Origin of the sequence: Nocardia arseniciresistens (genome assembly GCF_046764875.1) — a bacterium.
In the GTDB taxonomy this organism is placed as follows: domain Bacteria; phylum Actinomycetota; class Actinomycetes; order Mycobacteriales; family Mycobacteriaceae; genus Nocardia; species Nocardia arseniciresistens.
This window is the reverse complement of sequence record NZ_JBKORD010000025.1, coordinates 1-57,671: the sequence shown is the minus strand read 5'-3', so window position 1 is coordinate 57,671 and position 57,671 is coordinate 1. Positions and strand designations below refer to the sequence as shown.

Sequence of the window (57,671 nt, the reverse complement as noted above, 5' to 3'; positions counted from 1 at the left end):
TTGTCGGCATCACGGGGCACCCCGAGGATTTCGTAGAAGTCGCGTGCCATCGGCGCTCACCCCTCCCCCCTGCTCACGACCACTGCTGCGGGCCGCAGCTGCCCGCCGTTCTCGCCGTATCCGGGGCGCACGACCTCGAGCACGGTGCCAGGCGGGATATCCGGCGCCTCGACCACTCCCACCACCTCGTGCACAGTGGGCGAGAACGGAACTCCGGTCTCGGCATATCGTGCGTAGCCGAGTTGCTCGAGCAGTTGCACCGCTTGGTCTCGGATCGATTGCACGCCTTGCACTATCGCGTCCGGTTCGCTGCCCGCGTGGGCCAGCGCCAGTTCCAGATTGTCCAGCACGGGCAGCCAGGCGGCGGCCACCTTGGACCTTTCGGCGGCACGTTCGCGGTCCAGGTCACGTGCATACCGCTTGCGTAGGTTGTCCAAGTCGGCGGCGGCACGGCGCCAGCGGTCCTCTAGCTGCGCGACAGCCGAGTCGGGCTGGCCTGGGGGCGACTGATCCTGGCCTGTGACATCGGTCTTCGCGTCGTCGGTCGACTGGTCGGCGGAACTGTCCATCAGCGTGCCTCAACTCCGGTCGAAGTCGGCGTCGATCACGTCGTCGTCGCCCGGCGATGGCGCGGCGCCGCTCGGTTGTCCGCCATCGGCTCCGGTCCGGGCGGGTGCGAGTCCGTACAGCAGCTGCTGCAGTTCCGCGGTGAGCGGTTGCACGCGCTCCAGCGGGGCATCTTCCTTGACCAACTGCCTGGCATCGGCGATCAGCATCTCGGCGCGGGCCCGATCGTGCGGTGCGGCGGTATCGCCGAGCTCGGCAAGGCGCCGCTCCACTTGGTAGGCGACCGAATCGAGTTCATTACGGCCATCGACGGCCTTACGCAACTCCTCGTCCTCATGGCGGTGGCGTTCGGCTTCGGCGAGCATGCGTTCGACCTCGCTCGGGTCCAGATTGGACTGCTCGCTGATGGTGATGCTCTGCTCGCGGCCGGTGTCCTTGTCGCGGGCGGTGACATTGAGGATGCCGTTCGCGTCGATATCGAAGGTGACCTCGACGTGTGCCTCGCCGCGCGGGGCGGGCCGAATGTCCTCCAGCCGGAACCGGCCGAGCACGCGATTGTCGGCGGCGCGCTCCCGTTCGCCTTGCAGTACCACGATATCGACGGCGGGCTGATCGTCCTCCGCGGTGGCGAATACCTCGGTGCGCCGGGCCGGGATGGTGGTGTTGCGTTCGATGATTTTCGTCATCACCCCACCCTGGGTTTCCACGCCCAGCGACAGCGGTGTCACATCGAGCAGCAGCACGTCGGAGACCTCGCCTTTGAGCACACCCGCCTGGACGGCCGCGCCGAGCGCGACGACCTCGTCGGGGTTGACGCTCATGTTCGGGTCCTTGCCGCCAGTGAGCCTGCGGACCAGCGCCTGCACCGCCGGGATGCGAGTGGAGCCGCCGACCAGGATCACCTCGTCGATGTCGTTGGCGGTCACCTTGGCGTCGCTCATCGCCTGCTCCACCGGGTCGAGGCAGCGTTGCACCAGATCCGCGGTCAGGTCCTCGAATTTCGACCGCATGATCGTGGTGGTGAGGTGCTTGGGACCGTTCGCGTCGGCCGTCACGAACGGCAGATTCACCTGAGTCTGCGCCACCGACGACAGTTCGACCTTGGCCTTCTCGGCCGCCTCGAAGAGTCGTTGCAGCGCTTGCGGGTCGGCACGCAGGTCGATGTGCTGGTCACGCTGGAATTCGTCGGCCAGATAGTCGACAAGGCGACGGTCGAAATCGTCGCCGCCGAGATGGGAGTCGCCTGCGGTGGCGCGCACCTCGACCACGCCCTCACCGACGTCGAGCAGGCTCACGTCGAAGGTGCCACCACCGAGGTCGAAGACCAGCACGGTCTCATGGGTCTGTTTGTCCAAGCCGTAGGCCAGCGCGGCTGCGGTCGGCTCGTTGATGATGCGCAGCACGTCGAGCCCGGCGATGCGACCTGCGTCTTTGGTGGCATTGCGCTGGGCGTCATTGAAGTAGGCGGGCACGGTGATGACTGCTTCCTTGACCCGTTCGCCCAGGAATTTGCTTGCGTCGTCGACCAGCTTGCGCAGCACCAGCGCGCTGATCTCCTCCGGCGCGTACAACTTGCCGCGGACGTCGAAGCGGGCCGCGCCGCCCTCTCCCGCGACGACATCGAAGCTCACCGCTTTGGCTTCCTGCGATATCTCCTCGAAGTGGCGGCCGATGAATCGCTTCGCCGAGTAGATGGTGCCCTTCGGATTCAGGATCGACTGCCTGCGGGCAAGTTGCCCGACCAGGCGCTCGCCGCTCTCGGTGAACGCGACCACCGACGGTGTCGTGCGCGCTCCCTCGGCGTTTGCGATCACCACCGGCTCACCACCTTGCCAGCTCGCAATCACGGAGTTCGTCGTTCCCAGATCGATGCCTACAGCTGTTGCCATAACGGATTCCTTCGGATCGGTGCGACAGGCCAGCCGGACGTTCGTCGGCGACCACGGCAGGTATACACTTCCCCGACAACGCCGCCCCAATGTGATTCAGCGCGTCGAGTACTCCTCGCTACGGTGTCCGCGCTATACAGAACTCCCGACTAACCGATCCTCGCAAACCGATCCACGTCAGAAAACGGTCCGGGAAGCCGAACCCGGAACTCCTATTCACCCTGCCGTAACAGGGGGTTCGATGCCGGTAGATGGCCTTCGGCACACTGTTTGAGGGCCCAACGATCAGTGACAACCACGCACCGGTAAGAGCAACGGCAGGATCCGCAGGCCACGTTGGAGCGGATTTGATCAAGCGGCACTTCACCGCCGAGGAACCGAACCGTTGTGGGTAGCGGATGCGACCCGGATTCTGACCGGCGGGGCGTGTTCTGGGCGGCCGCGGTTCGGGATGCGATCTCCGACCGAATCGTCGGCTGGAAGACCTCCGACCGTTGCGGCACCGACCTGGTGCTCGGCGCGCTCGAATACGCCGTCTGGTCGCGCGACGTCGGTGACGGGCAATTGGTCCGCTACTCGGACCGGTGTTCGACCGATACGGCGTTCGGATTCATAAACAGATTGGTGGACAACGGGATTGCGGAATCCACGGGATCGGTCGGCGATTGCCCCTAGGTCGAAAACCCAGCCCTACCCGGGACTGGAGTCAGCGAATGAACGTTTGAAATCGGGGCATTCGACCAGCGGGTGATACGAGCACGTCGCAGCGTGATGGAGTCCATTTCGCATGCGACTGAGAACGACGATGTCCTCCTCCAGTTGACGAGCCTTCTCGGCCATCTGTGTACGCAGTTCGGCATCGCTGGGTGTAGCCACCAAGAATCGCGCGATCTGCGCGATCGTGAAACCCGCAGCCCGTGCGCACGTGACCAGGGATAGGCGTTCGAGCACATCGGGACTGAAGGTGCGGCGCAAGCCATTACGCCCTTGCGAGGTAATCAGGCCCCTCTTCTCGTAGAAGCGGAGCGCGGAGGGTGCCAACCCCGACCGTTCTGCCACTTCGCCAATATCGAGCAACATTATCCGTGAACTCCTTGACTTGAACCGCACTTCAAGTTGGATCATAGGCGCATGACCGATACAAAAGAAGACCCAATCTCCTTACACCCTCAGGTCCAGGCCTACCTGGATCGGCTTGCCAGCTTCAATTTCGGCGAGCTACACACCTTCACACCCGAGCAGGCACGCGAAGGTCTGCGCAGGCAGATCCCTCTTTTGGGCGAGCCGGAGCCGGTCGCTCAGATCGATAACCGCACCATTCCCGGACCAATCGGTCCGATCCCGATCCGGATCTACACCCCGAGTGGTGACGCGCCCTTCCCCGTACTTGTGTTCTTCCACGGTGGCGGCTTCATGCTGGGCAATCTCGACACCCACGACGGCCTGTCGCGCAGCCTGGCAAACGCCGCCGAATGCATCGTGGTGTCCGTCGACTACCCCTTGGCGCCGGAGCACAAGTTTCCGGCAGCGCCCGACGCCTGCTTCGCCGCGACCAAGTGGGTTGCGGACAATGCCGCAAGCTTCGGCGGCGATGCTGACCGAATCGCGGTGGGCGGCGACAGCGCGGGTGGCAACCTGGCAACCGTCGTCGCGCAGATGGCACGCGACAACAGCGGGCCGCCTTTGGCCTTTCAGCTCCTGATCTACCCCGACGTCGATTTCCGTAGAACGAATTTCACCATCCGGGAATACGCCGGCAAGTACGGCAACATCAGCCGGGGCACTCAGCACTGGTTCATGGACAACTACCTCAACAATGAAGAGGAGAAGCTCGACCCGCGGGTCTCTCCGCTGCTTGCCCCCGACTTGTCCGGGCTGCCGTCAGCACTCATCATCACCGCTCGAGCCGACGCGCTGCGGGACGAGGGGGAGCAGTACGGCCGCAGGCTCGAAGAAGCCGGCGTACCAGCAACCGTCAGCCGATACGCCGGCATGATCCATGAGTTCGTCCGGCACCCCTTCGACGACAGCAAACAAGCCCGAATCGAAGCTGCGGCAGCGCTCGAGAAGGCATTCGCACAATGAAAGCCACCAGCTGACATTCGACGAACAACCGATACCGCTCCGGCCGCGCCAGACAGTCGGAGCGGTATCAACGCAAGAGCAGCCCGGCCGTCTCTGCGGCTAGCGACCTGGTCCATCAGCGTCCTATTTGGTGTGAAAATGGGCCAAATGGCCGTCGGTGAACACTTGCTCCGCGCCGTTGCCCGCCTTGCGTCGACCGAAATTCTCTTTAAATCTCGCCTGAACAGGTAACCGCCTACCGGTCTACGCCTGCCGTCCGACTAGACTCAGTGCCCTTTGAGCGGCAAACGCGACAGTCAATACTCCGAAGTCGGCAGGATCGCTCAGCTCGAAATCTATCAGCTGTTCGATGCGCTGCAATCGATAGTAGAGTGATTGTCGCCTGAGATGTAATAGTCGCGCAGTTACTGCCTTGGATCCTGCTGTCTCGACATACACTCGCAGGGTGGTCAGTAGGTCTGTCCGATCGCGAGAAATCAATGGCCCCAATATTTCATCGACCAATCTGCGTAGGGCATCCGGATTGCAGTCTTGCAACAAAGTTCGCTCGACAGCAGTCGAGTGGTTTCCGACCACCGCCACCGCAAGGCTGAGAGCCGTCGCAATCGCAAGGTTTACGCGCGTATCGGACATGGCTCGAATTAATTGGTCTGTAGTCCGAATGGTGCCACTGACCGCCGCACAAGGATGAAGTGTTCCGTGGAGCTCCGCCCGAAGCTGCTCACTGATATCCCGTCCGAGAGTGCTTCCGGTCTTTTCCGTTCGACTGGCGATCAGCACACAAAGCATTTGATCTACTATGCCGAATACTACGTTGCCATAGCGTCGCCCAATGCTGTTCGCGACATGGTTGGCGCGGGCTATATGCGTCGGATCGAGTATCACGCAGCAATATTCATGGGCGGAAGTCGGTATTCCCGCTCCTCGAAGACCGTCTTCCAGCCGAGCGCTGGACGGCATCGTCCCCCGCGCCAACTGCTCGAGAAGTAGCTGCTTCCCGCGGAATGCCGCGGCTACACCGGGCTGCTCTCGAATGAGAGCTAGCTCGAGTACACGCGGCGCTCGGTCCAGCACCGCTTCGACTACGACGCTCGAGACAGCCACCGATCCGACTCGCAAGCGTCCCCAAGCTGTGCCCTCGATCATGATGGGGACTTCAGCACTCGGCGTCTGATGATCGAGCTGGCCGTCACCGGCGTTTGTGGATGCGATCATTTGATTCGACGAGTCCGACAGCATTGCCCAACCCTTCACCGCGTCGGCAATGTGCTCTACGAGCTCGCTGACACGCGCGCCACGCACCAGCTCTTCGGACAGCATCCGCGATATCTCGTCGGAATGCCGAAGACGGACCACCGAGCGATCGATCACTTCGCTGTTTATCGCTTCGGCCACCTCGGTGAAGCGAAGCACGGGCTGCAGAACGACAAGGGGAAGTCCGTGCTTACGCGCCTCATCCACCATCGCTTCAGGAACATCGACGAAAGTCCGTCCCACCTCGAAGAACAACGCAGCAATCGAGCGCTCGGCCAGCCGACGGACATAAGTGCGCTGTGCCGCCTCATCCATGTTGAGCAGCCCGACACCGTTGGTGAGCAGAACCTCGTCGCCGCGTAGGAGTGGAGCGATGTCGTAAAGGTCGGCAGAGTGAATCCATCGCACAATGTGGTCGAGTTGGTCGTGACCGCTGACCAGGCGAGGCGAAGCATCTTCGAACGCGGGATGCGCAAGAACCTCGCGAAGTACGAGCGTCATGGCCACATGCTAGACCTGCACGCACCAAATTTGGACAGTTCGTCCGATGTATCTTGACCGAGCGCTACCGGCACTTGACCAATCGACAAGATCCCAGGGTCGATGGGCGTCGCAGGGCCTGCGGGCAAACCTCGCGGTCGAAGTCGAAATTTCTACCTTTATCCAGACAAACGAACCATGCTCCGAACGGGAACATTATGAGACGTTGTGCCCCGTAGAGGCAATCAAATACATGACAGAGCGACCGTTGCCGCAATCTACCTCGCAGACGCATTCTGATTCCAGTCTACGAATCTAGAGGAGCGAATATGACTGTGGATCGTCTGTCTCCGAGCGGTCGCCCCCCAGAGGTGAATGCGCCGTCATGGCGTGACGGCGCGGCATCAATCGCGATGCTGACCTTTGCGGTCGATATGGAGACACCGGTTCTCGCTGCGGGCCGCCGTTACGCCGAGAATGCGATGGCCATGTCACACCAGGCCTTCGACGCGCGCCGCGGTCTGCCCCGGCTCCTCGGAATCCTCGACGAATTCGACCTGAAGGCAACGTTTTTCGTGCCAGGTGTTTCCGCGGAACGCTGGCCTGATGCGATCAGCGATATTGCCGCGCGCGGTCATGACATCGCACATCACAGCTATACCCATCGTCCCTCGACGGAGCTGACACCCCAAGAGGAGCGCTGGGAATTCGAGCGAGGATTCGAGTCACTCGCAGCTCTTGGGATCACGCCCACCGGTTATCGCGCCCCGATGTGGGCGGCGACGTGGAATACCGCAGAGATCGCGGTCGAGCATGGGATCAGCTATGACACCAGCCTGATGGACGACGACCGTCCCTACATCATCGAAACATCGCGCGGCCCGTTGGTCGAGCTCCCGCCACACTGGTCGCTCGACGATTGGGAGCAGTACGCCTACCTTCCCGCACCTCACCTGGGGTATGTCATCGAGCCGCCGGAGAAGGCGCTCGCCTTGTGGACCGCCGAACTCGACGGTCTGCGCGAGTTCGGCGGACTGTTTCAGCTCACCGCGCACTCATTTCTGTCCGGTAGAGCGGGACGGGCCCAGAACCTTCGCAAGATGATCGAAATCATCCTCGAACGCGGCGATGTCAAATTCCGCACTGGCACGCAACTCCGCGACGCTGTCCTGGCCGACCCGTCGGTCGAGCGGCGCAAACTCGAGCCAGTCATCGTCGACCCGGCCTCGTACCCCAATTGGTGAATGGAAAGGGTTCGGCATGACCACTCTCGTGACAGGCGGCCGCGGCTTCGTTGGCCGACACCTCGTCGACCAACTCCTGGCCGAAGGCTCCGAGGTCATCAGCTACAACCGGGACTTCGCCGTCGACATCCGAGCGGGGTTGACCACTGTTCAGGGCGAGCTGTTCGACATCCCGCGCCTAACAGAGACACTGCGCAAATATCACGTGGAACGCATCATCCACACCGCGGGCCAGAGCCACCCAGGGGTATCGATCGAGCTGCCATGGACGACGTTCGCCGCGAATGCCGAAGGCACCCTGGCCGTCTACGAGTCCGCACGTGCTGTCGGCGTCCGCCGCATCGTGAACTTCTCCTCGGAATGCGCCCTCGGCAACCTGGACCTCGATACGCCGGTGCGAGAGGACGTCAAACCCGAACCGACCACACTGTATGGGGTGACCAAGGTGACCGGGGAGTTGTTCGGCACCGTCTATAACTCGCTCTACGGGATGGAGATCGCATCGCTGCGCGTCACCGAGGTCTACGGTCCGGGGCTGTGGATGCCGAGCTTGCTCCATGACATGATTCGCGCCGGTCTGCGCCGCGACACCTTCCGCCTCGAAGTCGGCGGCGAGCATCCCTTTCAGTTCGTCTTCGTCGAGGACGTCGCGACCGCAGCCAGGTTGGCCGCCACGACCGCCACGCTTACGCAGCCGGTGTACAACGTCTCCGGCGGACGGCGGGTCACCGTCGCCGAAACGGTCGAGATCCTCGAAAAGCTGCTGCCGGGAAGCAGTTACGACATCGGCCCCGGCCTGCTGCCGCAATGGGACAGCCAAGGCGCGTACGACCTGTCCGCGTCCTCGCGTGACCTCGGCTACACCCCGGCCTGGACTCTGGAGCGGGGACTCGAGACACAAATCGACTGGATCCGGTCACTGGACGAGGCGCCATGACGGTCGACGACGTTGCGCCCAGCTCATGTCCACACCACAACTCCGCAGCGAAGGACGAAGCATGCCCGAAATGACCAATCGCGTCGCTCTCGTGACCGGGGCCGCGTCCGGAATCGGGCTCGCCACCGCGGTCGCGCTGGCCCGCGAAGGCGCCGCCGTAGCCCTGCTGTCCCGTCCCGACGACGACCTGACCACAGCGCAACAACGGGTACAGGCACACGGCGGGCGAGTACTCGCCATCGGCGCTGACGTCGGGGATTCCGCAGCCGTGCGCGCCGCCTTCGACCGAGTCGAATCCGAACTCGGGCCGATCGACGCCGTCCACAACAACGCGGGCATTTCGATCGTGGCACCGCTTACCGAGACGACCGACGAACTGCTCGACACCCTGGTTCGCACCAACCTCGCCGGATCGTTCTACGTCCTGCGGGAAGCCGCACGTGGCATGCAGGCCCGTCGTCGCGGCGGCGCCATCGTGAACACCGCCTCGGAACTGGCCCTCATCGGCCAGGCCGGCTACGTCGCCTACACCGCGACCAAGGGCGCCATCCTCGCGATGACGCGCAGCGCCGCAGCGGAACTGGCCTCCTGGGGCATCCGCGTGAACGCCGTGTGCCCGGGAACGACCAAGACCCCGATGTTCCTCGCCGAGTTCGACGGCGTCGCAGATCCCGAAGCCGAGCTCGCCGACAACGCCGCCAGCGTCGCGATGCGCAGGATCGCCGAACCCGCCGAGATCGGCGAGGCCGTGGTGTTCCTGCTATCGCACCGCGCCAGCTACATCACCGGCACCCACCTCATCGCCGACGGTGGACGCACCACCTGTGTCCCGGCCGGATCCATCGGCGTATCAGCGCACTAGCCCAACCCGCACGGCACCTGCACCAGAGAGACCATCATGACGAAACCCACCCCCCGTCCCGACCCGAAGTCCCGGCTGGAACAACTCGGCTACACCCAGCAGCTCGAGCGACGACTCAATATTCCCGAGGTGGTCGGGCTTGCTATGGCGGACGTCTCGCCCACCATGGCGGTGCTGTTCCTGTCCGCCGGCGTCTTCGTCGTCGGCGGGACGTTCTCGATCGGTGCCGGGCTCGTCTTGTCGGTCGTCGTCGTGTTGATCTCGCTGTGCCTGGCAGAATTGGCGGGGATGTTTCCGATCGCCGGCGGGATGTACTCGCTGGTCCGCCGGGTCCTTCCGGGACCGTTCGCCTGGATCACGACGTTCAACTACCTCATCCAGGGGATCGTGATCCCCGCCAGCGTCGCACTCGGCATCGTCGCGTTCCTGAAGGACTTGATCCCTGGTCTCGGTCTCCCCGATACCGTCATCGCGATTATCCTGCTGGCACTGGCAACCGGCCTCGCGTTGACCAAGGTCGAGGTCGGCGCCTGGGCAACGGCGGCCATGGTCATCGTCGAGTGTGTCGTGCTGGGCATCATCACGGTCGCGGCGCTACTGCACCCGCAACAGCAGCTCACGGAGGTCACCTTCCATCCGGTGGTGCTGACCGGCGGCGAGTTGACCGCAGTCGGATTCGCGGTGATGCTCGCAACCTTGGCGCCGGCTTTCAACGTGATCAACGGCTACGACGCGGCGCTCGGATTTTCCGAAGAGCTCAAAGGCGGCGAGAAGAACATCGCCAAGACCGTGATCATCTCCGCGGTTCTGGCCTGCATCCTTATCATGGTGCCGCTGATCTCGGCAGTCGTCGCAGCACCCGACCTCGAGGACTTCTTCAACGCGCCTGCCCCCGTGATCTATTCAGTGCAGGCTTCCCTGGGAGCCAAGGCCCGCATCATCATCGACATCGGTGTCATCATCGCCCTGTTCAACGCGCTGCTTTCACTACTCATGTATTTCGGACGCGGCGTCTACACCACCGGGCGCGACGGTATCTGGCCTACCTCAATGAACCGAATTCTTGGCCGACTCAATAGATTCCGTGCTCCCGGTGCGGGAATCCTGGTCCTGGCGATCCCCGCGGGCGTCCTGGTTTTTACCTCCGCGCTGAACTTTCTGATCATCTTCGCAGGAACGGTGATCGCCGCGGTCTACTTCTGCATCGGCCTGGCCGCTTTCTGGAGCCGCCGCAGCATGCCCGACGAGCCGCGCCCTTTCAAAATGCCGCTCTGGCCACTGCCGCCGCTGGTCGTCATCGGCTTCACCGGGATCGCACTGGCGACCCAGGACACGCAGTACCTCATCGCGGAGGTCATTCTCATCGCCTTTGCCGTCGCCTGCTGGGCGGGATCGAAGAAGTGGTCATCGAGCTCGCGCGGACCCGACTCTTCAATTCCGGGTGGCCGCCACCACGATTTGACCCCGGATATCCCCTGAGCTCAATCACCCCTGGTTGCCAAGAGTGAACGCGGCGGCCGGCGCTACGGGTTAACCCGCACCTACGCGTCGGCCCCGTATGGAAAGGACGACACAAATGCATCGCCGACCACTCGCCGCGAATTGCTCGATGCTGTTCACCGAGTTGGCGCTACTCGACAGGCCCGCTGCTGCCAAGGCAGCAGGCTTCGACGCCATCGAATTCTGGTGGCCATGGCAGCAGGCCAGCCCGACCGACCGTGAGGTAGACGCGTTCGTCACGGCCGTCCGTGACGCAGAAGTTCAACTCATCGGACTCAACTTCTTCGCCGGAGATCTCGCTGGCCCGGATTGCGGGGCACTCTCGGTCCCAGCCCTATCCGCTCGGTTCCAGGAAAACATCGCCGTAGCTGTCGGCATCGGCGGTCAGCTCGGTGTACCTGCGTTGAATGCGTTGTACGGAAATCGAATCGTCGGCGTCGACCCGAAGCAGCAAGACGGTCTCGCCTTCGAGAATCTTTCGCTGGCGGCCAAGGCGGCCGACGACATCGACGCCAAGGTTCTCATCGAGGCGGTCAGCGGCACAAAACCCTATCCCCTCCGTACCGCAGACGACGCCGTCGCCGTTGTAGACCGCATGCGCGCCGCCGGACATGCCAATACCGCGTTCCTACTGGATATGTTTCATCTGGTCAGCAACGGTGACGATATCGATCTGGCGATCACCGCACATCACGACAAGATCGGGCACGTCCAGATCGCCGATGCACCAGGGCGCGGCGAGCCCGGCACCGGAAATATCGACTTCGAACACCACCTCGATGTCTTGGAACACTACGGCTATCGCGGTTGTGTCGCGCTGGAGTACAAGCCCTCAACTGCGGACACCGTGAGCAGCCTCCAATCGCTCGACCTCAGCGTCGGCGGTACCCAAAATTCTTGTATCCATGGCGCGGTCGGAGACCCACAATGAGCAGAATCGCATTCATCGGACTAGGTGTCATGGGCAACCCCATGGCTACGCATCTCGCCGAAGCTGGTCACGATGTCGCCGGCTACAACAACGTACCCGTCCGCGAGGCCGCATTCGAGTTGTCGGGTGGCCGTGTAGCGACATCCATCGCCGACGCTGTCGACGGTGCTGAAATCGTCGCGATCATGGTCCCTGACAGTCCCGACGTTGAGCAGGTCCTGACCCGGGACGGTGTCTTCGACCATGCAACGCCAGGCGCGCTGATCGTCGACTTCTCGAGCATTCGGCCCGATGTCACCGTCGATCTTGCGCAACAGGCGAAGGCCCGTGGTTTCCGGCTGCTCGATGCGCCGGTTTCCGGCGGCCAGAAGGGCGCTGTCGACGCCTCTTTGTCGATTATGGTCGGCGGCGACACCCCAGATTTCGTAGCGGCACTGCCGATCTTCGAAACCGTCGGCAAGACAATCGTTCACGTTGGCGGCAACGGTGCCGGCCAAACTGTCAAGGCGGCAAATCAATTGATCGTCGCTGTGAACATCCAGGCATTAGCCGAGGCCGTCGTATTCCTTCAGGCCCACCATGTGGATCTCAGCTCAGCCCTCGACGTGCTCTCGGGTGGTTTGGCCGGCTCAAAGGTGCTGGACCAGAAGCGCGAAAACATGGTACGCCACGAATTCAGACCCGGCTTCCGCATCGAACTGCACCACAAAGACATGGGGATCGTTACCGCCGCAGCCCGTGAAGCGGGAGTTGTCGTCCCAGTAGGAGCCCTCGTCGCCCAACTCATGGCCGCCGCGCGCGCCAATGGTGATGGTGGTCTCGACCATTCAGCCCTCCTCTTGGGTGTCGAGCGACTGTCAGGGCTTGGCACGTCTTCACCGCTCTCCCCATAACGCTCACGAAAGAGACACTCATGTCACGCATGACTGCGGCCCGCGCCGCTGTTGAGATCCTCAAAAAAGAAGGGACTACTCATCTCTTCGGGCTACCAGGGGCTGCTATCAACCCCTTCTACGCCGCCATGCGCGCCGAAGCAATCGACAACGACACTCCCGGTTTGACCCACGTGCTCGCCCGCCATGTGGAGGGTGCCTCCCACATGGCGGAGGGCTACACGCGATCAGAACATGGCAACATCGGAGTGTGTATCGGCACCAGCGGACCAGCCGGCACCGACATGATCACCGGACTCTATTCGGCGAGTGCTGACTCGATCCCCATCCTCTGCATTACAGGACAGGCCCCTGTCAACAAACTACACAAGGAGGACTTCCAAGCCGTCGACATCGCCTCTGTGGCCAGGACACTCACCAAGATGGCTGTCACGGTGTTGGAACCCGCCCAAGTCCCCGGCACCTTCCAACAGGCATTTCACCTGATGCGCTCGGGCCGTCCGGGCCCAGTTCTCATCGACCTACCGATCGACGTGCAGATGGCCGAGATCGAATTCGACGTCGACACCTACGAACCCTTGCCCGTGTACAAACCGACCGCCACCTTCCGTCAGATCGAAAAGGCTATGGCGATGTTGCGCGCAAGCGAACGTCCGCTCATCGTCGCAGGTGGCGGCATTATCAACGCCGATGCCTGCGACCTGCTCGTCGAGTTTGCGGAACTGACCGGCATCCCGGTGGTACCGACCCTGATGGGGTGGGGCGCAATCCCTGATGCCCATCCACTGAACGCTGGAATGGTCGGTCTGCAAACCTCTCACCGGTACGGCAACGAATCCATGTTGGCGTCGGATTTCGTGCTCGGCATCGGCAACAGATGGGCGAATCGCCACACCGGTGACACCGAAACATACACTGCTGGAAGAACATTCATTCATGTAGACATCGAGCCGACCCAGATCGGCCGCGTGTTCGCCCCCGCCTACGGCATTGTGTCGGACGCTAAAGCCGCACTCGAGCTGTTCGTCGCCGTCGCGCGCGAGGGCTCCCACAACGACACCCTCACCGACTATCGCGAATGGGCGCATGCGTGCGCGGACCGAAAATCGACAATGCATCGCCGTTCGGACTTCGACGACATACCCATCAAACCGCAGCGGGTCTATCAGGAAATGAACGCAGTCTTCGACAAAGACGTCCGGTATGTCTCGACGATAGGTCTGTCGCAGATTCAGGCTGCCCAGTTCTTGCGGGTCCATCGGCCTCGGCACTGGATAAACGCCGGGCAGGCCGGGCCGCTGGGCTGGACGGTGCCTGCCGCGCTGGGTGTGGCGTCGGCGGTCCCTACAGCCACAGTGGTGGCACTGTCGGGGGATTACGACTTCCAATTCATGATCGAAGAGCTGGCGGTCGGAGCGCAGTTCAACATTCCGTATATCCACGTGGTCGTGAACAACGCCTATCTGGGACTGATCCGGCAAGCTCAGCGTGCCTTCGACATGGACTACCACGTGCAACTATCCTTCGAAAACATAAACGCCCCACAAATGAACGGTTACGGCGTCGACCATGTTCGCGTCGCCGAGGGATTGGGTTGCAAAGCCATCCGGGTGTCCGACCCGGCCGGCATCCGCCCAGCACTCGAACAAGCCAAAGCGATGCTCGCTCAGTATCGCGTTCCGGTCGTTGTCGAAGTGATCCTCGAACGCGTGACCAACGTAGCTATGGGTACCTCGATCGACAACGTGATCGAATTCGATGATATTGCTGAGACACACACTGCAACAACGGCTTTGGCAAACATCCTGGAATAGCCTCGAAGCTCGGGCCGGCATGAGCACCGCGATTGCGAGGGCAACCATGCTTTCCTGCGCCCAACTCGCTGCGTCCAGACATCAGATCGCGCGGCTTGACGACCTTCACGCGCGCAGCTGTTGTCAGAAAGGAGTTCGACATGTTCAACGATCCCGTTCCGACCGTGTTCCAGGAGATGACATGGGAGGAGATCGCCGCAGCCGCCCGAGCCGACACGCCGATCGTAATTCCGGTCGGTGCAACCGAACAGCATGGTTACCACTTGCCGGTCTGCACGGACTGGGTATTACCTGAGCGCATCGTCCGCGAGGCCGGCCGCCGACGCAATCTCATCGTCGGCCCTTTCCTGCCGTTCGGATACCGCAGCAGGCCGGGAAGCGGAGGCGGACAACACTTCCCAGGAACTGTGTCCCTGCGCGCAACGACGTTCATGAGCCTCATCGAGGATGTGCTGAGCGAACTGAAGCGGTGCGGCTTCCGCAACATCGTTTTGTATAACTGGCACCTCGAGAACAGCGGTTTCGTCTACGAGCCCGCTTATCTCGTCTCCGAGCGCAACCCCGAACTCAAGATCGTTGTGATCGAAGACGTCAACCCTGAATTCACCCCGCAACGACTGAATGCCGTTTGGCCCCAGGACTTTCCCGGTCTAGCACTCGAGCACGCCGCTGTCATCGAGACTTCGCTGTGGTTGTACCACGAACCTTCAGCGGTACGCACCGACCGCATCGCGGCCGATTCTCCCCAGCGCGTGGTCAACCATGACGTCGTGCCGATCGACACACGTATGTCGACCACGAGCGGCGCGCTGTCGTCGCCGGTGCCCGCCAGCGCCGAAAAGGGCCGACTACTCACCGAGTGGTTAGTCGAGCGTCTGATCACAATTGTCGACGACGAGTTTCCCGACCGCACCCCGATCTGATCGGACTTTCATGCTCTCCTCCCATCGCTGGCACCACCCACTGTCGAGCATCGCGCGACGCTCCGCGGCGCCTGATACTCGCCGCGCGATGGCCCTCGTGTGCCCGGATAAATTTCGTGGTAGTGCTACCGCGACACAGGTCAGCCGCTATCTCGCTGACGGACTACGGTCCGGTGGGTATATCGGTGACATTGTGTGCTTGCCTGTCGCCGATGGCGGAGAGGGAACCATCGATTGCTTCGTGGCCGCCGGATTTGCGACCACCGAGGCCACGGTGGCTGGGCCATTGGAAGCGCATGTCACCGCGAGAATCGCTACTCAGGACCGCGTCGCAGTCATCGAGTCAGCCCAAGCCAGCGGCCTCGACCTCATCGCAGCCACACCCGGCAACGCCCGACACGCCTCAAGTCGTGGCGTAGGGGAACTGATCAAGTATGTATTGGATCTAGGGTTCCGCGACATCACCGTCGGTGTCGGCGGTACCGCCTCGACCGACGGCGGAGCGGGGATGCTGCAAGCCTTGGGTGTACGTCTCCTCGACCGAACCGGCCACCCGATATCCCGCGGCGGCGTAGGACTCCTGCAACTTCATCACGTCGACATGACAGGCCTGGATGCCAGGCTGTATGACGCTCGCATCACCGTGGCCACCGACGTAACGAATCCGCTAACCGGGCCCGACGGCGCGGCGCGGAAATTCGCTCGGCAGAAGGGCGCTGAAAACTCCGACGTCACATTGCTCGACACAGGGATCGAGCACTTCGCCAGAATATTGACCCCGTATGTCCTGCCCGCTGCCGCCGAGCAACTCGGAGCCGGCGCTGGTGGCGGCATCGGGTACGCCCTCATCGGTGTATGTGGGGCAACGCGCGTGTCGGGCGCCGACGCGATCCTCGACCTGCTCCACCTCGACGAACACATGTCACGCGCGCACCTGGTCATTACCGGCGAAGGGTCGCTCGACGAGAGCAGCCTCGCAGGCAAGGCTCCGACCGCAATCGCTCGTCGCGCAAAATCCCATGACACCACGACAGTCGCGGTCGTCGGCCGCTGTAGCTTGATCGAGAAGGATTGGCGAGAAGCGGGTTTCGCTGATGTCTACGAGCTCGCGGCAATGGCTGGATCGGTCGAAGCCAGCATGCGGCGGACCTCTGAACTCCTCATCGAAGCCGGGCGGCGAATCGCATAACTTCAGTTCCAACCTGCCCGCAGCCGCCCGGTTCCATGAGATGTCGGTGCATCAGATCGCAGACATCCTCCCCCCGGAGCGGGGTTCGAGGACACGCCCGCTTCCGCCGCAGCATCCTCGGTCATCACCGCACGCGCGATCGCCGCCCAGAACCGCACCCGGTCCGCACGCCACGCCACCGTCGGCCGCGCCGGCTACGCCATCTGACCCCGATACTCACGAACCTGCTTCTGCCGCAGCCCGATTCCCATCCAACACCGCCGAAATCAAGGTGTTGCGACGACCAGTTGAATCCGTCGCCGACGGCGCGTAATGGATGTAGGCAGTTGAGCAAAAATCTTCGCGCCGCCGCGGTAGCCGAGCTCCTGGATTCTACGGAGTGAGAAGGCCGCGATCGAAGACATGGGCACCTCTTTCGCGCGCCCTGCCTGCTGATTCTCCTGACCTCCGTGAAACCCGATCCCGGGCGTTTTGCGCCACGACATTCCGGATGTGCGGTCCCTGCCAGGGTAGGTTGTGCGACACTGCCATCAGCGGTCGGGACATGCTGACATGGTTGCGATACTGCGACAAAACCGGAGGCTGCGGAAGTGTTGAGGGTGTCGAGATTGACGTCGAGTTCGAGACATAAAAAGCCGGAGTCTAGTAGCATTCAATGGGTGCGGCGCAACGGGTTTCTATGTATCGCGGGCGCAGAAGCTCCACGACCAGTTCCGGTGCGTGGACGTCTGAGCATCTTGTCTTTTGAAGGGGCAGGATAATGTCCGAAGCGGCAGCAGCCGGGCCGGGCTCACCTTTGGGGTGCGATCCCGAACCGAGGTGGGGCGCGGGAATCGGCTTCGGCAACGCAGATCTCATTTTGATACGGACATATCGTATGTAGCTCGAATGTTCGGCCAGGTCTCCATCGACTTCGCGTGAGCAGGGGTTCTCTACACGCTTGCGGCGGCACATTGTCATGTCGCCGTCACGCCGAATTTGTTGCACAGTTGCTCGGCAAGGTTGGGGACACGGGTTGGTGTACCTACGGAAGGCGGCGACATATGAAGATCGCTTCCATCGGAGAGCGGTCACGACTTCGAGCTCTGCCATTAGTGAAGTCATGCGCTTCGGTCGGCGCATGACCCGCAGCAGGGATGGACGCTCGCTTCAACGTCGGTGAAGTGCTCGTGTAATTGCATCGGTGAGGAAGAAAACACCTACGGGAAATTCCGGGCACGGACGGGTCCTTGTTGCGCGCTGCTCCGGTGTCTCGGAATTCGAGGAGGGTTAGACGATGAGTCCGAATTCGGCCACGCCTGCAGACCTAGATCCGGATCTGATTCCGCTTTCTAGGGCGCAATACGGAATGTGGCTCGTGAACAACCTGCCCGGCGGCCCGAACGTCAATATCGCGCACTACGTCGAGATCGAGGGGGCAATAGACTACGACGCGTTCACCAAGGCGGTGAACGACGCTGGCCACGAGACCGAGTCTCTTATTGTCCGGGTGGTCGAATCCGGCGGTCAGCCGTATCAATTCGTCGACCGCAGCATCGTCTACGACGAACCGTTGCTGGATCTCAGCGCCGAAGACGATCCGCACGCGGCGGCGATGGAATGGATGCGCCGTGACTACAACACCAAGGCCAACGATCTTGCCCGGGACCGGCTCACCGCGACGCGGCTTATCCGGCTCGGCGAAGACCGGTATCTGTGGTACGCGCGCGCCCATCACCTGGTTATCGATGGCTACGGCGCGTTCAAAACCCTGAACCGAGTGGCCGAGCATTACAACGCGCTGCTCGAGGGCAGGCCTCCGACCCGACTGGCGGCGGCGCGGCTGGCGGATATCAACGTGGTGGAGCGCGAATATCGCATCAGCCGCCGGTTCGACACCGATAAGGCGTACTGGCTCGACAAGGTCGCCGATCTGCCGCCGACGACGAGTCTGTCCGGACGCACCGCCAAGTGGAGCGAAGACGACCGCTTCGCCGGTCTGCCGCTGCCGTCGCGGTTGACCGCCATGCTCGACCGTTTCGCCGACGACCTGCACGCATCGTCCGCGCAAGTGGTGGTGGCCGCGTTCGCCGCGTTTATGGCCCGCATGACAGACACCGACGACGTCGTCTTGTCGCTGCCGGTGACCGGACGTGTGACGATGCCCTTGCGGAACGCCGCGGCGATGTTGGCGAACATGGTGCCCATCCGATTCGCCGTGGACGCGACGACCACCGTGGAAGGGCTGATTCGCGCATCGGTGTCCGAGCTCGTCCTGGCGATGCGGCACCAGCTCTACCGGTTCGAGGATCTGCGCCGCGATTCCAACGCGGTGGACGCGGCCGCGACCTCGTTCGGTCCGATCGTCAATATCTTGTTCTTCGATTCAGAGATTCGGCTCGGCTCGGCGACCGGCCGCTACCGCGCACTGACGTCCGGAGCCCTGGACGACCTGCAGCTCAATATGTACCGCTCCGGGGCCGACGCGCCGCTGCTCATCGAATTGCACGGCAACGCCAACCTGTACAGCCAGGACGAACTCGACGTGCACACCAGTCGATTCGTCGATTTCCTGCATCGCATGCTGGACTCGCCGGTCGACACCCGTCTGGTCGACATCCCGCTCGTCGAACCCGCCGAGGAGCGGCGCATCCTGGGCGAACTCGCCGGCCGCGACGGCGCGGTGACCGCTGCGACACTCGTCGATCTGCTGATGCGGCAGGCCGCGGCCAGCCCGTCCGCGGTCGCCGTCACGTCGGGTATGACCGCGCTCACCTACCGTGAGCTCGACGAGCGCTCGAACCGGTTCGCCCGCAAGCTCATCGCCCTCGGAGCTGGGCCGGAATCGCTGGTGGCCATCGCGATGCCACGCGATGCCGATCTGATCACCGTCGTTCTCGCGGTGCTGAAGTCGGGTGCCGGGTATCTGCCGCTGGACCTCGCGCACCCGCTCGATCGACTCGACTATGTGCTGAACGACGCCGATCCGATCGCTGTGGTGACGAACCGGAGCATGCGCGATCAGCTGCCCGGCGATGCCGGCCCCTTGGTGCTGTTCGACGACGACTCGGATGTGGAGACCGCTCGTCCGATCACCGATGCGGACCGCACCTGCCCGCTGCGCCTCGACAACGTCGCCTACGTCATCTACACCTCCGGATCGACGGGACAGCCGAAAGGCGTGCCGATCACTCATCGCGCGGTCGCCACCTACCTGACGAACGCGTGTACCGAAATCGGAGTCCGCGCCGGCGACGTCTGGACGTTGTTCCATTCGTTCGCGTTCGACTATTCGGTGTGGGAGATCTTCGGTGCGCTGGTTACCGGCGGCCGGGTGGTCGTGGTGGACAGCCCTGCCACGCGTTCGCCGGACGACGTCGTGCGCCTGGTGGCGCGCGAGAAGGTGAGCATCTTCAGCCAGACACCCTCGGCATTCCATCAATTTGCGACCGCGCGACAGCGATATGCGGAGGCCGGGGAGCCCGACGGTGAGGTTTCCTTGCGACTGGGCGTTCTCTCGGGCGAAGCTCTCGACCCGGCGGGTTTGTCGAACTGGTACGAGCACAATCCGAACCTGCCCGTGCTGGCCAACAGCTACGGCATCACCGAAACCACCATCTTCGTCACCTATCTCCGGTTGACACCCGACAGCGCCGTGCCGGGCGCACCGAGCACGATCGGCCCACCGCTGCCGGGCTTGCGCGTGTACATCCTGGACCAACGATTGCGCCCGGCGCCGCTGGGAGCCTGGGGCCAGATCTATGTCGCGGGAACGCAACTCGCTCGCGGCTACCTCGGCCGCCCTGGGTTGACCGCGGGACGCTTCGTCGCCGATCCGTTCGGCGAGCCGAGCGAGCGCCTCTATCGCAGCGGCGACGTCGCGCGCCGAAATAGCAAGGGCGAGTTGGAATATCGCGGACGCGCCGACCAGCAGGTGCAGCTGCGCGGGTTCCGGATCGAGTTGGACGAGATCCGCAGTGCGCTGCTGGGCCACAGCTCGGTCTCGACGGCGGTCGTCACCGTGCACCTGCCGGGCACGGAAGCGGCCCGGCTGGTCGCCTACGTCGTGTCCGTCGACGACGCGGTCTGCGAGCCCGAGGTGCTGCGCGCGCACGCCGGGTCGATGCTGCCGGAATATATGGTCCCGGCCCACATCGTCGTACTGCAGGCATTGCCGCTGACCGTCAACGACAAAGTCGACTATCGGGCGCTGCCCGAGCCGTCCTTCGGTTCGACCGCGGCGTACGTAGCACCGAGCACCGTCGTCGAGGAGGTTATCGTCGACGTCTTCGCCGAGGTCCTGCGCACTGCGAAGGTCGGCGTGCTGGACAACTTCTTCGACCTGGGTGGCCATTCGCTCACCGCCACCAGCGCTTCCGTGCGGATCGCCGAGCTGACCCGGTGCGAGGTAACGGTGCTCGACCTGTTCGGCAAGCCGACCGCCGCCCAACTCGCCGCCCATATCGAAGCCGGTCAGCAATCCAGCCGCCCCGCCCTGCGGGCGCAGCCACGCGTCGAGCCCATTCCGCTGGCGCCCGCGCAGAACCGGATCTGGCTGATCAATCAGCTCGACCCGGAGTCGGCGGCGTACAACATTCCGCTGGTGCTGCAGCTGACCGGACATCTCGACACCACGGCACTGCGCTCGGCGCTGACCGACGTGATCGAACGGCACGAATCCCTGCGAACCGTCTATCCCGCCGTGAATGGTCAAGGGACGCAGGTGATCCTGTCGTCCGAGCAAGTCGCCGCCGATCTCGATTCGACCCCGCAGGTCACCCGCGCCGACGATCTCGACAGCCGGATCCGCGAGCTGGTTTCGACCGGGACCGACGTGCGCCGAGGTCCGCCGATCCGGGTCGCGCTGCTCGCGTCCCCCGACCAGCGGCGGCACGTCTTGGTCGTCGTCCTGCACCACATCTGCTGCGACGGATCGTCGCTGCCACCACTCGCGGCCGATTTCGCAGCGGCCTACCGAGCGAGGTCGCAGGGACACAGCCCGGACTGGCGACCACTGGCCGTGCAGTACGCCGACTACAGCATCTGGCAGCGCAGTATGCTCGGCGACGAAGACGATCCGGACTCGCTTGCGGCACGTCAATTACGTTACTGGACAGTGCAGTTGGCGGGGATTACCCGGCCGCTGGAACTTCCCGTCGACCGCCGTCCGCTGGCTCGCCGGTCCATGCTCGCAGACATCGTCGACACCGGGCTCCCCGCCGAGACCTGCGCCGGGATCGAACGGGTAGCGCGCACGACGAACGTCACGACCTTCATGGTTGTTCATGCTGCGTTGGCCGTTCTGCTCGCTCGGCTGTCGGATTCGGTGGACATAACCATCGGGACCCCGGTCGCGGGCCGCGGCGCGCGCGCACTGGAACCGCTCATCGGCATGTTCGTCAACACGGTGCCGCTGCGCACCCAGGTGCGCGGCGGCGAATCGTTCACGGAGTTTCTGACGCGTGTCAAAGACATCGATGTCGAAGCTTTCGCCCACAGCGACCTGCCGTACGAACGCATCGTCGAAGCGGTCGATCCGATGCCGTCGGCGACGCACGATCCGCTGTGTCGGGTGTACCTCGCCTTCGACAACATGGACCGCCCGAGCCTGGAGCTGTCCGAGCTCACCGCCGAGATCTTGGATCCGGGACCGCAACCGGCGAAGGTCGACATCATTGTCACAGTCGCCGAGAACATCAGGGCGGCAAGCGATGTCGCACTACAGATCACCTACGCGACCGACCTGTTCGAGCGGGGCACGATCGAGGAATTCGCCGCGCGGCTGAATCGGATCCTCGAGTCGGTCGTGTCGAATCCGCAGCAGCGGGTGGGTGCTGTCGATGTGCTGTCGACGACCGAGCGAGCCGCGCTGGTGCCCGTGTCGGGGGGCCGTGGCGAGGCGCCACGGGTGCTGGCGGAGTTGCTGATGGTCCAGGAGCCGGATGCCGTTGCGATCGTATTTGGAGAACGCACGGTGTCGTACGGGGAGTTGGATGTCTGGTCGAATCAGCTCGCTAGGTTGCTGATCGAGTGGGAGACGGGCCCGGATGATCAGGTCGCGCTGGTGATGGCGCGGTCAGTGGAACTCGTGGTGGGGATGTGGGCGGTGGCGAAGGCGGGTGCGGCATTCGTCCCCGTGGATCCGCGGAATCCGGCCGAGCGAGTCGCGCTCATGGTCGCGGATGTTCGGGTGGCGTTGACGGTGAAAGCAGCCGAAGGCCTGCTTCCGCCCGCGGTCGAGCGGTTGATTCTCGACGATCCGGAAACCGAGGTCTGCATCGCGGCGCGATCCGCGGCCGCCGTGACAGAAGCGGATCAGATCCGCGCCTGCCGTGCCTCGAACACGGCGTACGTGGTCTATACCTCGGGGTCGACGGGAGAGCCGAAGGGCGTCACTGTGACGTACGAGGGCTTGGCGAATTTCGTGGCCGAACAACGTGAACGCTATCGGATCGACAGTTCCGCGCGGGTGTTGCAGGTGGCCGCTCCGGGCTTCGATGCGGTGGTCCTGGAGTTGCTGATGGCGCACCCGAACGGTGCGGCCCTGGTGGTGTCGCCGCCGGATGTCTTCGCGGCGGATCGGTTGGCGGAATTGATTCGCACGCAACGGGTTTCGCATGCATTCCTCACGCCGAGCGTGCTGGCGACGATGTCGCCCGCCGATGTGGATTCAATACAGGTATTGGTCGCGGGCGGGGAAGCGGTGTCGGCGGAAACGGCCGCGGTGTGGAGCCCCGGCCGTCAGTTGTTCAACGGGTACGGGCCGACCGAGACCACGATCATGGTCGCGATCAGTGATCCGCTGTTCTCCGGTGCCCGCGTCACGATCGGTGGCCCGATCCGCGGTGTCGAGGCCCTGGTATTGGACGCGAATCTGCAGCCGGTGCCGGTGGGGGTGACAGGACAGCTGTACATCTCCGGTATCCATCTCGCCCGCGGATACCTCGACCGACCCTCGGATACCGCGTCGGCGTTCGTGGCCTATCCGTTCGGTGCGGCGGGGACACGCATGTACCGCACCGGCGACCTGGCCCGCTGGACACTCGAGCGCACCCTCGAATACGTCGGGCGCACCGACTTCCAGGTGAAGATCCGCGGCCAGCGCGTCGAACTCGGCGAAATCGAAGCCGTACTCGCCGGGCACCCGGCGGTGGCGGCCGCAGTGACGGTCAGCGTTGCGACGGAGAGCGGACCGAGGCTTGCCGCCTATGTCACGCCAGCGACGGATGCCGTCGATGTCGCGGAGCTGACATCCTATGCCGCGCAACGCTTGCCGTTGCACATGGTTCCGGACGCGGTGACGGTGCTCGACGCGCTACCGCTGACATCGGTGGGCAAGATCGACCGTGCCGCGTTGCCGGCACCGGTGTTCGCCGCCGCGACCACCGAGTTCGTCGCGCCCCGCGACGCGGCCGAGCAGATCGTCGCCGATGTGTTCGGCGCAGTGCTGGGCATCGATCGCGTCGGCGTCCTCGACAACTTCTTCGATCTCGGTGGCAACTCGCTGTCGGCGACGCGAGCGGTCGCGCGGCTGAGCGCTGCGTTCGGTGTCGAAATTCCGCTACACATCGCATTCGACGCGCCGACCATCGCGGCATTCGCGGAGAATCTGCGGGCCATCGACGCACCCAGGCGGGAACCGCTGATACCGCAGGAACGCCCGGCACGGATCCCGCTATCGCCCGCCCAGGCCCGCATGTGGTTTCTCAATCAGTTCGACACGGGCTCGGCGCTGTACAACATCGCCCTGGTCGTGGACATGTCGGGCCCCCTCGACGTGGCCGCCATGCACGCGACGATCGCCGATGTGCTCGACCGGCACGAAGCTCTCCGGACCGTTTACCCGGACAGCGACAGCGGACTGCATCAGCTGATCGTGGCGGTGCAGGCGGCACTACCTCCGCTGGAGCCGGTTGAGGTGGCGGCGGCAGACGTCGAGGCGCACATCGCTGCGGCGGCCGCGGCCGGATTCGACGTCACCCGCGAGGTGCCGTTCCGAATCAACTTGTTGCGCAGTGCATCCGATCAACACACCCTGGTCCTCATCGTCCATCACATCAGCTTCGACGGATCCTCGCTCGCGCCGCTGGCCGCGGACCTGATGACCGCCTACAACGCCCGCATCCGGCACGAGGCGCCGCAGTGGTCGCCGTTGCCGGTGCAGTACGCGGATTACGCTCTGTGGCAACGGAAGTGGCTCGGCACCGAGGACGACCCGAACTGCCCGGCCGCCACCCAGATCGAGTATTGGCGGGCTTCTCTGGCCGATCTGCCCGAAGTGCTCGACCTGCCCACTGATCGTCCGCGCCCGGCGCGGCAATCGTTCCGCGGGGCGACCGTATCGGCGACACTGCCCGCCGACCTCGGTCGTGACCTGGTCGCGCTGGCCCGCCGCCGCGACGTGACGGTCTTCATGGTCCTGCACGCGGCGTATGCCACACTGCTGGCCCGGCTTTCGGGAACCGGTGACATCGCTGTCGGCACGCCCATCGCCGGTCGCGGCGAACCGGGACTCGAGCGCCTGGTCGGAATGTTCGTCAACACCCTGGTGCTGCGGACGCGCATCGAACCCGGCGCGTCCTTCCTGCAGATCCTGGAGCAGGTTCGCGCTACCGATCTGGCCGCCTTCGACCACGCCGACATCCCGTTCGAGCGCCTGGTCGAAGTGCTGAATCCGCCCCGCACGACGGCACACGCGCCGCTGACGCAGGTGGGTTTCTCGTTCCACAACATCGAGATTCCGACGGTGCGGTTCGAGGGACTGACGGTGTCTGCCCGGACCGTCGATCCGAGCGTGGCCAAATACGATCTGCATTTGAATCTCGTCGACACTGCGGAGCGCGAAGGTGAACCGGGTGGAATGGCAATCGAATTCAGTTACGCCACAGGCCTTTTCGATGAGGCGACGATAGTTTCGATGGTCGACCGATTCATGCTGCTGCTGCGTGCGATAGTCGCCGATCCTGACCGCGCGGTCGGCGACATCGAGCTGCTGACCACGCATGAGGCGCGCGAGCTGGCCGCGCGCGAAATCGGGGGTACGACACCGCCGTCGTCTGCGACGATCGCGGATCTGTTCGCCGCGCAGGTCGCGGCGACGCCGGACAACACGGCCGTGCTCGACTCCGAAGGCGGCGCGCGACTGAGCTACCGAGAGTTCGCGGCGCGCGTGAATTCGCTGGCGCATGCGTTGATCGGACGCGGAGTTGGCCCGGAAACCGTTGTGGCCGTGGCGATGCGTCGCTCCATCGACTTGCTTACCGCGCTGTATGCGATCCACGCGGCCGGTGGGGCCTACTTGCCCCTGGATCCGGATCACCCGCTCGATCGCGTGCGCGCCGTGCTCGCCGCCGCGCGGCCGCGGGCGGTGCTCACCCGCCCGTTCGACGAAGCGAATCTGCCCGACGACATCCCGGTATGGGCGTTCGCGGAAATCGACGCCGAGTACGGGGATGGGTCGCCGGTGACGGACGCCGATCGGCTCGAGCCACTGCATCCCGAGAACCTGGCGTATGTCATCTATACCTCCGGCTCGACCGGGGTACCGAAGGGTGTGGCTGTACCGCATGGCGCGGTGGTCAATCAACTCCGCTGGATGCGCGAGCACTACAAACTCGGCGACGACGTCATGCTGTTGCGGACTCCGGTGACCTTCGACCTGTCGGTCTGGGAGTTGTTCTGCCCCTTGTCATGTGGTGCGAAGTTGGTTGTCGCAGGGCACAACGGGAGCGGCGACCCGGATGCGGTGGCCCGGTTGATAGCCGAACATCACGTGACGACAGCGAATTTCGTGCCGTCTTTGCTCTCGGTGTTCAGTGAGACGGCCGACGGACACCAGTTCCCAGACCTGCGGCGCGTGCTTTGCATCGGCGAGGCGCTGCCGGCCGAAACCGTCCGCCGTTTCCGCGATCTCAGCGACGCGCGCATCGACAACCTGTACGGGCCGACGGAGGCCGCGGTCAGCGTCACCGCGCATCGCATCGATGGGATCGACGGCGCCGCGGTGCCGATCGGGGTTCCCGAGCCGAATGTCATCGTGCATGTGCTGGATTCGCGACTGCACCCCGTTCCGGTGGGGGTCACCGGTGAGTTGTATCTGGGTGGCATCCAGCTGGCCCGCGGGTACCACCGACGTTCCGATCTGACGTCGGCGACGTTCGTCGCCGACCCGCTCGACGGCGCGTACGGATCTCGCCTGTACCGCACCGGCGACCTTGTTCGCTGGGACAAGGGCGGCGTTCTGCGCTATGTCGGCCGCGCCGACGATCAGGTGAAGATTCGCGGGCTGCGGATCGAATTGGGCGACATCGAGGCAGCGCTGCTCGCGCACGAACAGGTGACCGCGGCCGTCGCACGGATGCATTCCGGCCGCGACGAGCAACGCTTGGTCGCCTATGTGGTCGCCCCAGAGACATTGGACACCAAGCAGATTCGTCGACTCCTGCTGGAGCGACTGCCGGCCTATATGGTGCCGTCCGCGATCGTCCGGATCGCCGCCGTCCCGCTCACGACGAACGGCAAGGTCGACTACCGGGCATTGCCTGCTCCGGATCCGAGCGACCATGCGGAATACCGGGCACCGCGAGGGCTCGTGGAGCAGGCCATCGCCGAGGTTTTCGCCGAGCTGCTCGGCCTTCCGACGGTCGGCGCGGACGACGACTTCTTCGACCTGGGCGGGAATTCGCTCGTCGCCACGCGCGCGCTGAGCCGGATCGGCGCCATGGTCGACGCGACCGTACCGGTGCGAATGATGTTCGAGGCGCCCACCGTGGCCGAGTTGGCCGAGCACATCGCACAGCTGCGGGGGGTGCCCGGTCTGCCCGCCCCGACGCCGAAACCGAGACCGGACCGGCTGCCGTTGTCGACGGCGCAGGCCCGGATGTGGTTCCTCAACCAGTTCGATCCGGCTTCGCCGGGATACATTGTGCCGCTGGCGTTTCGCCTCGACGGAGTGCTCGATGTCGATGCGCTCGCGGCGGCCGTCGGGGATGTCGTCGAGCGGCACGAGAGCTTGCGCACCGTGTACCCGGCGGTCGACGGCACGCCCACGCAGGTGGTGCTGGACGCGGCCGATGTCGTCGCGGGCTGGGACCTCAGCCCGCAGCGGATCGATGAGCGCATGCTGGCACGTCGGCTGGCCGCGTTCTCGAACACCGGATTCGATGTGTCGAAGGGCGTGCCGGTGCGGGTCGCGCTGTACCAGCTGCCGGACACGGCCTGGGTGGTCGCGGTGGCCGTGCATCACATCAGTTGCGATGGTTATTCGGTGGCGCCGCTGGCCGCCGATATCGTGACGGCCTATCGGGCGCGGGCCGGCGGAAACCTGCCGGACTGGGCGCCGCTCACCGTCCAATTCGCCGATTACGCCCTGTGGCAGCGCGAGGTGCTCGGCTCGCCGGACGACCCGGATTCGCCCGTGTCCCGCGATATCGCTTACTGGAGAACCCGACTCGCGGACATACCCGAACTGCTCGAGCTGCCTACCGATCGACCGCGCCCGGTGGAGCAGACCCACCGCGGCGCGGTGATCCACGTCGAGATTCCGGCGGAACTGCAGAGTCGGGTGGAGTCCCTGGCCCAGCGATCCCGGGCGACGACATTCATGGTGGTGCACACGGCACTCGCGGTGCTGCTATCACGACTGTCCGGCAGCGACGACATCGCTATCGGCGTGCCACACGCGGGTCGCGGCCACCGGGCGCTCGACAACCTCGTCGGGATGTTCGTCAACACCTTGGTCCTGCGCACCCGCGTCACGCTCGAGCAGACGTTCACCAGCCTGCTGGATGCGATGCGGCACAGCGACATCGAGGCCTTCGACCATGCCACCGTGCCGTTCGAGCAGCTGGTGGAAACGCTGAATCCGGCACGGTCGACTGCGCACACGCCGTTGTTCCAAGTCATGCTCGCCTACCAGAACATGGTGCGGGCGCGCGTGGAACTTCCGGGTCTCACCGTCGAGACCATCGACCCGGGCGACAGTGCCGCAATCTACGACCTGCTGCTCATGATGACGGAGGACCACGGGCCGGACAACGAGCCGACCGGCATGACGTTGCGCCTGACCTACGCCACCGACCTGTTCGACGCGAACTCCGCACAGTGTTTCGCCAACCGGTTCGTTCGCCTGCTCAACGGCGTCGCGACCGATGCCGATGCGCCGATCGGTGATCTCGATCTACTCGATGCCACCGAGCGGCAGTTGGTGCTCAAGCGTTGGAACGACACCGGCGACCCCGTATCAGTGGGCCGAACCCTGGTGGACGCCTTCGATGAACAGGTGGAATGCAGCCCGGATGCTGTGGCGATTCTGCTTCCGAACGGCGATGCGCTGACCTACCGGGATTTCGCCGCCCGCGTCAATCGGCTGGCCAGGTGGCTCATATCGCGTGATGCGAGGTCGGAAACCGTTGTGGCCGTGGCTATTGAGCGATCGATCGACCTCGTGACGGCGCTATATGCTGTGCTCGAGGCGGGCGCTGCGTTCCTGCCGATCGACCCGAATCAACCGAGCGAGCGAATCGCCGGCGTGCTGGGTGCGGCGCGACCGCTGATGGCGCTCACGACATCAGCGGACGGCGACGGACTGCCCGAGGGATTTACCTCCGTTCGAGTCGATCGGCTGGATCTGGCCGGGCTGTCCGGCGCCCCGATCACGGACATGGAACGGTGTGCGCCGCTGCGGCCGGACAACGTGGCCTATGTCCTGTTCACCTCCGGCTCCACCGGCGTTCCCAAGGGGGTGGCCCTGACCCATGCCGCGACCATGAGTCAGCTGGCGTGGGCACAGCAGCAGTGGCCGCACACCGCGGCCGACCCGGTGCTGTACAAGACTCCGATCACCTTCGACATCGCCATGTGGGAGTTGTTCTGGCCGTTGCAAATCGGTGCGCACATCGTGGTGGCCGAACCCGACGGGCACCGCGACCCGGCCTACCTCGCGGACTTCATCGCGAGCCGAAACGTCAGCACCGTACACTTCGTCCCGTCGATGCTCGATGTTCTCCTCGAAGCCGTCGGCGATATCGAATTGCCCTCGATCCGGCGGATATTCGTCGCTGGTGAGGCGCTTGCGCAGCACACCGTCGACGCCGCGGTGCGCGTGTTCACCGAGGCAGAGGTGGTCAACTGGTACGGCCCGGCCGAGGCGGAGGTGGTCACCGCCGCGCGCTGCCTGCCCGGTGCGACGACCCCTGCGACGGTCCCGATCGGCGCGCCTGTGTCCGGCATGCGGGTCTACGTGCTCGACAAGCGACTGCAACCGGCGCCGGTCGGTGTTGTCGGCGATCTGTATGTCTCGGGTGTCCAGTTGGCGCGCGGCTATCACGGCCGTGCCGACCTGACATGCACAGCCTTCGTCGCGCATCCGTTCGGCGCGCCGGGGGAGCGGCTGTATCGCACCGGTGACTTGGTGCGGTGGACGAGAACTGGAGAGCTGGACTTTCTGGGCCGCGGCGATTTCCAGGTGAAGGTCCGCGGTCAGCGGGTGGAGCCGGGGGACATCGAAGCGGCGGCGTGTGCGATACCGGAGGTTGTTCGTGCTGTTGTTGTCGCGACCTCGGAACGAATCGTCGCCTACGTGACGCTCACGCCAGGAGCGGTGACCGATGGTCGCGCGATTCGCGACCAGCTCGCTCGCACGCTGCCGTCGTATCTGGTTCCGGTCCGCGTCGAGGTGCTCGAGGAGATGCCGCTCACCCCGAACGGCAAGCTCGACCGAGCCGCGTTGCCGCAGCCGACGTTCGACGACGGCGAGAAATTCGTGCCTGCGCGCACCGAACACGAAGCGGCACTGGCCGATATCGTCGCCACAATCACCGGCAGCGACCGGGTGAGCGTGCGGGCGAACCTGTTCGAGATCGGCGTCGACTCGCTCTCGGCTGCCCGGATCGCCGCGCGCGCCGAGGCGGCGCTCGGTGTCCAGGTCGGTATCCGCGATATCTTCGAGGAGCCGACGATCGCCGGATTGGCGGCACGCTTGGCGCAGCGCACGCGGTCCTCGCTGATACCGCTCGCGCCGCGCCCGCGCCCGGCGACGATCCCGCTGGCGGCGGCGCAACGACGGTTGTGGTTCATCAACCAGTTCGATACTGCCTCGGCGGCCTACAACATCGGTTTCGCGGCCCGGTTGACCGGCGCGCTGGACGTCGACGCGTTGCGTGCGGGGTTCGAGGACGTGGTGGCCCGGCACGAGCCACTGCGGACGGTGTATCCCACGGTCGCCGGCGAACCGTGTCAGGTCGTGCGGGATGTGGCGGCAGTAGTCGATGGCCTGGCACTGGATGCGGAGCCGGTCGCCGAGGAGATCGTGCTGGGCGAGCGGATCCGGCAGACCGTCGAGACGGGCTTCGACGTCTCGGCAGCTGTGCCCGTGCGGGCGCAGCTGTATCGCACCGGCCCTGACGAGCACATTCTGGCGCTGGTCGTCCATCACATCGCCGCTGACGGCTCGTCGATGGCGCCGCTGGCTCGCGATGTGTTCGCCGCCTACCGTGCGCGAGTGAAAGATCAAGCGCCGCAATGGAAACCGCTGCAAGTCCAGTATGGCGACTATGCGCTGTGGCAGCGAGAGATGCTCGGCTCCGAGGACGATCCGTCGTCGGTGATCGCGCGGCAGATCGCCTACTGGACCGAGATTCTCGCCGACGCCCCGGAGCTGCTCGACCTGCCGACCGATCGACCTCGGCCTGCGACCATGTCGATGGTCGGTGGCAGTGTTCGCTTCGGCATACCGCAGCGGCTACACGACGAGGTCGTGCGGCTGGCCCGTCGAGAGGGCGTCACCGTATTCGTCGTGCTGCATTCCGCACTGGCAATCGTCTTGGCGCGCACCGCGCACACCGACGACGTGTCGGTCGGCACGCCCGTAGCGGGTCGTGGCATCTCGGCGCTGGACGATCTCGTCGGCATGTTCGTCAACACCGTGGTGCTGCGCACGCCGGTCCGCGACGACTGGTCGTTCCGGCACCTTGTCGCGGAGGTGCGCGGTGTCGACGTCGAGGCGCTCGTGCACGCGGATCTGCCCTATGAGCGACTGGTCGATCTGCTCGACCGGCCCCGGTCGACGGCGTATACGCCGCTCTATCAGGTGCTGTTCGGGTTGCAGAACACTTCGGCGGCCCGGTTCAAGCTGCCGAACGTCGATGTCGAACTGCTCGATCCCGGTATCGCCCAGGCCAAGACCGACCTCACGGTATTGCTGACCGAACGCCTCGACGGTGATCGACCTGCCGGGATTGATGGCGAAATCATCTATGCCACAGATGTTTTCGGCGAATCGACTGCGGAATCGCTGGCCGAGCGGTTTATCCGCGTCCTCGATGCAGTGGTCTGCGATCCGACGCGGCCGGTGGGCGACATCCCACTGATAGGCGCCGAGGAGGCCGAACGGCTGGTCCCGGCGCGCGGTAGTGACGCCCCCGCGTCCCGCCTGCTTCCCGATCTGCTAGCCTCGGCCGTGGCAACCGCCCCCTCGGCGATCGCCCTGATCGACGGCACCCGGACCCTCACATACATCGAACTCGAGCACCGCGCCAATCGCCTTGCGGCGCAGCTGCTTTCCTGGGGCGTAGGGCCGGGAATGTGCGCCGCGCTGGCAGTGCCACGATCGGCCGACTATCACGTCGCCATGTGGGCGATCACCAAGACCGGCGCCACCTTCGTGCCGGTGGACCTCCGCTATCCGCCGGAGCGGATCGCCTATCTGCTGCACGACTCAGGTGCCGAAGTCGGCATCACGGTCGCGGCCGCGCGCACATCCCTGCCGGAAGGCGTCCGCTGGCTGGTGCTCGACGACCCGCGCACGGCCGCCGACATCGCCGCACGTCCCGGCCACGCCATCTCGGACGCGAATCGCCCACGCGCACTGCAGATTCGTGACGCGGCATATGTGATCTACACATCGGGTTCGACCGGGACGCCAAAGGGCGTGGTGGTTACCCACGAGGGGCTGTCGGCCTTCGCGGCCGAGCAGCGCGAGCGCTATCGGGTGGACGGCACATCGCGCGTGCTGCAAGCCGCGGCACCCGCCTTCGACGCGGTCCTTCTCGAAGCGTTGATGGCGCACGCCGCCGGCGCGGCACTGGTGGTGGCGCCGCCGGATGTACTCGGCGGCGCAGACCTGGTCGCGCTGATCCGAGCGCATCAGGTGACGCATGCGTTTCTGACTCCGAGTGTGCTCGCGACGATGTCCCCTGCCGAGTTGGATTCGATGCAGATGGTGGCGGTCGGCGGCGAAAAGGTGGCGGAGGATCTGATTGCCGCCTGGGCGCCTGGGCGGCGAGTGCACCACATCTACGGTCCGACCGAGACGACGATCGTGATCACGGTCAGCGACCCTGTGCGCCCGGGCGAGGTGCTCACGATCGGCGGACCGATCCGCGGTGCGGAGGCGCTGGTGCTGGACACGCGGCTGCGGCCGGTACCGATCGGAGTAGCGGGCGAGCTGTACTTCTCAGGGGCCGCGCTGGCGCGCGGTTACCTGAATCGTCCTGCGATAACGGCAAGTTCGTTCATGGCGAATGCCTACGGTCCGCCGGGTTCACGGATGTATCGCACCGGTGACATCGTCCGCTGGACCACGCAGGGCACGCTGCAATATATCGGCCGCCTCGATTTCCAGATCAAGATTCGGGGCCAGCGTGTCGAGCTGGGCGAGATCGACGTCGCGCTGCTTACGCATCCGGCGGTCGTCACTGCGGTCACCGTGAGTCGTACGGGGCCAGGCGGGCAACCTGTGCTCGCCGCGTACATCACGGCCGAATCCGCAGCGGTCGCCGATCCGAGCGCGGTACTCGATCACGTGGCGGCCACCTTGCCAGCGCACATGGTGCCGGCGACGATCACGGTGCTCGACGACTTGCCGCTCACCTCGACGGGCAAGGTGGATCGAGAAGCGTTGCCGGAGCCCGTTTTCGAGACCACCGAGGACGGTGCCGCCGCGGCATCGACCGAACTGGAAAGCGCCATCGCCGCCGCCTTCGCGGATGTCCTTGGCGTCGCGCCGGTGGGCGCGACAACCTCCTTCTTCGCACTCGGCGGCGATTCCATCATGTCGATCCAGTTGGCCTCGCGACTGAAGTCCGCGGGTATCGGCGTGACGGCGCGAGACATTTTCGAGCGCAAGACAGTTCGCGGACTGGCATCGGTGGCGCAGTCCGCCGAGCGGGCGTCGCTCGCCGAGCTGCCCGGCGGTGGTGTGGGCGAGATTCCGTTCACACCGATCGTGTCCTGGTTCGTCGAGCGACTCGGGGCACCGGGTCGGTTCGCGCAGTCGATGTTGGTGCGCTTGCCGCGTGACGCGCGCGTCGACGACGTGGTCTCGACCGTGCGGTCGATCGTCGAACACCACGATGTGCTGCGCTCGCGGCTCGATGCCCACCGCTGGGAGGTTCTGCCACCGAGCGCTGCCGATACCGCCGGTTCGGTCTCCGTACGGACCTTCGGTGCCGGCGAAGCTCCGGGTAGCGCCGGTTTCACCGCAGTGGTGGAGGCAGCGTCGACCGCGGCGTTCGGCAGGCTCGACCCAGCGGCGGGCAGGATGGCGCACGTCGTGTGCCTGCTGCCCGAAACGGGCGTCGACGCGGAGGCTCGTGCCCTCGTCGTGATCCATCACCTGGCAGTCGATGCGGTGTCGTGGCGGATTCTGCTGCCCGACTTCATGACTGCGTGGCAGCAGATCACCGAGGGTCGGCCGGTCGAATTGGCATCGACGGGTACCTCTATGCGTCGGTGGTCGGATGCGTTGATCGCTGCCGCGGCAGCGCGCGCCGGCGAATTCGAGCTGTGGCATCGGATCTGTACGGCACCCGATCCGTTGCTCGGACGTGCGGATTTGGATCCCGCGCTTGACACCCAGTCGACCGTGCGTCAGGTGACCGTGTCGCTCCCAGCCGAAGTGACCTCAGCGTTGCTCGACGGGGTGCCCGAAGCTGTGCGCGGCAGTGTCGACGATGCGCTGCTGGCCGCTCTCGCCGTGGCCCTGACTCGCTGGCGGCGGCGTCGCGGCATTGCATATGCGGGTATGAATGTCCTGCTGGAGGGGCACGGTCGCGAGGAGCAGATCGCCGAGGGCGCGGACGTCTCCCGAACCGTTGGCTGGTTCACCACTCGATATCCGGCGGCGCTCGACCTGAGTGGTGTCGATACCAGTGATGTGCGCGCGGCGGTGAAATCCGTCAAAGACCAGCTGCGCGACATCCCGGACAAAGGAATCGGTTACGGCCTGCTGCGCTATCTGAATACCGAGACGGCGGAGCGACTCGCGGTACTGCCGGAGCCGCAGATCAGTGTCAACAATCTCGGGCGAACCGGCGTCGATCTCACGGCATTGTCGGATCTACCGTGGGTTCCGACCGACGAACCTTTCGACCGACGGGCCGCATTCGATCCGGATATGCCGGCGGCGGCGGTCCTCACGATCGACGTGAACATTGTCGACGCGGCGGCCGGACCTGAGTTGTCTGCGTATGTCGGCTACGCCTCGCGGTTGCTCGACCGAGACGACGTGGCCGACCTCGTCGAAGAATGGGTCGATGCCCTGACCTCCATCGCGGCCGTCGCGAACCAGGACTGGGGACTGACGCGGGCAGACGTTCCGCTTGTCGAGGTCACCCAGCGCGATCTGGGGGAGTTCGCCGACCGGTACGGACGATTGGGCGACGTGTGGCCGTTGGCGCCACTGCAGGCGGGGCTGTTGTTCCACGCCGAGGTCGCCGCGGGCCACCTCGACGTCTACATCGCGCAATCAGTGCTCACGCTGTCGGGCGCGGTCGACGTGTACCGGCTCGAGCGCGCCGCGCGGGCCCTGCTCGCACGTCATCGCAACCTGCGGGCCGCCTTCACTCGAACCGCGGAAGGCATTCCGGTACAAGTGATTCCGGCCGATACCGCCATCCCGTGGCGCAGCATCACGCTGTCCGACAGCACACCGGACCTGGGCGAGGTGATCGACGCCGAGCGCGCGGCCGGGTTCGATCCGGCTGATCCGCCGCTGCTGCGGTTCGTGATCGTTACGGTGGGACCGCAAGACTTCCGGCTGATACTGACCGCCCATCACCTTCTGATCGACGGCTGGTCGCTGCCGCTGCTGTGGCGTGAACTGATCGGCTTGTACGCGGTGGACGCACAGCCGCAACTGTTGCCCGATGCGGTGCCCTACCGCGATTACCTGGAATGGTTGGACCGGCGCGACCGCACCAGAAGCGTCGAGGTGTGGCGCGACGCGCTGCGCGGTGTCGCCGAGCCCACGCTGGTCGCCGATCCGCACACCGATACGACCGCGACCATCCCGATCGATCGGCCGGTCGTTCTCGATCGCGACGCGACGGCCGAGTTGGTGGAATTCGCCCGGACACACGCGGTGACGATGGCGACGATCGTCCAGTTCGCCTGGGCAATGGTATTGAGCAACCTGCTCGGCGCCGACCGCGTGGTGTTCGGCAGCACGGTGTCCGGCCGTCCGGCCGACGTGTCCGGGGTCGAGTCGATGATCGGTCTGTTCATCAATACGATTCCGGTCGTCGTCGAGGTGCGCCCGGACCGGACCATCGAGGACGCGCTGACTCGATTGCAGGCCGACAACGCCCGTCTGCTCGACCACCACTACCTCGAACTACCGCAGATCTTGGCGGCCGTGGACGCCTCGTCCCTGTTCGACACTCTGGTCGTGTTCGAGTCCTACCCGATCGACAGCAGCGGATTGGGCGACGCCGACATCGATGGCATGCGGGTGGTCGCGGCGGAAGGTCGTGATGCCGCGCACTACCCGATCACCGTGCAGGCGCACCACACCGACCGACTGCACGTCCGCCTGCGCTACCAGCAGGACCGCATCGACGACGAGACGGCATCCGGCCTCGCCGCCCGGCTCGACATCGTGCTGCGCGCGATCACGACTGATCCGCACGCGCGGCTCGATTCGGTCGATCTGCTGTCCACTGCCGATCGGCGTGAATTTGCGCCCGCCACCGGTGGCAGTGCCGCGTCACCGCAGCTGCTCGCGAAGTTGCTTGCCGCCGGCGTAGACGTGAATCCCACTGCGGCGGCGCTGCTTTCGTGTCAGCGCGTGACGTCCTACGCCGAGTTGGATGCGCGGTCGAACCAGCTGGCGCGGCAGTTGATCGAGTACGGTGTCGGCCCGGGCGACCAAGTCGCGCTGGCGATGGCGCGGTCGGCGGAGTTCGTGCTCGGCCTGTGGGCGACGGCCAAGACGGGTGCGGCGTTCGTGCCGATCGATCTGCGCAATCCGGCCGAGCGCGTGGCACACATGATCGCGGACTCCGGTGTGCGGGTCGCGCTCACCGTCGAGGCATCGCGGGATCTGCTTCTCGACGCGGTGTGCCCGCTGGTCCTCGATGATCCGGACACCGAGACCGCTATCGCGTCGAAGTCCGCGGCCGCCGTCACCGACGCCGATCGCCTACGGACGCCACAGCTCCGGGATGCGGCGTACGTGATCTACACCTCGGGGTCGACCGGAATCCCGAAGGGCGTCGTGGTCACCCACGAGGGGCTGGCGAATTTCTCCGCGGTAGTGCGTGACCGCTTCGGCGTGGACGCCGGTTCGCACGTGCTGCAGGCGGCCGGTCCCGGTTTCGATGTGATGGTCCTCGAAGTGCTGTTGGCCCATACGAACGGCGCACTGCTGGTGGTGCCGTCACCGGATGCGTTCGCCGGCGACGAGCTGGCGGAATTGATTCGGGCACAACGGGTGTCGCATGCGTTCATCACCCCGAGCGTGCTGGCCACCATGTCACCGGCCGGTATGGATTCGTTGCGAGTGCTGATCGCCGGCGGCGAGGCGGTGACACCGGAACTGGTCTCGGTGTGGGCACCGGGCAGGCGACTGCTGAACGGGTACGGACCGACCGAGGCCACGATTCTGGCCGGGATCAGCGGTTCGTTGCACCCGGGCGATGTGGTGACGATCGGCGGACCGATCCGCGGCGTCGAGGCCGTCGTGCTGGATCCGTGGTTGCGGCCGGTGCCGGTCGGGGTGGTGGGGGAGTTGTACCTCGCGGGAATCCAGCTGGCGCGCGGATATGTGAAACGGCCTGCGGCCACCGCGGGTGCCTTCGTGGCGAATCCCTTCGGCGCGGCAGGCGCGCGCATGTACCGCACCGGCGATCTGGCCCGCTGGACCTCGGACCACGCCGTGGAGTACCGCGGCCGCCGCGATTTCCAGGTCAAGATCCGCGGTCAACGCATCGAACTCGGCGAGATCGAGGCCGTGCTGTCCGAGCATCCCGGGGTCGACCAGGCGGTGGTCGTGTTGCGCACAGACGAGCGCGGCATCGACCAGCTCGTCGGCTATCTGGTCGGCGATGGACGCATCGATCCGAGCGACGTCAAGTCTGCTGCCCGACGTCAACTGCCCGCGCACATGGTGCCCGACGTGCTGATGCCGCTCGCCGAGCTCCCGCTGACCGCGACCGGCAAGCTGGATCGGGCCGCACTACCAACGCCGGAATTCCCGGCCGAGCGGGAATGGGTCGCCCCGAGTACCGACGTCGAACAGCGCATCACGGACGTTTTCGGCGACGTTTTCGGTGTCAGCGGAGTGGGCGCAGCGGACAGCTTCTTCGAACTCGGCGGCAATTCGCTGTCGGCTACGCGCGTGGCCGCGCGATTGCGTACGACACTCGGCGTGAGCGTCGGTATTCGGGACCTGTTCGACGCACCGACAGTCGCCGAACTGGCGGCGCATCTCACTACCGCCGACCGGAACGTCGCGGTGCGGCCGGCACCGCGCACCCGCCCAGCTCTGGTACCGCTGTCCCCAGCGCAGCAGCGGATGTGGTTCCTCAATCAATTCGACACCTCGGTCGGCGGGTACAACATTCCGCTGGTGATCCGGCTGCGGGGCGAGCTCGATATCGATGCGCTGCGGCACGCGTGCGAGCTGGTCATCGACCGGCACGAGTCGCTGCGAACCAAGTTCCCGATGATCAACGGGACGCCCTGTCAGGTCATGGTCGGCGTCGACGAGGTCGCACCGGCTCTGACGCCGATCCGGGTCGACGAACAACATGTGCTGGAGCAGGCGGCGACAGTGGTCTCCGCAGGCTTCGATGTGACCCAAGCACCTCCGGTGCGAGCCGAATTGTTCGCCCTCGGCGACCGTGATCACGTGCTGGTGATCTGCGTGCATCACATCTGCGCCGACGGACAGTCGATGATGCCGCTCGCGCGGGACGTGGCGATGGCCTACGAGGCGAGTAGGCAAGGGACGCAAACGAACTGGCCGCCCCTTCCCATCCAGTACGCCGACTACGCGCTGTGGCAGCGTGAGGTGCTCGGCGACGAACACGATCCGGACTCGCTCGTCTCCCGGCAGCTGCGATTCTGGATCGACAGCCTCACCGGGCTGCCCGAACTGCTCGAGCTGCCGACCGACCTGCCCCGGCCGCCGGTCGCGTCCATGCGCGGCCGAGCGGTCGATTTCGAGCTGTCCGCCGAGTTGCACCGACGCATTGATGCCCTCGCCCGCGAGGCCAACGCGACGGTGTTCATGGTCCTGCACGCCGCCTTGACCGTGCTGCTGTCCAGGTTGGCCGACGTCGACGATGTCGCGATCGGCACCCCGGTGGCCGGCCGCGGCGACCGCGAACTCGACGATCTGATCGGGATGTTCGTCAACACGTTGGTGTTGCGGTCGCGGGTGTCGTCGCGGCAGCCGTTCGCCGACCTGCTCGCTGCCACCCGCGAGACGGATCTGGCCGCGTTCGCCCATGCCGATGTGCCTTTCGAGGAGGTCGTGGAGGCGCTGAATCCGCGGCGGTCGACCGCGCACATGCCGCTCTATCAGGTGTCGCTCGACGTCCAGGATCTCAGCGCGGCCATGTTGGAGCTGGCGGGGCTCACCGTCGAACCGATCGAGAACGGCTTCGACCAGGCCCCCGCGGATCTGAACGTCAAGCTCGTCGAACGGTTCGATGCAGGGGGCCGTCCGGACGGCATGGTCGGTCGACTGACGTTCGCCACCGATCTGTACGTCGAGCAGACGATGACTCGGTTCGCGCACGCGTATACCCGGATCCTGGAGCAGGGGGTCATGAATCCAGCTGTCGCCGTGGGCGATATCGACATCGTGGATCCAGACCAGCGGCGCGAGCTGCTGGCCGCTGCCGGAGTCGACGGCGTCGCGGTCGCGGATGTGACCCTGGCCGAGCTGTTCACCTCCCGTGTCTCGGCGCAGCCGGATGCGGTCGCGGTGACCGATGGTGTGTCGCAGCTGACCTATGCGGAGCTGGATCGGCGCGCCACCCAGCTTGCCGTTCGGCTCACCGAACGTGGCGTGGGGCCGGAAACCCTGGTGGCAGTAGCGTTGTCGCGTTCGGTCGACCTGGTCGTCGGCCTGCTCGCGGTTGCACGCGCTGGTGCCGGATATCTGCCGCTGGATATGGCGAACCCGCCGCAGCGATTGCGCTTCATCCTGGACGACGCGCGTCCGGCCGCGGTATTGACCTCTGCGGAAATGGCAACGGATGTACCGGGATACCCGGCACCGATGCTACTGATTGAAGAATCCCGGGCCGCGGTCCCGAACTGTCCGGTGCTCTCGGCCGCGCGGCCGGACAACCTCGCCTACGTGATCTACACCTCCGGGTCGACCGGCACCCCGAAGGGAGTGGCCGTCAGCCATCGCGAAGCCGTCACATTGTTAACCCACGCCGCCGAACGATTCGACTTCCACCCTGACGACGTGTGGACGATGTTCCATTCGTACGCTTTCGATTTCGCGGTGTGGGAAATGTGGGGCGCCCTGCTGACCGGAGGCAGGCTGGTCGTCGTCGACCACAACACCTCCCGGTCGCCAGAGGCGTTGGTGGAACTGGTGGCGCGCGAGCGCGTCACGGTGTTGAGCCAAACCCCTTCGGCCTTCTACGGATTCGACGACGCGGAGCGTCGCTATCGCGGATCCGATTGCTGCTACGGCGATCTCGTGATCCGGTATGTCGTCTTCGGCGGCGAGGCATTGGATGCGGCGCGGCTGACCGGCTGGTTCGACGCGCATGAGCCCGGATCGCCGCAATTGGTCAACATGTACGGGATCACCGAGACGACCGTGCATGTGACATTCGCCGAGGTCGATGACCCGAGCGCAGCCAGGATCGGATCGCCGCTGCCGGGGCTGCGGGTGTATGTGCTCGACGACCGGCTGCAGCCGGTACCGATCGGGGTCCGCGGCGAGATCTATATCGCCGGAGGGCAACTCGCGCGCGGTTACCTGCGAGCTCCGGCGTTGACGGCGAGCCGCTTCGTGGCGAACCCGTTCGATCCGAACGGCTGCCGAATGTATCGGACGGGCGATGTCGGCCGCTGGTGCCAGACCAGCAGCGGGCTGGAGTTGACCTACGCCGGCCGGGGCGACGCACAAGTTCAGTTGCGCGGGTACCGGATCGAGCTGGGCGAGGTGGAATCGGCGCTGCTACGGCATCCGTCGGTTTCGCGGGCCGCTGCGGCGGTGCACCGCCACGAGCACGACGTCGATCAGCTGATCGGTTACGTCGTCGGCACCGACGGGCAGCGAATCGATCCGCGCCCGGTCCGGGCGGCCGCCGCTGAGGTGCTGGCGAACTACATGGTGCCCTCGGTCGTCATGGTCCTGCCCGAGCTGCCGTTGACCATCAACGGAAAGCTGGATCGAAAAGCATTGCCCGCTCCCGATTTCGACGGAGCGGTATATCGGTTCGTCGCACCGCGGACTCATACCGAGAAAGTGATCAGCGAGGTGTACGCACAGGTCTTGGGAACCCCGCGGGTCGGGGTGACCGACCAATTCTTCGACCTGGGGGGCAACTCACTGCTGGCCACCATGGCGCTAATGGAGTTGCGGACTCGTGGTGTGACGATCGAATTGCCCTGGATGTTCGAGGATGCGACTCCGGAAGCGTTGGCGCGCAGGGCCGACGACTCGGAAGGTAACTCCGGCCTGAAGGTGCTGCTGGCGCTGCGGGCGAGCGGATCGGAGCCGGCGGTCTTCGCCGTCCACCCGGCGGGCGGTCTGGCGTGGTTCTACGGTCGCCTCATCGAACATCTGCATCCGGATAGGCCGTTGCACGGGTTGCAGGATCCGCACGTCGTGTCCGGCGAACCACGTGCGGAGTCCGTCGACGAACTGGCCGCACGCTATGTGGCCGAGATTCGCCGAGTGCAGCCTACGGGGCCGTATCACCTGCTCGGCTGGTCGTTGGGCGGGCAGATCGCGCACGCTATGGCGGTACAGCTGCAGCGTGCCGGTGATCGGGTCGGCATCGTGGCCCTGCTGGACAGCACAGCAGGTGCACCAGCGCAACCGGCCACATCCCTCGTAAACCAGCCCGCACCGGGACAGCTGATGGCCGATCTACTCGGCGGCTGGCGGGAGCTGTTCGAACTCGGCGACGAGGTGCAGGCAACCACCCATGAGCAAGCGTGGAACGTCATCCGGGACCAGGTAATCGCAACCGGACTGTTCACCGCCGAACAGACGGATCGGGTGATGGAGAGCTTCCGAACCGCGAGCGATATCTCCGCCGGTTATCGGCCGAATGTCTTCTACGGCGACCTGGTCTTCTTCACCGCCGGAAAAGACCACGCGGACCACGACGCTCTCGCGCATACGTGGCGGCCCTATGTCAGCGGCGACATTCACAACGTCGTCGTCGACGGCCGCCATCTCGAGTTGAGCCATCCACATGCACTGGCCATCATCGGCCCTGTCCTCGAAAGGTTCATGGAACAATGCTGACCCCTTTGCAGCAACTGCATCTCGACGACGGCAGAACGGTGACCTGCACGAGCCAGGCCGAGGCCCGGATGCTCTGGGAGGAGACGACCGCGACGCACGGGTTCTACCGCCGTGCCGCCGCGTGCCTTCTCCCTGGAGACGTTGCCCTCGATATCGGCGCCAACATCGGACTCTCCTCGATGATGTTCGCCGACACCTGCCCTGGAATTCAGGTCATCGCGGTCGAGCCCGTACCGATGACCTTTGGTTGCCTGGACCGCAATATTGCAGCGCACGTACCGGACGGGATACCCCTCCAGATCGCGGTCGGCGCCACGCCGGGCACGCGGCCGTTCACCTGGTATCCGCACGCAACGGCGAACTCCGGTTTCTATGCCGACCGCGAGGCAGACGACGAAGCCACCAAGATCTATCTGCGCAACAGCGGCTTGGACGACAAGGCCATCGCGCTCATCACCACCGGCCTGCACGACGGCGTACCACTGGAGGTCGGGGTCACCACTGTTTCGGCGATACTGGACGAACACTGCCGCTACAGCGAGATCGGGTTGCTCAAAGTCGATGTCGAGCGTGCCGAATTGGATGTCCTGCATGGCATCACCGAAGCGGACTGGCGTCGTATCCACGCCGTCGTCGCCGAAGTCCATGATCGTGACGGCCGCCTGCGAGAAGTCTGCGAGCTGTTCAGTCGGCAGGGCATGTCCGCGCAGACTCAGCAGGACCCGCGTTTGATCGGGACCGAAATACACGAGGTATTTGCCGCCAGGCCCCGCGCCGCCTGACTAACGGTAGCCGGACTGGTGCGGTCGCATATTCCTGTCGCCAGTTCGACGGGATGAACCCGATGATGATTGGCAAAGGTGCGGCGGCAGGCCGAACGCTGACGACAGCCGAGTCCCTCCACCGCTTATAGCCAACATACGGATCAGCGTCGTCGAATCGCGCTGAGCGCCGAGCAAGTGTGGGGACCGGTTGGGACCGCACGTGGTGCGCGACAACGGAAATCGCGAGACCCAGGAGAGTGCGGCGGCAGAGTTTCCGCCCCAACGCTGTTCCGTGGCTTCCGATCGTCTGCGCACAGGACTGAGTTTCGTGAGTCAACCCTATTCAGCGATCGGCTGTCTTTCGGGCTGGTGCTGGGTGGGGTTGTGGGAGCTTGCGCGCGCCGGTAGGCCCAGGTGACGCATAGCCGGGGCGCAGGTAGCGTGCTCCGGGTGAAGCCCGCTGCTGTTCAGGCTCCCGTTTCGGAAGAAGGCCGGTGTCACCGATCGCAGCCTCGGCTGATGGCTCATTGGCTTTGTGTGTCTTGTTTGCCGCTTGCTGCGCATCCGACAGCTTGCGATCGGCGGAGCTTTTTCTCACTGTGGCGGCGACGGTGCCGGTCCCGCCGCCGTGGCCGAGGTTGTCGAGCACCCTGGCAATGGTCGTCCATGATGGCCGCCCCACACCTTGGACCGCAACGCGATTGGGCCGTCGGCAGGCAATAGCCCACCGACGGCCCAGCCACACCAGCCGTCAGAGGTAGGTGTAGGAGACCCCGTTGCTGGTTCCTCCCGGGGTGGTGACGGTGACCAGTATCGTTCCGACCGTGCCGGCGGGGGCGATGGCCGTGATCTGGGTGTCGGAGTCGACACTGAACGAGGTTGCCGGTGTGCCACCGAAACTCACCGCGGTCGCACCTGTCAATGCCGTCCCGGTGATGGTGACCGTGGTCCCGCCGGCCGCCGTGCCCGAGTTCGGACTGACCGCGCTCAGGGTAGGCACCGCCGCGTAGGTGAAGGAGATGCCGTCGACAGTTCCTCCCGCGGTGGTGACCGTGACCAGTACCGTCCCAGCCGTCCCGGCGGGGGTGACCGCCGTGATCTGGGTGTCGGAGTCGACACTGAACGAGGTTGCCGGTGTACCACCGAAATTCACCGCGGTCGCTCCGGTCAGGTTCGTGCCGGTGAGCACGACGGTGGTGCCGCCTGCCACCGGACCGGCGTTCGGGGCGATGGCGGTGAGGGTGGGCACCGCGACGTAGGTGTAGGAGACCCCGTTACTGGTTCCGCCGGGTGTGGTGACGGTGACCAGTATCGTCCCAGCCGACGCAGCTGGGGCAATGGCCGTGACCTGGGTGCCGGAGTCGACACTGAACGAAGCCGCCGGTGTGCCACCGAAACTCACCGCGGTCGCACCTGTCAATGCCGTCCCGGTGATGGTGACCGTGGTGCCGCCGGTCACCGGACCTGCGTTGGGCGCCACCGTGGTCAGCGTCGGCACCGCCGCGTAGGTGTAGGCGACCCCGTTGCTGGTGCCACCTACCGTGGTGACGGTGACCAGTATCGTCCCAGCCGTGCCGGCGGGGGTGACCGCGGTGATCTGCGTGGCGGAGTCCACGACGAACGAGGTCGCTGGTGTGCCACCGAAACTCACCGCCGTCGCACCTGTCAGGGCTGTGCCGGTGAGCACGACCGTCGTTCCACCAGCCACCGGACCAGCGTTCGGGGCGATGGTGGTCAGCGTGGGCACCGCGACGTAGGTGTAGGAGACCCCGTTACTGGTTCCACCGGCTGTGGTGACGGTGACCAGTATCGTCCCAGCCGACGCAGCTGGGGCAATGGCCGTGACCTGGGTAGCAGAGTCGATCGTGAACGAGGTCGCCGGTGTGGCACCGAAACTCACTGCGGTCGCACCGGTCAGGTTCGTCCCGGTGAGGACGACCGTGGTGCCGCCTGCCACCGGACCGGCGTTGGGTACCACCGTTGTCAGCGTCGGCACCGCGACGTAGGTGTAGGAGACCCCGTTGCTGGTTCCTCCTGCGGTGGTGACGGTGACCGACACCGTCCCGGCCGTCCCGGCGGGGGTGACGGCGGTGATCTGGGTGGCGGAGTCCACGACGAACGAGGTTGCCGGTGTGGCACCGAAATTCACCGCGGTTGCACCGGTCAGGTTCGTCCCGGTGAGGACGACCGTGGTGCCGCCGGTCACCGGACCTGCGTTGGGTACCACCGTGGTCAGTGTCGGCACCGCCGCGTAGGTGTAAGAGACACCGTTGCTCGTTCCACCGACGGTGGTGACGGTGACCGAGACCGTTCCGGCTGTGCCTGCGGGGGCGACGGCGGTGATCTGGGTGGCGGAGTTCACGGTGAACGAGGTCGCTGGTGTGGCACCGAAATTCACCGCGGTCGCTCCGGTCAGGGCTGTACCGGTGAGGACGACCGTGGTGCCGCCTGCCACCGGACCGGCGTTGGGTACCACCGTTGTCAGCGTCGGCACCGCGACGTAGGTGTAGGAGACCCCGTTGCTGGTGCCACCGGCTGTGGTGACGGTGACCAGTATCGTTCCGGCCGTCCCGGCTGGGGTGACGGCGGTGATCTGGGTGGCGGAGTCCACGGTGAACGAGGTTGCCGGTGTGGCACCGAAATTCACCGCGGTCGCTCCGGTCAGGTTCGTGCCGGTGAGCACAACCGTGGTGCCGCCGGTCACCGAACCCACGTTGGGTACCACTGTGGTGAGGGTGGGCACCGCGACGTAGGTGTAGGAGACCCCGTTACTGGTGCCACCTACCGTGGTGACGGTGACCGACACCGTCCCAGCCGACCCGGCGGGGGTTACCGCCGTGATCTGCGTGTCGGAGTCCACGGTGAACGAGGTCGCCGGTGTAGCACCGAAATTCACCGCGGTCGCACCCGTCAGGGCTGTGCCGGTCAGTACGACCGTCGTCCCACCAGTCACCGGACCAGCGTTCGGGGCGATGGTGGTCAGCGTGGGCACCGCGACGTAGGTGTAGGAGACCCCGTTACTGGTTCCACCGACGGTGGTGACGGTGACCGAGACCGTTCCGGCTGTGCCTGCGGGGGCGACGGCGGTGATCTGGGTGGCGGAGTTCACGGTGAACGAGGTCGCTGGTGTGGCACCGAAATTCACCGCGGTCGCTCCGGTCAGGGCTGTACCGGTGAGGACGACCGTGGTGCCGCCTGCCACCGGACCGGCGTTGGGTACCACCGTTGTCAGCGTCGGCACCGCGACGTAGGTGTAGGAGACCCCGTTGCTGGTGCCACCGGCTGTGGTGACGGTGACCAGTATCGTTCCGGCCGTCCCGGCTGGGGTGACGGCGGTGATCTGGGTGGCGGAGTCCACGGTGAACGAGGTTGCCGGTGTAGCACCGAAATTCACTGCCGTCGCTCCGGTCAGGGCTGTGCCTGTGAGGACGACCGTGGTGCCGCCCGCTACCGGACCGGCGTTCGGGGCGATGGTGGTGAGGGTGGGTACCGCGACGTAGGTGTAGGAGACCCCGTTGCTGGTTCCTCCTGCGGTGGTGACGGTGACCAGTACCGTCCCAGCCGTCCCGGCGGGGGTTACCGCCGTGATCTGGGTGGCGGAGTCCACGACGAACGAGGTTGCCGGTGTAGCACCGAAATTCACCGCGGTCGTACCGGTCAGGGCTGTGCCTGTGAGGACGACCGTGGTTCCACCGGTCACCGAACCCACGTTGGGCACCACTGTGGTGAGGGTGGGCACCGCGACGTAGGTGTAGGAGACCCCGTTACTGGTGCCACCTACCGTGGTGACGGTGACCAGTACCGTCCCAGCCGACCCGGCGGGGGTGACCGCGGTGATCTGCGTGGCGGAGTCCACGGTGAACGAGGTCGCCGGTGTAGCACCGAAATTCACCGCGGTCGCACCCGTCAGGGCTGTGCCTGTGAGGACAACCGTGGTTCCACCGGTCACCGAACCCACGTTGGGCACCACTGTGGTGAGGGTGGGCACCGCGACGTAGGTGAAGGAGACCCCGTTACTGGTTCCACCCGCGGTGGTGACGGTGACCAGTATCGTCCCGACTGAATGGGCGGGGGTGACCGCCGTGATCTGCGTCGACGAGTTCACGGTGAACGAGGTTGCCGGTGTAGCACCGAAATTCACTGCGGTCGCACCGGTCAGGTTCGTGCCGGTGAGCACGACCGTCGTTCCGCCGGCCACCGGACCGGCGTTGGGTACCACCGTGGTGAGGGTGGGCACCGCGACGTAGGTGTAAGAGACCCCGTTACTGGTTCCACCCGCGGTGGTGACGGTGACCGACACCGTCCCAGCCGTCCCGGCCGGTGTGACCGCGGTGATCTGGGTGGCGGAGTCGACGACGAACGAGGTTGCCGGTGTGGCACCGAAATTCACTGCGGTCGCACCGGTCAGGTTCGTGCCGGTGAGCACGACGGTGGTGCCGCCGGTCACCGGACCGGCGTTCGGGGCGATGGTGGTCAGGGTGGGTACCGCGACGTAGGTGTAGGAGACCCCGTTACTGGTTCCTCCTGCGGTGGTGACAGTGACCAGTATCGTTCCGGCCGCACCTGCTGGGGCGACGGCGGTGATCTGCGTCGACGAGTTCACGGTGAACGAGGTTGCCGGTGTGGCACCGAAATTCACTGCGGTCGCACCGGTCAGGTTCGTGCCGGTGAGCACGACGGTGGTGCCGCCGGTCACCGAACCGGCGTTCGGGGCGATGGTGGTCAGGGTGGGCACCGCGACGTAGGTGTAGGAAACCCCGTTGCTCGTTCCACCGGCTGTGGTGACCGTGACCGACACCGTCCCAGCCGTCCCGGCCGGGGCGACGGCGGTGATCTGCATGGCGGAGTTCACGGTGAACGAGGTCGCCGGTGTGGCACCGAAATTCACCGCGGTCGCACCGGTCAGGTTCGTCCCGGTGAGCACGACGGTGGTGCCGCCGGCTACCGGACCGGCGTTGGGTACCACCGTGGTGAGGGTGGGCACCGCGACGTAGGTGTAGGAGACCCCGTTACTGGTTCCGCCGGCTGTGGTGACGGTGACCAGTATCGTCCCGACTGAATGGGCGGGCGTTACCGCCGTGATCTGCGTGGCGGAGTTCACGGTGAACGAGGTCGCCGGTGTGCCACCGAAACTCACTGCGGTCGCACCGGTCAGATTCGTTCCGGTGAGCACGACCGTGGTCCCGCCGGTCACCGGACCGGCGTTCGGGGCGATGGTGGTCAGGGTGGGCACCGCGACGTAGGTGTACGCGACGCCGTTACTCGTTCCACCCACGGTGGTGACCGTGACCAGTATCGTCCCGACTGAATGGGCGGGCGTTACCGCCGTGATCTGCGTCGACGAGTTGACCGTGAACGAGGTCGCCGGTGTGCCACCGAAACTCACTGCGGTCGCACCGGTCAGATTCGTGCCGGTGAGCACGACCGTCGTTCCGCCGGCCACCGGACCAGCGTTGGGTACCACCGTGGTCAGCGTGGGCACCGCGACGTAGGTGAAGGAGACACCGTTACTCGTTCCGCCGGCTGTGGTGACCTTGACCAACACCGTCCCGACTGAATGGGCAGGCGCCACCGCCGTGATCTGCGTCGACGAGTTCACGGTGAACGAGGTCGCCGGTGTGCCACCGAAACTCACCGCGGTCGCACCGGTCAGATTCGTTCCGGTGAGCACGACCGTCGTCCCACCAGCCACCGACCCCGAAGCCGGACTGATGCTGGTCAAGGTAGGAACCCCAGCATAGGTGTAGGGCAGCGGGCCGCTCGTGCCATCCAGCAGTGCCTGTACGGTGACGTTCACCGTGCCGGTTCCAGGCGGAGCGATGGCGGTGATCTGAGTATTGGAGTCGATGGTGAATGTCGTTGCCGTCGTACCGAACCGGACAGCCAAAGGGCCCACACCACTGAATCCGGAGCCGGTGATGATTACAGAGTTGAAACCCGCTGCAGGGCCGGAAGAGGGGGTCAGCGAGGTGATTACAGGGGGCATCGTCTTACCTTCTAACTAGTGATTAGTGAAAAGGGTTCTCCCGCAGCAGCACAGGCCTAGCTGTTACAGCCGCATATCCCCAGTAACCCACCAGCGACGGCACTTCGGCAATGTATCCCCCGTCCGTTTTCGTCCGGTTTGTATCCGTTTTCGGGTTCGGCCGGTCGCCCGTTCGGTCGGTGCAGTACACGGCGCCGGTGTTTGCTGGCGGGCTACGCGGCGGACAGGGCGGCGTCGATGTCGTCGCGGCCGAGCGGGCCGATCCTCCCGCTGACGAGCATCGCCGCCATCACCGGATACAGGGCGGTGGCCAGCGGCACCAGTACCGCGATGCGGCACTTGCCGGATCGGGCCGGTGACCGCGCGAGATCGACAGCGCGCACATCCTGGTCACGGTCACTACTGCGGCTGGAACGAGCGCCGGGGTATCGTTTAGGTGATGCTGATCGGCTGCGTCGCAACGCTTGTCAGCCTGTTCTCCGGGCAGGTATGGGGTTACCTGATCGAGCAGATCGGTTGTCCGAAGTGTCAGCACCGGCAACGTCCCGGCGGCAATCCGAAAACGGACGAAAACGGATCGGGAGCCTCATTGCCCAGGTACCGGTCCAGGGGCGTTAATGGAAAGGAGCCGGGTCACTAAGAGAGTCGGGCATCCCCCGGTGCAGAGGAACCCTCACCACCCGAAACGAAGGAGGCGCCACCATGCCTACCATCACCTCCCAGCCTCGGGTCCCACGACGGGGGTACCAGTGTCACGATCACCGGTACCGGTTCACCGGTGGCCTCACCGTGCGGTTCGGCACCACCGCGACCGTCTTCACCGTCAACTCCGCTACGCAGATCACGGCGGTCGCCCCCGCCGGGACGGGAACCATGCAGGTCACCGTCACCACCTCGGGTGGCACCAGCAATGGGGTCGCCGACACCTATGTTCCGATTCCCACCTTGACCACGGTGGTTCCGAATGTGGGGCCCGTCGCGGGTGGGACGACGGTTGTCCTGACCGGGGCGAACTTGTCCGGGCTGATGCGGTCACTTTCGTTGGTACGGAGGCGACTTCGTTCACGGTCGACTCGGCTATGCAGATCACGGCGGTCGCTCCCGCAGGGACAGGAAGTGTGTCGGTCACTGCGACGACAGCGGGTGGAGTCAGCAACGGCGGCTCCTACACCTACGTCTGAAGGCTGACGTGCCTGGGCCGTCGGTGGGGTGTTGCCGACGGGCGCAGTCGCGTCGAGGTCGAGCGGATAGCGCAGAATCCGTCACCCCATAGACGGAGGTTGCAGGGGCAAAGGGGGGTTTTCATTGGCGACGGTATTGAAGTTGCTGCTGGCGGAGCGGCATCTCAAGAGTCATCCGGATTTTCTGGCCGCATATGATAGGTGCGCCGCGCAGCTGGACCCGATCATTCCTCCGGGGCATGGGCCGGCGAAGGCGCAGTACTACCAGTGGCTATCGGGCCGGATGATCGGGCTTCCCCGCGACTATCACTGCCGGGTGCTCGCCAAGATGTTCCCGGGCTGGACGGTCGAAGGATTGTTTCAGATGGCCAACTCCGCACCAGCAGGCACTCGATCGCACGAGGTAGGTCTTCCAGCCACCGACGTCGAGCTCGAGGCGTTCCTCGGGCCTGAGATGGTCGCTAACGGCACGACATTGGTATACCCGACCTTCGAGCTGACGAGCCGGTCTGTGGACGCACTCCAGGCGGCGAAGATTCCCCTTCAGCGCATATACGAGAGGAAGGCCAGTGCGTTCACGGCTCGACATCACATCGACGTCCCGGTCATGTTGACGGAGAACGACATTCGCGGACTGCTGTACGTGTTCTCCCTGCTTCAGCGCCACACCAGCATTCCGATCGACTTCCAGAGCGACCGCGACATCGTCGCGCACTGCGACCGCCCGTACATCAGTTTCGGACTGAGCAGCAACGACTGCACCCATGTGTATCTCGCAAGCGTCGAGCGCCCGCTGTTCACCATCCGCGACAGTCCTGCTGAGGACGGCCCGTACCTGGAGCACCTGGAGCTGGCTGATGGAAGCCGGTATGAATCGAGCGATGACCGCAACATCGGCATCATCGCGCGGGTACGACCGAGCCCGGATCTGCACCCCGACCGATACTGGATAATTTGCGCGGGTATGGGCCCGCGAGGCACCTCCGGTGCGGGTTGGTTTCTTGCCAACTATTGGAGTTCCCTCCAGCAGCGTGCCGGTGATCGTGAGTTCGTTGCGGTCATCGGCGTCCGCACGTACTCCGACCAGATGGTCAGCTTGGAGAATTTGCTGATGAAATCACACGAGAGTGCATGAGTTGGCTTCGATAGTCGATAGTCGATAGTCGATGGGCGACTCGGGCGCGCGGTCGTGACCAACGATCGCGCCGACTGTGGATGGTGCAATCCTTTTGTCTCACGTGTAGGCACCCCCGAGAAGCCAGTCGGACCAGGAGATACTCCAATCGCCGTTCTGCCAGAAGTCGAGGGGTTCGCCGCCGGTGTTGCGGACCTCGACGACGTCGCCGGGGATGACGAAGTCGTAGAACCATGCGGCATCGTCGGGGGAGATGTTCAGGCAGCCGTGTGAGACGTTGGTGTTGCCTTGGGCCCACATGGTTGCGGCCAGTTCATGCACGAAGATTCCGTCGTGGCTGATGCGGACCGCATGGTTGATGCTCGTGCGGTAGCCGCCGGCGTTGGTCGGCAGGCCGTAGCTGGCGGAGTCCATGATCACCGGGTCGTTTCGGTCCAGCACGGTGTAGATGCCGGGGCGGGTCCAGAACGACAGGTATCTGCCACCGACAGCCGCGGTGCCGCCCTTGCCCATCGACGTGGGCATGGTTCGCACCAGGTTCCCGTTGTCGAAGACGTCGATCTGTTTGGTGTTGTCGTCGGCGATCGCGACATGTGCGGGGCCGATGATCACCGACACCCGTTGGTCGCGCAGGCCGTAGCGGCCTTCGCCGAGCGCGCGGCCGAAGAGTTCGGCCGCGATCGTGATCCTGGTTCCCGGTGCGTAATAGTGCTCGGGTCGCCAATGTGCGTTCTGATCGTCGAGCCAGTACCAGGCACCGGTGACGGCGGGCTGGGTGGTGACCTTCAGGTGGCGTTCCGCGGCCGCCCGATCGACGGGTTGGTCGAAATAGGCGACGATCACGAAACCCACTCCGTAGGTGTCGTTTTCGGCCAACTCGACGAGATTGGCGGAGCGCAGGGAGACGTCGATGAGCTGTTGCGGTTGTACCGTGGTGCAGGTTGCCGTCGTGGTGACATCGCCGGTTTCGCCGTGTGCCACGACTTTCGCGGTGTAGGTGTGTCCGTAGCCGAGTGGTTCGGAGCTGGTCCAGGTTCGCTGATCGGGTGCCGGTGCGCCCGGCAGCGGTCTGCCCGTTTCGTCGATCCATTCGACCGACCGCAGCGTCCCGTCGTCGACCGTGACTGTGCCGGGACTGCGCGCATCGACGTCGCGGGTGCCGGGTGGGGGATCGAATCGGATCATGGCGGGTTTGGGGGGCGCGGGCTCTCGCAGCCCGCATCCGGCCAAGGCGAGGCCACCCGCACCGCCGAAGCCGATCAGTAGCCGACGACGTCCCAATGCCACCTTGTATCTCCTTTCGCCCGGTGTAGGGCCGACCTGTATCCGTCAGCATGTGGTAGCTACGCGCTTGCTGAGACATCAACGGGCGGGATCTCCACCGATCCGCCGCACAACCGACACCGTTCCGCGATAGATCCGGGTCCTCGGTCAAGACAGTCATGACTGGTCTGCAGGAGATCCTTCGCAACTCCGCGAGCCCAATATCGAGTCTTTCCGGCTCCCCGCCGGTCAATAATGCGATGGGTCGATGCGGCGTGGTTCGCACGGTTCCGGTCGAGTACTTCTCGTGGGTGGTGGGTCTGCGCGTGCAGGTTCAACCGATCACCTGTCTGATCGACATCGTCATCGACAACGAGGAGGGCCTATGTCTGCTTCCCCTGTGGGTCCGCCACTGCAGCGCACATTGAAGAAGCGGCATCTGTCGATGATCGCGATCGCCGGAGTGATCGGCGCTGGATTGTTCGTCGGGTCCGGAGCGGCGATCAAGGAGGCCGGTCCAGGTGTGCTCATCGCCTATGCGCTTGCCGCGGTGGTGGTAGTCCTCGTGATGCGCATGCTCGGCGAGATGGCCGCGTCCAATGTGGAGACGGGCTCCTTCTCCACATACGCGGACAAGGCGATCGGTCGTTGGGCGGGGTTCAGTGTCGGCTGGCTCTACTCCTGGTTCTGGATCGTGGTGCTGGGGGTGGAAGCGACCGCGGGCGCGGCGATTCTGCACCGGTGGATGCCGGATGTACCGCAATGGTCATGGGCGCTGATCCTGATGGTGTTGTTGACGCTCACAAATGTCGCCTCCGTGAAGTCGTTCGGTGAGTTCGAGTTCTGGTTCGCCTCGATCAAGGTCGCCGCGATCGTGATATTCCTGGTGCTCGGAGTGGTCGCGATATTCGGTTTCATGCCGGGGCTCGACGCTCCGGGCCTGCGCAATCTGACGGGGCATGGCGGCTTCATCCCCAACGGGACGGGCGCGGTGCTCGGGGCCGTCCTTGTCGTGGTGTTCTCCTTCTTCGGCGCGGAGATCGCGACGATCGCGGCCGGCGAGTCCGAGCATCCGGAATCGTCGGTGCGGGCGGCCACCCGGTCGGTGGTGTGGCGAATCCTGTTGTTCTACATCGGTTCCATCGCGATCGTCGTGACGCTCATCCCGTGGGACAGCGCGACCGTGGCGTTGAGCCCGTATGTCGCGGTGATCAAGTTGTATGGCATTCCGGCAGCGGCGACCATCATGGATGTCATCGTGCTCACCTCGGTGCTCTCGTGCCTGAACTCGGGGCTCTACACAGCGAGTCGGATGCTGTTCTCGCTGTCTCGGCGGGGCGATGCCCCGGCAGGCTGGTCCGAGATCAGCCGACAGGGTGTGCCGGTTTCGGCTGTGCTCGCCTCCACGGTCGTCGGATTCTTGACCGTCGGCCTCAACTACCTCTCGCCGGACACAGTATTTCTGTTTCTGCTGAACTCCTCGGGCGCCATAGCGTTGTTCGTCTGGCTCATCATCGCGGTCTCACAGCTGCGTCTGCGGCGCAGGCTCGAGGCAGCGGGTGCGGTCGATATCCCGCTGAAAATGTGGGCGTTCCCCTATTTGACCTACGCGACTATTGCCGCGATTATCGCGCTCCTGGTCGGCATGGCTTTTCTACCCGCGACCCGAGAGCAGTTGCTGGTGTCCTGTGCCCTCGCGACGGTGGTCGTCGCGATCGGTGTGTTTCGCAGGCATCCCGTGATCACGGGAAGGCATCAGGTGGATGGCCACCTCCTTGCGTCGAATCACCGTTCGGCAGAAGAGACTTCGGGGCACTGATCGAACCCGAGGAAATCCGACAGCAGCGGCAGGAGGGTCGTGGCGCCGTCGATAGGGATGGTATGGCCGCCGTCCGGGATGGTGTGAGCTACTCGGAAGTCGGTGCGGACACCGCGCGTCGATGCCTGTAAGCGACTGTGCGTGCTTGTTACCATCATCGACATGCTGGCCGGCCACGTTCGTTTCCCTGCTTGGGCGGCACTCTTATGGAGCGCGGTCCTCGTCCTCATTTTCGTCGTTGCGCCGCCCGCCGCCGCCGAACCTGACAGCACATGGCTATGTCGGCCCGGGCAGTCGAACGACCCCTGTGGCGGTCGCTCGGGCGCGCCGATCGACTGCTTTTACGTGTATCCCACTGCCTCGCTGCAGCGGTCCACGAACGCGAACTTCGATACGTCGCCCGAGCTGAGAGCGCTTGCCAGGGTGCAGGCGGAACCGTTCGGCGCGAACTGCAACGTGTGGGCCCCGGTGTATCGGCAAGTGCCGCTCTTGGCACTGTTCACCGCGACGGGGCAGGAGCGTAGTGCGGCGCTCGACCTCGCGTACACCGACATCGAACAGGCCTGGGACGACTACCTCACGCACCACAACAATGGTCGCGGCGTCGTGCTCATCGGTCACTCTCAGGGTACCCGGATGCTGCGGACGCTGATCCACAATCGAATCGACGGGAAACACGTTCAGTCGCAACTGGTTTCGGCGCTCCTACTCGGGGGCGATGTACTGGTGCGGAAGGGGGCGACGGTCGGCGGCGATTTCGCCTCGGTACCTGCGTGCGCCGATCCGGGACAGACCGGATGCGTCGTCGCGTTCTCCACCTACTCGCGAACGCCGCCGCCGAACACCCGCTTCGGTCTGCCGCCACAGTTCCCCGACGCCTCGGCGGTGCGCGGGACACTGCCGTTCGGCCCCGAGTACGAGGTGCTCTGCACCAACCCGGCCTCCTTGCGCGACAACCTCGCCGTCCCGATCCATGGCATCGTCGCGGGCATTGCGGTCGACGGATTCCGCGGCCGCTGCACAGTCGGCGACGGACCGCACGTTCTCATGGTCGAGGGTCAGGGCGCTACGCTCCTGCCCGCTCTGCCGAACGAGACCTGGGGACTGCACAACTTCGACGTCAACCTCGCACAGCGGGACCTGGTTGATCTGGTCGGTACACAGAGCGCGGCGTACGAGCGCTGAGGGTCTACCGGCCCTGGCTGGATTGAGCGGATTGTCGAGATGTCCTGGGTCGACTTTTTTCGTTTTCGGTGTGTTGCAATCGGTTGTGCTGCAGGATTTGTCTTCGCTCGGGCCCGCTGGCTGACCGAGGCCTCGGCGGCCGGGGTGTTCAACGGCGGGTGAGGCGATCGCCAGCCAGGCCGGGTTGGCTGTGACCGAAGGATAGTCGTTGTGCGACAGGGTAATTGGATGAATTCCAAGTTGGCCACGATGCAGAGCAGTTGCACTCGGCGCGCTGATGATGGTCGATGCCCGGAGGGATCGAGCAAGCCGATGGGGTGCTCGATCTTGTCGAGGAGCGCGGAGTGCGGTGTTTGTTGGCCGTCAACGAGTTTGATTGCGCGGAACGTTGTGTGTTCCACGATATCCGCGAGGCGCTCGGCCTCGCGCCGCGTACCCCTTTGACCACTCTGGACGCACGTGATCGGCACACGTGCACGCAATGCCCGCTCGACCTCGTCGAGTCCTGTTTCATTCGCATCAGGAGTAACGCATTTGACCACCCCCATCGGATCGTCGGTCGGCGCCGGCGTCCCACGCATTGCGATATACACCTCGGAATACGCTGCGGACCCACACCGCGTCTATCGCGAGATGCGCAGCCGCTATGGCTCTTTCGCGCCGGTGGAGCTGGCTCCGGGGGTGCCCGCCACCTTGGTGATCGGGTACCGTGAGGCCGTGCGGATCCTCCACGATCCCGAACATTTCCCGGCCGATCCGCGGGTGTGGGAACGGTCAATTCCCGACAGCTGCCCGGTCAAGCCCATGATGAGGTGGTATCCGGGAGTGGCGCGCAATGCGGGCGCGCTGCATGCTCGATACCGGCAAGCCAACGTCGCGGCGATCGACGGCGTCGACCTGTATGGTCGGCAGGCCGCAGTGGAGAAGACGGCCACCTGGCTGATCAACACCTTCTGCGAGGCCGGCGAAGCCGATTTGCTCAGTCAATACGCGTTCCCTCTCGTTTTCGCGGGCCTGAACGAGATGCTGGGCTGTCCACCGGCATTGGGCGAGCGGGTCGCGACCGGCATGGCCCACCTCTTCAACGCCATCGACGACAAGGCGGATTTGGGCATGAAGATGCTCAGTGAAGCGCTGTTGGAGGTGGTCGCGCTGAAACGCGCTGAACCCGGCGACGACATGGTCACCCGTTTCGTGCAGCACCCAGCCGATCTCAGTGAGGAGGAGATATTGGTGAACGTCATCAGCATGTACGGTGCCGCGCTGGAGCCGCAGCAGAACCTGATCGTCAATACGCTGCTGCTGATTCTCACCGATGACCGGTTCGGCGGTGACGTGCTGGGTGGCAGTCTGTCGACACGCGACGCGCTCGATGAGGTCTTGTTCACCGACCCGCCGGTGTCGAACTACGCCACTAGCTATCCGCGGCAGCCGATCCTGATCGGCGACACCTGGCTGCCTGCGCACCAGCCGGTGGTCATCAGTTTGGCTGCTTGTAATAACGACCCCGTCCTGTCCGACGGCGAGTTTCTGGGTAACCGTTCGCATTTGGCGTGGAGTCTCGGACCGCACGCGTGTCCCGCCAAGCCGATGGCGTCCCTGATTGCGCAGGAAGCTATCGACCAGCTGCTCGATGCACTGCCGGAGATGCGCTTGGCTGTCCGGGCCGAGAAATTGACTTGGCGGCCGGGTCCGTTCCATCGGGCGCTGGCGGCGCTACCAGTGGTCTTCCCCAAATCTCCGCCATTGAATGTGCCTTAGCGCGGGAGTCATCGTTCATCGGTTGCGGCAGCACCTCGCTGACCGCGCCGACGGAGTCGAGTCGCAGGTGCTTCCGTAGCTCCAGCACTAAACTCAGCGCGAAATATGCTGGCGGACAACGGGAACCGGCGCGCGTCGAGCGGATGACCTCGGAGGGTCATCCGCTCGCGCTCGATGCCGGCGCGCGTCGAGTCAGTTGCGGAAGGTGTCTTTGACCTTCTCGCCCGCATCCTTCAGGTCGGACTTGGTCTGATCGGCCTTGCCCTCGCGCTGCTTGTCCTTGTCATCGGTGGCCTCG

The 57,671-nt window shown here is 64.9% G+C and carries 26 protein-coding genes and 2 pseudogenes (1 of these 28 running past the window's edge); 18 read left to right on the top strand and 10 right to left on the bottom strand.

Annotation, left to right across the window (positions count from 1 at the left end):
* The 3 genes in view from ACLMAJ_RS34615 to dnaK are tightly spaced (at most 9 nt apart) and all read right to left on the bottom strand, a layout consistent with a single transcriptional unit that may run on beyond the window.
* Nucleotides 1-50 carry the start of a DnaJ C-terminal domain-containing protein gene (locus tag ACLMAJ_RS34615; protein WP_412018107.1) on the bottom strand. Its footprint begins 862 nt before the window's first position, so the window shows 50 of its 912 coding nt (coding positions 1-50); its start codon is at nucleotides 48-50; the stop codon falls past the left edge of the window.
* Between the two features lie 6 nt (nucleotides 51-56).
* Nucleotides 57-569 carry a nucleotide exchange factor GrpE gene (locus tag ACLMAJ_RS34610; RefSeq protein WP_412018106.1) on the bottom strand — a complete coding sequence of 171 codons (513 nt, stop codon included), beginning with the start codon at nucleotides 567-569 and terminating at the stop codon, nucleotides 57-59.
* 9 nt (nucleotides 570-578) lie between these two features.
* Complete coding sequence (gene dnaK / locus ACLMAJ_RS34605; protein ID WP_412018105.1) at nucleotides 579-2,456, bottom strand: molecular chaperone DnaK; 1,878 nt, start codon at nucleotides 2,454-2,456, stop codon at nucleotides 579-581.
* 387 nt (nucleotides 2,457-2,843) lie between these two features.
* Between dnaK and ACLMAJ_RS34600 the strand changes: the two genes are divergently transcribed.
* Nucleotides 2,844-3,131: a hypothetical protein gene (locus tag ACLMAJ_RS34600; protein WP_412018104.1), complete on the top strand. Its 288-nt coding sequence runs from the start codon at nucleotides 2,844-2,846 to the stop codon at nucleotides 3,129-3,131.
* Nucleotides 3,132-3,146: 15 nt separating this feature from the next.
* Here the strand turns inward: ACLMAJ_RS34600 and ACLMAJ_RS34595 are convergent, their stop codons facing one another.
* Nucleotides 3,147-3,536, bottom strand: a complete 390-nt coding sequence (locus ACLMAJ_RS34595; RefSeq protein ID WP_412018103.1) for a MerR family transcriptional regulator — start codon at nucleotides 3,534-3,536, stop codon at nucleotides 3,147-3,149.
* 51 nt (nucleotides 3,537-3,587) lie between these two features.
* On the opposite strand from ACLMAJ_RS34595, the gene ACLMAJ_RS34590 reads away from it, so the two are divergent.
* Nucleotides 3,588-4,541 carry an alpha/beta hydrolase gene (locus tag ACLMAJ_RS34590; protein WP_412018102.1) on the top strand — a complete coding sequence of 318 codons (954 nt, stop codon included), beginning with the start codon at nucleotides 3,588-3,590 and terminating at the stop codon, nucleotides 4,539-4,541.
* Between the two features lie 243 nt (nucleotides 4,542-4,784).
* Here ACLMAJ_RS34590 and ACLMAJ_RS34585 read toward each other — a convergent pair whose 3' ends face one another.
* A complete protein-coding gene (locus ACLMAJ_RS34585) occupies nucleotides 4,785-6,296 on the bottom strand; it encodes a PucR family transcriptional regulator (protein ID WP_412018101.1) in 1,512 nt (503 codons plus the stop codon).
* Between the two features lie 308 nt (nucleotides 6,297-6,604).
* Between ACLMAJ_RS34585 and ACLMAJ_RS34580 the strand changes: the two genes are divergently transcribed.
* The 9 genes from ACLMAJ_RS34580 (at nucleotide 6,605) to ACLMAJ_RS34540 (ending at nucleotide 16,568) form a co-directional block, all read left to right on the top strand.
* Entirely contained in the window at nucleotides 6,605-7,519 is a 915-nt protein-coding gene (locus tag ACLMAJ_RS34580; protein ID WP_412018100.1) for a polysaccharide deacetylase family protein, read from the top strand.
* A gap of 16 nt (nucleotides 7,520-7,535) precedes the next feature.
* Nucleotides 7,536-8,456, top strand: coding sequence for an NAD-dependent epimerase/dehydratase family protein (locus tag ACLMAJ_RS34575; RefSeq protein ID WP_412018099.1), 921 nt, complete (start codon nucleotides 7,536-7,538; stop codon nucleotides 8,454-8,456).
* A gap of 61 nt (nucleotides 8,457-8,517) precedes the next feature.
* Complete coding sequence (locus ACLMAJ_RS34570; protein WP_412018098.1) at nucleotides 8,518-9,318, top strand: SDR family NAD(P)-dependent oxidoreductase; 801 nt, start codon at nucleotides 8,518-8,520, stop codon at nucleotides 9,316-9,318.
* Nucleotides 9,319-9,354: 36 nt separating this feature from the next.
* On the top strand, nucleotides 9,355-10,797 hold the full coding sequence (locus tag ACLMAJ_RS34565) for an APC family permease (protein ID WP_412018097.1): 1,443 nt from the start codon (nucleotides 9,355-9,357) through the stop codon (nucleotides 10,795-10,797).
* A gap of 97 nt (nucleotides 10,798-10,894) precedes the next feature.
* Nucleotides 10,895-11,749, top strand: coding sequence for a hydroxypyruvate isomerase family protein (locus tag ACLMAJ_RS34560; RefSeq protein WP_412018096.1), 855 nt, complete (start codon nucleotides 10,895-10,897; stop codon nucleotides 11,747-11,749).
* On the top strand, nucleotides 11,746-12,642 hold the full coding sequence (locus ACLMAJ_RS34555; protein ID WP_412018095.1) for a 2-hydroxy-3-oxopropionate reductase: 897 nt from the start codon (nucleotides 11,746-11,748) through the stop codon (nucleotides 12,640-12,642). Before ACLMAJ_RS34560 ends, ACLMAJ_RS34555 begins: the two co-directional genes overlap by 4 nt.
* Nucleotides 12,643-12,662: 20 nt before the next feature.
* Nucleotides 12,663-14,456: a glyoxylate carboligase gene (gene gcl, locus ACLMAJ_RS34550; RefSeq protein WP_412018094.1), complete on the top strand. Its 1,794-nt coding sequence runs from the start codon at nucleotides 12,663-12,665 to the stop codon at nucleotides 14,454-14,456.
* A gap of 140 nt (nucleotides 14,457-14,596) precedes the next feature.
* Nucleotides 14,597-15,379, top strand: coding sequence for a creatininase (locus ACLMAJ_RS34545; protein ID WP_412018093.1), 783 nt, complete (start codon nucleotides 14,597-14,599; stop codon nucleotides 15,377-15,379).
* A 10-nt stretch (nucleotides 15,380-15,389) separates the two neighbouring features.
* Nucleotides 15,390-16,568 (top strand): glycerate kinase family protein, encoded by a 1,179-nt coding sequence (locus ACLMAJ_RS34540; RefSeq protein WP_412018092.1) that lies wholly within the window; start codon nucleotides 15,390-15,392, stop codon nucleotides 16,566-16,568.
* 86 nt (nucleotides 16,569-16,654) lie between these two features.
* On the opposite strand, the pseudogene ACLMAJ_RS34535 reads toward ACLMAJ_RS34540, so the two are convergent.
* Nucleotides 16,655-16,819: pseudogene (locus ACLMAJ_RS34535) on the bottom strand (IS30 family transposase); the annotation flags it as partial.
* A gap of 1,025 nt (nucleotides 16,820-17,844) precedes the next feature.
* Between ACLMAJ_RS34535 and ACLMAJ_RS34530 the strand changes: the two are divergent.
* Both ACLMAJ_RS34530 and ACLMAJ_RS34525 read left to right on the top strand, forming a co-directional pair.
* Nucleotides 17,845-42,279, top strand: a complete 24,435-nt coding sequence (locus tag ACLMAJ_RS34530; RefSeq protein ID WP_412018091.1) for a non-ribosomal peptide synthetase — start codon at nucleotides 17,845-17,847, stop codon at nucleotides 42,277-42,279.
* Nucleotides 42,273-43,061, top strand: coding sequence for an FkbM family methyltransferase (locus ACLMAJ_RS34525; protein WP_412018090.1), 789 nt, complete (start codon nucleotides 42,273-42,275; stop codon nucleotides 43,059-43,061). The genes ACLMAJ_RS34530 and ACLMAJ_RS34525 overlap by 7 nt, the downstream gene beginning before the upstream one ends.
* A 733-nt stretch (nucleotides 43,062-43,794) precedes the next feature.
* On the opposite strand, the gene ACLMAJ_RS34520 is transcribed toward ACLMAJ_RS34525, so the two are convergent.
* Together ACLMAJ_RS34520 and ACLMAJ_RS34515 are read right to left on the bottom strand one after the other, a co-directional pair.
* Nucleotides 43,795-49,029, bottom strand: a complete 5,235-nt coding sequence (locus ACLMAJ_RS34520) for a beta strand repeat-containing protein (protein WP_412018089.1) — start codon at nucleotides 49,027-49,029, stop codon at nucleotides 43,795-43,797.
* 212 nt (nucleotides 49,030-49,241) lie between these two features.
* Nucleotides 49,242-49,412: a hypothetical protein gene (locus ACLMAJ_RS34515; protein WP_412018088.1), complete on the bottom strand. Its 171-nt coding sequence runs from the start codon at nucleotides 49,410-49,412 to the stop codon at nucleotides 49,242-49,244.
* A 319-nt stretch (nucleotides 49,413-49,731) separates the two neighbouring features.
* Here ACLMAJ_RS34515 and ACLMAJ_RS34510 point away from each other — a divergent pair, with 319 nt between their 5' ends.
* Together ACLMAJ_RS34510 and ACLMAJ_RS34505 are read left to right on the top strand one after the other, a co-directional pair.
* Entirely contained in the window at nucleotides 49,732-50,217 is a 486-nt protein-coding gene (locus ACLMAJ_RS34510; RefSeq protein ID WP_412018087.1) for an IPT/TIG domain-containing protein, read from the top strand.
* A 117-nt stretch (nucleotides 50,218-50,334) separates the two neighbouring features.
* Nucleotides 50,335-51,345, top strand: a complete 1,011-nt coding sequence (locus tag ACLMAJ_RS34505; protein WP_412018086.1) for a hypothetical protein — start codon at nucleotides 50,335-50,337, stop codon at nucleotides 51,343-51,345.
* 99 nt (nucleotides 51,346-51,444) lie between these two features.
* Here ACLMAJ_RS34505 and ACLMAJ_RS34500 read toward each other — a convergent pair whose 3' ends face one another.
* Nucleotides 51,445-52,632 (bottom strand): L,D-transpeptidase, encoded by a 1,188-nt coding sequence (locus ACLMAJ_RS34500; protein ID WP_412018085.1) that lies wholly within the window; start codon nucleotides 52,630-52,632, stop codon nucleotides 51,445-51,447.
* 361 nt (nucleotides 52,633-52,993) lie between these two features.
* Between ACLMAJ_RS34500 and ACLMAJ_RS34495 the strand changes: the two genes are divergently transcribed.
* The 3 genes from ACLMAJ_RS34495 to ACLMAJ_RS34485 all read left to right on the top strand — a co-directional run bounded on the left by ACLMAJ_RS34495 (nucleotide 52,994) and on the right by ACLMAJ_RS34485 (nucleotide 57,373).
* The gene (locus ACLMAJ_RS34495; RefSeq protein WP_412018084.1) at nucleotides 52,994-54,427 is read left to right on the top strand and encodes an amino acid permease; all 1,434 of its coding nucleotides are present in this window, start codon (nucleotides 52,994-52,996) and stop codon (nucleotides 54,425-54,427) included.
* A gap of 162 nt (nucleotides 54,428-54,589) precedes the next feature.
* A complete protein-coding gene (locus tag ACLMAJ_RS34490; protein WP_412018083.1) occupies nucleotides 54,590-55,612 on the top strand; it encodes a DUF3089 domain-containing protein in 1,023 nt (340 codons plus the stop codon).
* Between the two features lie 534 nt (nucleotides 55,613-56,146).
* The gene (locus ACLMAJ_RS34485; protein WP_412018082.1) at nucleotides 56,147-57,373 is read left to right on the top strand and encodes a cytochrome P450 family protein; all 1,227 of its coding nucleotides are present in this window, start codon (nucleotides 56,147-56,149) and stop codon (nucleotides 57,371-57,373) included.
* 192 nt (nucleotides 57,374-57,565) lie between these two features.
* Here the strand turns inward: ACLMAJ_RS34485 and ACLMAJ_RS34480 are convergent.
* A pseudogene (locus ACLMAJ_RS34480) lies at nucleotides 57,566-57,671 on the bottom strand (CsbD family protein); the annotation flags it as partial.

Coding starts and splice junctions, on each gene's coding strand:
- ACLMAJ_RS34610 (WP_412018106.1), bottom strand. CDS start 569: ATGGACAGTTCCGCCGACCAGTCGACCGACGACGCGAAGACCGATGTC.
- dnaK (WP_412018105.1), bottom strand. CDS start 2,456: ATGGCAACAGCTGTAGGCATCGATCTGGGAACGACGAACTCCGTGATT.
- ACLMAJ_RS34595 (WP_412018103.1), bottom strand. CDS start 3,536: ATGTTGCTCGATATTGGCGAAGTGGCAGAACGGTCGGGGTTGGCACCC.
- ACLMAJ_RS34590 (WP_412018102.1), top strand. CDS start 3,588: ATGACCGATACAAAAGAAGACCCAATCTCCTTACACCCTCAGGTCCAG.
- ACLMAJ_RS34585 (WP_412018101.1), bottom strand. CDS start 6,296: ATGACGCTCGTACTTCGCGAGGTTCTTGCGCATCCCGCGTTCGAAGAT.
- ACLMAJ_RS34580 (WP_412018100.1), top strand. CDS start 6,605: ATGACTGTGGATCGTCTGTCTCCGAGCGGTCGCCCCCCAGAGGTGAAT.
- ACLMAJ_RS34575 (WP_412018099.1), top strand. CDS start 7,536: ATGACCACTCTCGTGACAGGCGGCCGCGGCTTCGTTGGCCGACACCTC.
- ACLMAJ_RS34570 (WP_412018098.1), top strand. CDS start 8,518: ATGCCCGAAATGACCAATCGCGTCGCTCTCGTGACCGGGGCCGCGTCC.
- ACLMAJ_RS34565 (WP_412018097.1), top strand. CDS start 9,355: ATGACGAAACCCACCCCCCGTCCCGACCCGAAGTCCCGGCTGGAACAA.
- ACLMAJ_RS34560 (WP_412018096.1), top strand. CDS start 10,895: ATGCATCGCCGACCACTCGCCGCGAATTGCTCGATGCTGTTCACCGAG.
- ACLMAJ_RS34555 (WP_412018095.1), top strand. CDS start 11,746: ATGAGCAGAATCGCATTCATCGGACTAGGTGTCATGGGCAACCCCATG.
- gcl (WP_412018094.1), top strand. CDS start 12,663: ATGTCACGCATGACTGCGGCCCGCGCCGCTGTTGAGATCCTCAAAAAA.
- ACLMAJ_RS34545 (WP_412018093.1), top strand. CDS start 14,597: ATGTTCAACGATCCCGTTCCGACCGTGTTCCAGGAGATGACATGGGAG.
- ACLMAJ_RS34540 (WP_412018092.1), top strand. CDS start 15,390: ATGCTCTCCTCCCATCGCTGGCACCACCCACTGTCGAGCATCGCGCGA.
- ACLMAJ_RS34530 (WP_412018091.1), top strand. CDS start 17,845: ATGAGTCCGAATTCGGCCACGCCTGCAGACCTAGATCCGGATCTGATT.
- ACLMAJ_RS34525 (WP_412018090.1), top strand. CDS start 42,273: ATGCTGACCCCTTTGCAGCAACTGCATCTCGACGACGGCAGAACGGTG.
- ACLMAJ_RS34520 (WP_412018089.1), bottom strand. CDS start 49,029: ATGCCCCCTGTAATCACCTCGCTGACCCCCTCTTCCGGCCCTGCAGCG.
- ACLMAJ_RS34510 (WP_412018087.1), top strand. CDS start 49,732: ATGCCTACCATCACCTCCCAGCCTCGGGTCCCACGACGGGGGTACCAG.
- ACLMAJ_RS34495 (WP_412018084.1), top strand. CDS start 52,994: ATGTCTGCTTCCCCTGTGGGTCCGCCACTGCAGCGCACATTGAAGAAG.
- ACLMAJ_RS34490 (WP_412018083.1), top strand. CDS start 54,590: ATGCTGGCCGGCCACGTTCGTTTCCCTGCTTGGGCGGCACTCTTATGG.